Source organism: Kineococcus rubinsiae, from assembly GCF_011839805.1.
GTDB lineage: Bacteria > Actinomycetota > Actinomycetes > Actinomycetales > Kineococcaceae > Kineococcus > Kineococcus rubinsiae.
Genome location: NZ_VWPY01000001.1, coordinates 57,672 through 113,761, shown reverse-complemented (window position 1 = coordinate 113,761; position 56,090 = coordinate 57,672). Strand labels below are relative to the sequence as shown.

General features: G+C 75.2%; 55 protein-coding genes, 1 tRNA gene and 1 pseudogene (2 of these 57 cut by a window edge). 32 read left to right on the top strand and 25 right to left on the bottom strand.

Annotated features, from left to right (window positions below; translation table 11 throughout):
- On the bottom strand, positions 1-182 hold the start of the coding sequence (locus F1544_RS00520; RefSeq protein WP_167580867.1) for a carbamoyltransferase family protein. Its footprint begins 1,492 nt before the window's first position; the window shows 182 of its 1,674 coding nt (coding positions 1-182); it begins with the start codon at positions 180-182; its stop codon lies beyond the left edge, outside the window.
- Between the two features lie 231 nt (positions 183-413).
- Between F1544_RS00520 and F1544_RS00515 the strand changes: the two genes are divergently transcribed.
- Together F1544_RS00515 and F1544_RS00510 are read left to right on the top strand one after the other, a co-directional pair.
- A complete protein-coding gene (locus F1544_RS00515) occupies positions 414-848 on the top strand; it encodes an ATP-binding protein (protein WP_167580865.1) in 435 nt (144 codons plus the stop codon).
- Between the two features lie 9 nt (positions 849-857).
- On the top strand, positions 858-2,564 hold the full coding sequence (locus tag F1544_RS00510; protein WP_167580863.1) for a SpoIIE family protein phosphatase: 1,707 nt from the start codon (positions 858-860) through the stop codon (positions 2,562-2,564).
- Positions 2,565-2,568: 4 nt separating this feature from the next.
- Here the strand turns inward: F1544_RS00510 and F1544_RS00505 are convergent, their stop codons facing one another.
- A complete protein-coding gene (locus F1544_RS00505; RefSeq protein WP_167580862.1) occupies positions 2,569-3,027 on the bottom strand; it encodes a DUF4383 domain-containing protein in 459 nt (152 codons plus the stop codon).
- A 143-nt stretch (positions 3,028-3,170) separates the two neighbouring features.
- On the opposite strand from F1544_RS00505, the gene F1544_RS00500 reads away from it, so the two are divergent.
- A complete protein-coding gene (locus F1544_RS00500) occupies positions 3,171-3,572 on the top strand; it encodes an OsmC family protein (protein ID WP_167580860.1) in 402 nt (133 codons plus the stop codon).
- Between the two features lie 81 nt (positions 3,573-3,653).
- A complete protein-coding gene (locus tag F1544_RS23710; RefSeq protein WP_208971030.1) occupies positions 3,654-4,130 on the top strand; it encodes a GNAT family N-acetyltransferase in 477 nt (158 codons plus the stop codon).
- A 29-nt stretch (positions 4,131-4,159) separates the two neighbouring features.
- Here F1544_RS23710 and F1544_RS00490 read toward each other — a convergent pair whose 3' ends face one another.
- Positions 4,160-4,729: a hypothetical protein gene (locus F1544_RS00490; RefSeq protein WP_167580858.1), complete on the bottom strand. Its 570-nt coding sequence runs from the start codon at positions 4,727-4,729 to the stop codon at positions 4,160-4,162.
- Positions 4,690-5,241: a permease gene (locus F1544_RS00485; protein WP_167580857.1), complete on the bottom strand. Its 552-nt coding sequence runs from the start codon at positions 5,239-5,241 to the stop codon at positions 4,690-4,692. Before F1544_RS00485 ends, F1544_RS00490 begins: the two co-directional genes overlap by 40 nt.
- A gap of 152 nt (positions 5,242-5,393) precedes the next feature.
- Here F1544_RS00485 and fdh point away from each other — a divergent pair.
- The 4 genes and pseudogenes from fdh to F1544_RS00460 all read left to right on the top strand — a co-directional run.
- Positions 5,394-8,645, top strand: a pseudogene (gene fdh, locus F1544_RS00475) (formate dehydrogenase); the annotation flags it as partial.
- 206 nt (positions 8,646-8,851) lie between these two features.
- Positions 8,852-10,021 carry a 4Fe-4S dicluster domain-containing protein gene (locus F1544_RS00470; RefSeq protein WP_167580853.1) on the top strand — a complete coding sequence of 390 codons (1,170 nt, stop codon included), beginning with the start codon at positions 8,852-8,854 and terminating at the stop codon, positions 10,019-10,021.
- Positions 10,018-11,238 carry an NrfD/PsrC family molybdoenzyme membrane anchor subunit gene (gene nrfD / locus F1544_RS00465; RefSeq protein WP_308469796.1) on the top strand — a complete coding sequence of 407 codons (1,221 nt, stop codon included), beginning with the start codon at positions 10,018-10,020 and terminating at the stop codon, positions 11,236-11,238. Before F1544_RS00470 ends, nrfD begins: the two co-directional genes overlap by 4 nt.
- A 104-nt stretch (positions 11,239-11,342) precedes the next feature.
- Positions 11,343-12,236, top strand: coding sequence for a formate/nitrite transporter family protein (locus F1544_RS00460; protein ID WP_167580851.1), 894 nt, complete (start codon positions 11,343-11,345; stop codon positions 12,234-12,236).
- A 4-nt stretch (positions 12,237-12,240) separates the two neighbouring features.
- Here F1544_RS00460 and selD read toward each other — a convergent pair whose 3' ends face one another.
- Positions 12,241-13,245, bottom strand: coding sequence for a selenide, water dikinase SelD (selD, locus tag F1544_RS00455; RefSeq protein ID WP_167580849.1), 1,005 nt, complete (start codon positions 13,243-13,245; stop codon positions 12,241-12,243).
- Positions 13,246-13,388: 143 nt separating this feature from the next.
- Here selD and F1544_RS00450 point away from each other — a divergent pair.
- Positions 13,389-13,484, top strand: a tRNA-Sec gene (locus F1544_RS00450).
- A gap of 17 nt (positions 13,485-13,501) precedes the next feature.
- Here F1544_RS00450 and F1544_RS00445 read toward each other — a convergent pair.
- Positions 13,502-13,930, bottom strand: a complete 429-nt coding sequence (locus tag F1544_RS00445; RefSeq protein ID WP_167580847.1) for an anthrone oxygenase family protein — start codon at positions 13,928-13,930, stop codon at positions 13,502-13,504.
- A 219-nt stretch (positions 13,931-14,149) separates the two neighbouring features.
- Here F1544_RS00445 and F1544_RS00440 point away from each other — a divergent pair, with 219 nt between their 5' ends.
- The gene (locus F1544_RS00440) at positions 14,150-15,127 is read left to right on the top strand and encodes an AraC family transcriptional regulator (protein WP_167580845.1); all 978 of its coding nucleotides are present in this window, start codon (positions 14,150-14,152) and stop codon (positions 15,125-15,127) included.
- A gap of 18 nt (positions 15,128-15,145) precedes the next feature.
- Here the strand turns inward: F1544_RS00440 and F1544_RS00435 are convergent, their stop codons facing one another.
- A complete protein-coding gene (locus F1544_RS00435; protein WP_373368044.1) occupies positions 15,146-15,598 on the bottom strand; it encodes a DUF1801 domain-containing protein in 453 nt (150 codons plus the stop codon).
- A 219-nt stretch (positions 15,599-15,817) separates the two neighbouring features.
- On the opposite strand from F1544_RS00435, the gene selA reads away from it, so the two are divergent.
- Positions 15,818-17,107 (top strand): L-seryl-tRNA(Sec) selenium transferase, encoded by a 1,290-nt coding sequence (gene selA / locus F1544_RS00430; protein WP_167580841.1) that lies wholly within the window; start codon positions 15,818-15,820, stop codon positions 17,105-17,107.
- A complete protein-coding gene (selB, locus tag F1544_RS25975; protein ID WP_167580839.1) occupies positions 17,108-18,868 on the top strand; it encodes a selenocysteine-specific translation elongation factor in 1,761 nt (586 codons plus the stop codon).
- 337 nt (positions 18,869-19,205) lie between these two features.
- On the opposite strand, the gene F1544_RS00420 is transcribed toward selB, so the two are convergent.
- Entirely contained in the window at positions 19,206-19,625 is a 420-nt protein-coding gene (locus F1544_RS00420) for an Hsp20/alpha crystallin family protein (RefSeq protein ID WP_167580837.1), read from the bottom strand.
- Between the two features lie 200 nt (positions 19,626-19,825).
- Between F1544_RS00420 and F1544_RS00415 the strand changes: the two genes are divergently transcribed.
- On the top strand, positions 19,826-20,146 hold the full coding sequence (locus F1544_RS00415) for a hypothetical protein (protein WP_167580835.1): 321 nt from the start codon (positions 19,826-19,828) through the stop codon (positions 20,144-20,146).
- A 46-nt stretch (positions 20,147-20,192) separates the two neighbouring features.
- On the opposite strand, the gene F1544_RS00410 is transcribed toward F1544_RS00415, so the two are convergent.
- On the bottom strand, positions 20,193-20,585 hold the full coding sequence (locus F1544_RS00410) for a DUF8129 domain-containing protein (protein ID WP_308469795.1): 393 nt from the start codon (positions 20,583-20,585) through the stop codon (positions 20,193-20,195).
- 118 nt (positions 20,586-20,703) lie between these two features.
- On the opposite strand from F1544_RS00410, the gene F1544_RS00405 reads away from it, so the two are divergent.
- On the top strand, positions 20,704-21,015 hold the full coding sequence (locus F1544_RS00405; protein ID WP_167580833.1) for a hypothetical protein: 312 nt from the start codon (positions 20,704-20,706) through the stop codon (positions 21,013-21,015).
- A 19-nt stretch (positions 21,016-21,034) separates the two neighbouring features.
- Here the strand turns inward: F1544_RS00405 and F1544_RS00400 are convergent, their stop codons facing one another.
- A complete protein-coding gene (locus F1544_RS00400; RefSeq protein WP_167580832.1) occupies positions 21,035-21,907 on the bottom strand; it encodes an alpha/beta fold hydrolase in 873 nt (290 codons plus the stop codon).
- A gap of 172 nt (positions 21,908-22,079) precedes the next feature.
- Between F1544_RS00400 and F1544_RS00395 the strand changes: the two genes are divergently transcribed.
- Together F1544_RS00395 and F1544_RS00390 are read left to right on the top strand one after the other, a co-directional pair.
- Positions 22,080-23,708 carry a RecQ family ATP-dependent DNA helicase gene (locus tag F1544_RS00395; protein WP_167580831.1) on the top strand — a complete coding sequence of 543 codons (1,629 nt, stop codon included), beginning with the start codon at positions 22,080-22,082 and terminating at the stop codon, positions 23,706-23,708.
- 142 nt (positions 23,709-23,850) lie between these two features.
- Entirely contained in the window at positions 23,851-24,363 is a 513-nt protein-coding gene (locus F1544_RS00390; RefSeq protein WP_167580830.1) for a hypothetical protein, read from the top strand.
- A 170-nt stretch (positions 24,364-24,533) separates the two neighbouring features.
- Here F1544_RS00390 and F1544_RS00385 read toward each other — a convergent pair whose 3' ends face one another.
- From F1544_RS00385 to F1544_RS00375, 3 genes are all read right to left on the bottom strand, one after another.
- A complete protein-coding gene (locus tag F1544_RS00385) occupies positions 24,534-25,277 on the bottom strand; it encodes an ANTAR domain-containing protein (protein ID WP_167580829.1) in 744 nt (247 codons plus the stop codon).
- Between the two features lie 237 nt (positions 25,278-25,514).
- Positions 25,515-25,934: an STAS domain-containing protein gene (locus F1544_RS00380; protein ID WP_167580828.1), complete on the bottom strand. Its 420-nt coding sequence runs from the start codon at positions 25,932-25,934 to the stop codon at positions 25,515-25,517.
- A gap of 187 nt (positions 25,935-26,121) precedes the next feature.
- The gene (locus F1544_RS00375; protein WP_167580827.1) at positions 26,122-28,167 is read right to left on the bottom strand and encodes a putative bifunctional diguanylate cyclase/phosphodiesterase; all 2,046 of its coding nucleotides are present in this window, start codon (positions 28,165-28,167) and stop codon (positions 26,122-26,124) included.
- A 190-nt stretch (positions 28,168-28,357) separates the two neighbouring features.
- Here F1544_RS00375 and F1544_RS00370 point away from each other — a divergent pair, with 190 nt between their 5' ends.
- The 3 genes from F1544_RS00370 (at position 28,358) to F1544_RS00360 (ending at position 30,482) form a co-directional block, all read left to right on the top strand.
- Positions 28,358-29,083 carry a GAF and ANTAR domain-containing protein gene (locus F1544_RS00370; protein WP_167580826.1) on the top strand — a complete coding sequence of 242 codons (726 nt, stop codon included), beginning with the start codon at positions 28,358-28,360 and terminating at the stop codon, positions 29,081-29,083.
- Positions 29,084-29,148: 65 nt separating this feature from the next.
- Positions 29,149-29,910, top strand: a complete 762-nt coding sequence (locus tag F1544_RS00365; protein WP_308469794.1) for a GAF and ANTAR domain-containing protein — start codon at positions 29,149-29,151, stop codon at positions 29,908-29,910.
- Between the two features lie 74 nt (positions 29,911-29,984).
- A complete protein-coding gene (locus tag F1544_RS00360) occupies positions 29,985-30,482 on the top strand; it encodes a DnaJ family domain-containing protein (RefSeq protein ID WP_167580825.1) in 498 nt (165 codons plus the stop codon).
- On the opposite strand, the gene F1544_RS00355 is transcribed toward F1544_RS00360, so the two are convergent.
- A complete protein-coding gene (locus F1544_RS00355; RefSeq protein ID WP_208971029.1) occupies positions 30,475-31,509 on the bottom strand; it encodes an NAD(P)-dependent oxidoreductase in 1,035 nt (344 codons plus the stop codon). The two genes, F1544_RS00360 and F1544_RS00355, sit on opposite strands and share 8 nt — an antisense overlap.
- A gap of 34 nt (positions 31,510-31,543) precedes the next feature.
- Between F1544_RS00355 and F1544_RS00350 the strand changes: the two genes are divergently transcribed.
- Positions 31,544-32,224 (top strand): HAD-IA family hydrolase, encoded by a 681-nt coding sequence (locus tag F1544_RS00350; protein ID WP_167580823.1) that lies wholly within the window; start codon positions 31,544-31,546, stop codon positions 32,222-32,224.
- A gap of 33 nt (positions 32,225-32,257) precedes the next feature.
- On the opposite strand, the gene F1544_RS00345 is transcribed toward F1544_RS00350, so the two are convergent.
- From F1544_RS00345 to F1544_RS00325, 5 genes are read right to left on the bottom strand one after another with little or no spacing between them, the layout of a single operon-like run.
- The gene (locus F1544_RS00345) at positions 32,258-33,592 is read right to left on the bottom strand and encodes an ATP-binding protein (protein WP_167580822.1); all 1,335 of its coding nucleotides are present in this window, start codon (positions 33,590-33,592) and stop codon (positions 32,258-32,260) included.
- Between the two features lie 31 nt (positions 33,593-33,623).
- Positions 33,624-35,159 (bottom strand): alpha-N-arabinofuranosidase, encoded by a 1,536-nt coding sequence (locus F1544_RS00340; protein ID WP_167580821.1) that lies wholly within the window; start codon positions 35,157-35,159, stop codon positions 33,624-33,626.
- A gap of 1 nt (position 35,160) precedes the next feature.
- Entirely contained in the window at positions 35,161-36,072 is a 912-nt protein-coding gene (locus tag F1544_RS00335) for a carbohydrate ABC transporter permease (RefSeq protein ID WP_167580820.1), read from the bottom strand.
- 1 nt (position 36,073) lies between these two features.
- The gene (locus F1544_RS00330) at positions 36,074-37,015 is read right to left on the bottom strand and encodes a carbohydrate ABC transporter permease (protein ID WP_308469793.1); all 942 of its coding nucleotides are present in this window, start codon (positions 37,013-37,015) and stop codon (positions 36,074-36,076) included.
- 55 nt (positions 37,016-37,070) lie between these two features.
- Positions 37,071-38,423: an extracellular solute-binding protein gene (locus F1544_RS00325; protein ID WP_308469792.1), complete on the bottom strand. Its 1,353-nt coding sequence runs from the start codon at positions 38,421-38,423 to the stop codon at positions 37,071-37,073.
- Positions 38,424-38,843: 420 nt separating this feature from the next.
- Between F1544_RS00325 and F1544_RS00320 the strand changes: the two genes are divergently transcribed.
- The 5 genes from F1544_RS00320 (at position 38,844) to F1544_RS00300 (ending at position 43,713) form a co-directional block, all read left to right on the top strand.
- Complete coding sequence (locus F1544_RS00320) at positions 38,844-40,085, top strand: CAP domain-containing protein (protein ID WP_167580818.1); 1,242 nt, start codon at positions 38,844-38,846, stop codon at positions 40,083-40,085.
- 79 nt (positions 40,086-40,164) lie between these two features.
- The gene (locus F1544_RS00315) at positions 40,165-41,220 is read left to right on the top strand and encodes an aldo/keto reductase (RefSeq protein ID WP_167580817.1); all 1,056 of its coding nucleotides are present in this window, start codon (positions 40,165-40,167) and stop codon (positions 41,218-41,220) included.
- A gap of 136 nt (positions 41,221-41,356) precedes the next feature.
- On the top strand, positions 41,357-41,824 hold the full coding sequence (locus F1544_RS00310; protein ID WP_167580816.1) for an ANTAR domain-containing protein: 468 nt from the start codon (positions 41,357-41,359) through the stop codon (positions 41,822-41,824).
- Positions 41,821-42,903, top strand: a complete 1,083-nt coding sequence (locus F1544_RS00305) for a glycosyltransferase (protein WP_167580815.1) — start codon at positions 41,821-41,823, stop codon at positions 42,901-42,903. The genes F1544_RS00310 and F1544_RS00305 overlap by 4 nt, the downstream gene beginning before the upstream one ends.
- Before the next feature lie 66 nt (positions 42,904-42,969).
- Complete coding sequence (locus F1544_RS00300) at positions 42,970-43,713, top strand: sigma-70 family RNA polymerase sigma factor (RefSeq protein WP_167580814.1); 744 nt, start codon at positions 42,970-42,972, stop codon at positions 43,711-43,713.
- A gap of 47 nt (positions 43,714-43,760) precedes the next feature.
- Here the strand turns inward: F1544_RS00300 and F1544_RS00295 are convergent, their stop codons facing one another.
- The 4 genes from F1544_RS00295 to F1544_RS00280 all read right to left on the bottom strand — a co-directional run bounded on the left by F1544_RS00295 (position 43,761) and on the right by F1544_RS00280 (position 47,065).
- Positions 43,761-44,798, bottom strand: coding sequence for an NAD-dependent epimerase/dehydratase family protein (locus F1544_RS00295; protein ID WP_167580813.1), 1,038 nt, complete (start codon positions 44,796-44,798; stop codon positions 43,761-43,763).
- A 10-nt stretch (positions 44,799-44,808) separates the two neighbouring features.
- Positions 44,809-45,552: a GAF and ANTAR domain-containing protein gene (locus tag F1544_RS00290; protein WP_167580812.1), complete on the bottom strand. Its 744-nt coding sequence runs from the start codon at positions 45,550-45,552 to the stop codon at positions 44,809-44,811.
- A gap of 63 nt (positions 45,553-45,615) precedes the next feature.
- Positions 45,616-45,873, bottom strand: a complete 258-nt coding sequence (locus tag F1544_RS00285) for a hypothetical protein (protein WP_167580811.1) — start codon at positions 45,871-45,873, stop codon at positions 45,616-45,618.
- A gap of 151 nt (positions 45,874-46,024) precedes the next feature.
- The gene (locus F1544_RS00280; RefSeq protein WP_308469791.1) at positions 46,025-47,065 is read right to left on the bottom strand and encodes a LacI family DNA-binding transcriptional regulator; all 1,041 of its coding nucleotides are present in this window, start codon (positions 47,063-47,065) and stop codon (positions 46,025-46,027) included.
- Positions 47,066-47,405: 340 nt separating this feature from the next.
- Here F1544_RS00280 and F1544_RS00275 point away from each other — a divergent pair, with 340 nt between their 5' ends.
- The 7 genes from F1544_RS00275 (at position 47,406) to F1544_RS00245 (ending at position 54,589) form a co-directional block, all read left to right on the top strand.
- Complete coding sequence (locus tag F1544_RS00275) at positions 47,406-48,731, top strand: extracellular solute-binding protein (protein WP_167580810.1); 1,326 nt, start codon at positions 47,406-47,408, stop codon at positions 48,729-48,731.
- An 11-nt stretch (positions 48,732-48,742) separates the two neighbouring features.
- Positions 48,743-49,642 (top strand): carbohydrate ABC transporter permease, encoded by a 900-nt coding sequence (locus F1544_RS00270; RefSeq protein WP_167581310.1) that lies wholly within the window; start codon positions 48,743-48,745, stop codon positions 49,640-49,642.
- A gap of 1 nt (position 49,643) precedes the next feature.
- A complete protein-coding gene (locus F1544_RS00265; protein ID WP_167580809.1) occupies positions 49,644-50,549 on the top strand; it encodes a carbohydrate ABC transporter permease in 906 nt (301 codons plus the stop codon).
- A gap of 85 nt (positions 50,550-50,634) precedes the next feature.
- Positions 50,635-51,300: a ThuA domain-containing protein gene (locus tag F1544_RS00260; protein WP_373368043.1), complete on the top strand. Its 666-nt coding sequence runs from the start codon at positions 50,635-50,637 to the stop codon at positions 51,298-51,300.
- Positions 51,285-52,412: a Gfo/Idh/MocA family protein gene (locus F1544_RS00255; RefSeq protein WP_167580807.1), complete on the top strand. Its 1,128-nt coding sequence runs from the start codon at positions 51,285-51,287 to the stop codon at positions 52,410-52,412. The genes F1544_RS00260 and F1544_RS00255 overlap by 16 nt, the downstream gene beginning before the upstream one ends.
- Positions 52,413-52,521: 109 nt before the next feature.
- Positions 52,522-53,403 carry an alpha/beta fold hydrolase gene (locus F1544_RS00250; protein WP_167580806.1) on the top strand — a complete coding sequence of 294 codons (882 nt, stop codon included), beginning with the start codon at positions 52,522-52,524 and terminating at the stop codon, positions 53,401-53,403.
- 76 nt (positions 53,404-53,479) lie between these two features.
- Positions 53,480-54,589 (top strand): spore photoproduct lyase family protein, encoded by a 1,110-nt coding sequence (locus F1544_RS00245; protein WP_308469789.1) that lies wholly within the window; start codon positions 53,480-53,482, stop codon positions 54,587-54,589.
- Positions 54,590-54,664: 75 nt separating this feature from the next.
- Here F1544_RS00245 and F1544_RS00240 read toward each other — a convergent pair whose 3' ends face one another.
- Positions 54,665-55,432, bottom strand: a complete 768-nt coding sequence (locus tag F1544_RS00240) for a class II aldolase/adducin family protein (RefSeq protein WP_167580805.1) — start codon at positions 55,430-55,432, stop codon at positions 54,665-54,667.
- Positions 55,429-56,090: the 3' portion of an ABC transporter permease gene (locus F1544_RS00235; protein ID WP_208971028.1), read on the bottom strand. 370 nt of this gene lie beyond the right edge of the window; the window shows 662 of its 1,032 coding nt (coding positions 371-1,032); its start codon lies beyond the right edge, outside the window; the stop codon is at positions 55,429-55,431. The genes F1544_RS00240 and F1544_RS00235 overlap by 4 nt, the downstream gene beginning before the upstream one ends.

Below are 56,090 nucleotides of genomic sequence, written 5' to 3'. Positions count from 1 at the left end.
GCCTGCTGCAGGCACGAGCGGATGGCCAGCTCGGGCAGCTCCCACGTGGAGTACGGCACGGGGCGCTTGCCGTGCTTGCGCCGGCTGAAGCGCTCCTCCTCCGCCGCTGCGACGACCTGACCGTCGACCACGAGCGCGGCCGCGGGGTCGTGGAACACGGCGTTGACACCAAGGACGCGCATGACGGCGGACCTCCGGGCGGGGGAGCGAAAAGCGCCCGCGTCTTGAGCGCTGGATGTTGCAGTCGGTCGAAGATCTTGGCCCGACGTCCGCGTACGTTGCCAGACTCCGGGCACGATCGCCCGCCGAGCCCCGCACGTCCGGGACCCCGGCCCCGCCTGGCCGCGGGAAGCCCCGTGACCGATCATCGACGCACCCCCGCCGCGCTCCTGCGCCCGACCGGAAGGCCCCGCGTGCCCCAGCTCGTCCTGCCCGCCCGGCTCTCGGCCGTCCCCGAGGCGCGGCACTGGGTCGCGGCGCAGTGCGGGCCGCGGCTGAGCGCCGGCGAGCGCCAGGTCGTGGAGCTGCTCACGAGCGAGCTGGTCGCCAACGCGGTGCTGCACGGCGGGGCTCCGCCGCAAGGCGCGGTCGGGGACCCCGGTGCTCCCGACGAGGGTTCCGTCGAGGTGCACGTGAGCGGCGCGGCCGGTGCCGTCCGGGTCGCCGTGCACGACGGGAACCCGGAGCCGCCGCAGCTGCGCCACGTGGGCGCGGAGGCGACGGGTGGCCGCGGGGTGGCCCTCGTGGACGCGCTCGCGTCCCGGTGGGGGCACGCTCCTCTGCCGCCGCCCGCCGTCGGCAAGGCGGTCTGGTTCGAGCTGGCCCTCGCGGGGGCCCCGGCCACCTAGGCTCGCCGGATGCCCGACGAGCTCCCGCCGCCCGCCGCGCCGGTGGACCTGCCCCCGGTGGGCTTCCCCCCCGTGGGCTGGGCCGCGACCGTGCTGGGGGAGCCCGCGGGCTGGAGCCCGGCGCTGACCTCGGCCGTGGACCTGGCGCTGCACACCCGGTTCCCGGTGTGCCTGTTCTGGGGCCCGGACCTCTCGATGATCTACAACGAGGCGTTCGTGGCGCTCATCGCCGACAAGCACCCCGCGGCGTTCGGGCGGCCGGCGCGCGAGGTGTTCCCGGAGATCTGGGACCGGATCGGCCCGCTGCTGACCCGCGTCCTGGCGGGTGAGGGCCCGGCCTTCCACGAGGACGAGCGGCTCCTGCTCGAGCGGCACGGGTACCCCGAGGAGTGCTTCTTCACCTTCTGCTACTCCCCGCTGCGCAGCGGCGACGGCCCGGTCGAGGGCGTGCTCGACATCGCCATCGAGACCACCGCCACCGTGGTGGACCGCCGGCGGCTGCGGCTGCTCAGCCGCCTCGGGGACGTGCTGGCGTCGGCGGAGGACGGCGCGGAGGTCGTCGCGCGGGCCCTGCCGCTGCTGCGCGCGCAGACCGAGGACCTGCCCGCCGTGGGGATCCGGCTGGACGACCTCGCGGCCCCCGACGACGACGACCCGCGCCTGCCCCGCAGCCCCGGGCGGCCCGCGGAGGGCGGTGACGTCGTGCTGGAGCGGACGGCGCGCGGCACGGTGGCGTGGGTGCCGCTGCAGCCCGGCGGGCGGGTGCGGCCGGGCGGGGCCGCCCTCGCGGTGCTGCTGAGCGAGCACCTCGCGCCCGACGCCGGTTACCTGGACTTCCTGCGGCTGATCGCCGCGGGGGTGGGCCAGGCGCTCGCGCGGCTCGAGGTCCGGGCGGGCGAGCGGCGGGCGGCGATGGTCGAGCGGGGTCTGTCGGAGTCGCTGCAGCGCAGCCTGCTCGAGGACCCGCTGCAGCCCGACCACCTCGAGGTCGCGGTGCGCTACCTGCCCGCGGCCGACCAGGCCCGCATCGGGGGCGACTGGTACGACTCCTTCCTCGTGGACGGCGCGCTCACGGTGCTCGTCGGCGACGTCGCCGGCCACGACCGGGAGGCCGCGGCGGCGATGGCGCAGGTCCGCAACCTGCTGCGCGGGGTGTCCTCCACCCTGGGCAAGGCACCGGCCGCCGTCCTGACGGGGCTCGACCGGGCCATGCGGGGCCTCTCGGTCGACATCGTCGCCACCGCCGTCCTCATCCAGCTCGAGCAGGGCCCCGGGGACGAGGCGTCGGGGATCCGCACGGCGCGCTGGTCCAGCGCCGGGCACCCGCCGCCCGTCCTGCTGGGCGCCGACGGCAGCGCCCGCCTGCTCACCTCGGCGGCCGACCTGCTGCTCGGCGTCGACCCGACGCTGCCGCGCAGCGACCACGAGGTCGAGCTGCCGCCGGGTTCCGGCCTGCTGCTCTACACCGACGGCCTCGTCGAGCGGCGCGGTGAGCTGCTGTCGGTGGGGCTGGAGCGCCTGCGCCGCAGCCTGGAGGGGGTGCAGGACCTGACGGCGGAGGAGGTCTGCGACCGCGCCCTCGCGCTCGTGGAGCAGGGGCCGCGGGAGGACGACGTCGCGCTGCTCGTGCTGCGCGCGCACCCGCAGGACCGCCCCCGCCCGGCCGCGGCCGGCCCCGAGGTGCTGCCCGAGGACCTGCACCGCCGCAGCCGCTGAGCGGCTACTTCAGCTCGGCGGTGCTCGGCGGGCGCCCCGCCTTGACGGGCACGAGCGCGATGAGCACGCCGAGCAGGCCGAAGACGGCGTGCAGGACGTTCACGGGCCAGTTGATGTTCAGCGGGTTCCCGGAGGGGTTGTCCGCGACCACGGAGCCGTAGGCGTAGAGCGCGGCGCAGGCGAGGAAGAGGACGACGCCGTACCAGCGGGCGCGCCGGCGGCCGGTGTACGCGGCGATCCCCAGGGCGCCGAGGACGAGGTGCACGAGGTTCGAGAGCGGGTTCACCGCGAACCCGATGACCTGCCGCTGGTGGTCGGAACCGGTGACGTCGGAGAAGCCCGCGACGACGGTGCCTCCCACCGCCAGCAGCACGAGGAGGATCCCGGCGATCAGCGAGAGGTACTGCCCCGCCGTCCGTGCGGGGACGTTCGTGTCCTGCCGGCCCGACATGCTGAGGCTCACTGCTCGTCGTCTCCCTCGTCGATCGCCACCGCGTTCCGCGCAGCCCGTTGCTCGCTCTGTGCCCAGCCCGCGGGGGTGGCAAACCCCCGGGCCGCTCGCCGTCCCCGCGCGCGGACGGGCGCGACCCGGCTTAGCGTCGGGGCATGGCAACCGACCTCTACACCGCTGTCGTGACGAGCACCTCCGGCACCGCCCGCTCCGACGACGGCAACCTGTCCCTCGCCGTGCACGAGCCCACCGCGCTCAAGGGCACGGGGGAGGGCACCAACCCCGAGCAGCTGATGGCCGCCGCGCTCGGCACCTGCCTGCTGGAGTCGCTGCGGATCGCGACGAGCAGCACGGGCGGGAACGTCGACGACGTCAGCGTCGAGACGCGCGTGACGCTCGTGGAGGACGACGGCCCCGGCTACTCGGCGCGCTACGCCCTGAGCGTGTCCCTGCCCAGCGCCGAGGACGCCGACGCGGTGCTGCAGCAGGCGCTGGCCATCTGCCCCTTCACCAAGACCGTCGACCCGGCCGTCCTCGAGGTGACCGTCGCCGCGTGAGGCTGCGTGAGCCCGGGTCGTCCGGGTCCGGGTCCGGGTCCGGGTGCCCCGCCGCCGGCGCCCGGACCTAGGCTCCGCCGCGTGGGCGAGCAGCGCGTGGACCAGCAGCCGGGTGGGGTGCGGGCCCTGCGGGCCGGGGACCGGGACGCGTGGGACGCGCTGTGGGCGGCCTACCTCCGCTTCTACCGCCACGACCTCGACGCGGCGGTGACCGAGGCGACGTTCGCCCGGCTGTGCCGGGGCGGGGACGACCTGTTCGGCCTCGTCGCGGTCGACGCGGCCGACCGGCCCGTCGGGTTCGCGCACGTCCTCCTGCACGCCTCGACGTGGTCGCCCACGTCGGTCTGCTACCTCGAGGATCTCTTCGTCGACCCCGCCGCGTGCGGGGGTGCCACGGGGCGCGCGCTCATCGACGCCACGCTCGCCCAGGCGCGGGAGCGCGGCGCCACGGCGGTCTACTGGCGCACGCAGGCCTTCAACGGCCGCGCCCGCTCCCTGTACGACCAGGTCGCCCGCCTGAGCTCCGACGTGATGTACGAGGTCGAGCTCGACGGCTGAGGCGGCTCCTCGGCGCACACCCGCGGGGTTCAGCTCAGGACGCCCAGCAGCCCGGCGGCGAGGACGCCGCCCGCGACGACGACCGCGGCCGAGGCGAGGACCACCCGCAGCGTGAGGGCCCGCACCACGAGCACGGCCGACGGCAGGCTGATGGCGGGCAGCACGACGAGCAGGACCCCGACGACCGCGCTGCCGAACCCGGCCGCGGCGAGGCCCTGCGCGATCGGGACCTCCCCGGCGGTGGGGATCACCGCGAGCGTGCCCAGGACGAGCGCCACGAGCAGCCCGGCCGCGCCCCACGACTGCGCGGAGCCGCCCAGCGGGAAGAGCCAGCCGCTGACCGCGCCGACGCAGAACACGACCACGGCGTACTCGACCGCGACCACGGCGGCGGTGCGCAGCAGCGTCGGCAGGAACCGCCGCGCGCCGCCCTCGTCCGCCGCGGGGTCGGGCGCGCTCCCGACGGCGTCGGCCGCGGCGGCGGGAAGCCGCGCGTCGGTGAGGTGGGCCACCAGGACGCTGCCGCCGACGACGACGAGCAGGCCCACGACGAGCCGCGTCACGACCCACGGCCACGGGGCGACGAGGGCGAGGAACACGAGGACCCGGGGTTCAGCAGCGGGTTGCCCAGCCAGTAGGCCACGACGCCGGCCGTCGGCACCCCGCCGCGGCGCAGCGCTGAGGCCACGGGCGCGGTGCAGCAGGTGCACATCATCCCCGGGGTGGACAGCAGCCCGCCGACCACCGCGCTCGAGCCCGAGCGGCGCCGGCGCATGACCTGCAGCAGCCACCGGCGCGGCACGAGCGTCTGCACCGCCGCCGCCAGCACGAGGCCCGCGACGAGCGCCTTCCAGACGGCCCCGCCGTAGGCCAGCAGGAAGCGCCAGCCGGCCGCGAGGCTGGGCGCCGAGCCGGGCTCGACCCCGGCGGCGGTCGCGATGGCCTTCCCCGACCACGTGCGCGTGCCGGCGAGCTCGCCGACCCGCGACGCGTAGGGGCTCCACTTGGCCCACGTGAGCAGGACGACCGCGAGCACGAGGAACGCGGCGGTGGACGCGAGGGCCGCGCGGCGGCCGGGTGCGGGGGGTGCGTCGAGCGGGACAGCGGGCAACGGGGGACCGTCCTTCCTGGCGCGGGCGCCGGTGTCCTCGACGCGCCGGGGGCCCCGGGAGGCTGTCGGCGGGCGGGCGCAGTAGCCTCCCCGCAGGACGGCGCAGCACCCGGAACCACGGTGTGCGCGCCCAGCGAGAACGGGGAGTGCGCGTGGGCGTGCGGACCTTCATCGAGGGCTGGCCGGTCTACCGGCAGCTGACCGGCGACGACCCCCTGGGCCGCGGTGCCGCCGCCCAGTCGAAGAAGTCGAAGTCGCTGACCCCGCGCACCGCCGAGGCGGACAGCGTCGCCAAGTCGATCTGCCCGTACTGCGCCGTCGGCTGCGGCCAGCGCGTCTACGTCAAGGACGGCCGGGTCACGCAGATCGAGGGCGACCCGGACAGCCCGCACTCGCGCGGCCGCCTGTGTCCCAAGGGCTCCGCGAGCGAGCAGCTCGTCAACGGCCCGCAGCGGATGACGCAGGTCAAGTACCGCGCCCCCTACGCGACCGAGTGGTCCGACCTGGACCTCGAGACCGCGATGGAGATGATCGTCGACCGCACGATCGAGGCGCGCCGGCGCGGCTGGCAGGACGCCGACGACCAGGGCAACAAGCTCAACCGCACGATGGGGATCGCCAGCCTGGGTGGAGCCACGCTGGACAACGAGGAGAACTACCTCATCAAGAAGCTGTTCACCGCCATGGGCGCGATCCAGGTGGAGAACCAGGCCCGCATATGACACTCCGCCACGGTGCCCGGTCTGGGTGCCTCGTTCGGTCGCGGTGGAGCCACCTCTGACCTGCAGGACCTGGGCAACGCCGACGTCATCGTCATCCAGGGCTCGAACATGGCCGAGTGCCACCCGGTCGGGTTCCAGTGGGTGATGGAGGCGAAGGCCCGCGGGACCAAGGTCATCCACATCGACCCCCGGTTCACGCGGACCAGTGCGCTGGCGGACACCTACGTCCCCATCCGCACGGGCACGGACATCGTGCTGCTCGGGGCGATCATCAACCGCGTCCTGACCCAGGAGCGGGACTTCCGCGAGTACGTCCTCGCCTACACGAACGCCTCCTGGCTCGTCAGCGAGGACTTCCAGGGCACCGAGGACCTCGACGGGCTGTTCTCCGGCTTCGACTCCGAGACGCGCTCCTACGACACCAAGTCCTGGCAGTACGCCGGGGCCGAGCACCACGGGGACGAGCAGGAGGAGACGGCCGACTCCCAGGAGAGCGAGTCCGGGCACTCCCTGGGCGCGGGCGGCGCGGCGGTCGACCACGAGTCGATCCAGCGCGACGACACGCTGCAGGACCCGCGCACCGTCTGGCAGGTGATGAAGCGGCACTTCGCCCGCTACACCCCGGAGATGGTGCAGGAGGTCTGCGGCATCCCCACCGACCTCTTCGACGAGATCGCCGAGGCCTGGATCAGCAACTCCGGGCGCGAGAAGACGGGCGTGCTCGTCTACAGCGTCGGGTGGACCCAGCGCGGCACCGGTGTGCAGTACATCCGCGCCGGGGCGATCCTCCAGCTGCTGCTGGGCAACATGGGCCGCCCGGGGGGCGGGGTCATGGCGCTGCGCGGTCACGCCAGCATCCAGGGCTCCACGGACATCCCGACGCTGTACAACCTGCTGCCCGGCTACCTGCAGATGCCGCACGCGGAGCGGCACCGCAGCCTCGCCGAGTACATCGACTCGATCAAGGGCGCGAACCAGAAGGGCTTCTGGGGCAACGCGGACGCCTACACGATCAGCCTGCTGAAGGCCTACTTCGGCGACGCCGCGACGGCCGAGAACGACTACCTGTTCGACGCCATGCCCAAGATCAACGGTGACCACGGCACCTACGGCCAGGTCATGGACATGATCGAGGGCGGGAAGATCTTCGGGTACTTCCTGCTGGGGCAGAACCCCGCGGTGGGCTCGGCGAACGGCCGTGCCCAGCGCCTCGGCATGGCCAACCTCGACTGGATGGTCGTGCGCGACCTCGTGATGATCGAGAGCGCGACGTTCTGGAAGGACGCGCCCGAGGTCGAGACGGGGGAGATCGTCCCCGAGGAGTGCCGCACCGAGGTGTTCTTCCTGCCCGCCGCCTCCCACGTGGAGAAGGAGGGCACCTTCACCCAGACGCAGCGGCTGCTGCAGTGGCGGGAGAAGGCCGTCGAGGCGCCGGGCGACTGCACCAGCGAGCTGTGGTTCTTCTACCACCTGGGCCGGCGCATGCGGGAGAAGCTCGCCGGGTCCACGGACCCGCGCGACCGCCTGCTGCTCGACGTCGCCTGGGACTACCCGGTGCACGGCGAGAAGCAGGAGCCGAGCTCCGAGGACGTCCTGCGGGAGATCAACGGCTACGACCGGAGCACCGGGGACCTGCTGCCCGGCTACACGGCGCTGAAGGCGGACGGCTCGACCTCCAGCGGGTGCTGGATCTACTCGGGCGTCTACGCCGACGACGTGAACCAGGCCGCGCGCCGCAAGCCCGGGCGCGAGCAGTCGCTGCACGCGCACGAGTGGGGCTGGGCGTGGCCGATGAACCGGCGCGTCCTGTACAACCGCGCCTCGGCGGACCCGGACGGCAAGCCGTGGAGCGAGCGCAAGGCGCTCGTGTGGTGGGACGAGGCCCAGGGCCGCTGGGTCGGGGACGACATCCCCGACTTCGAGGCCACGAAGGCCCCGTCCTACCGGCCGCCGAAGGGCGCCACGGGCGTCGAGGCGATCGCCGGCGACGACCCGTTCATCATGCAGAGCGACGGCAAGGGCTGGCTCTACGCGCCCAAGGGCGTCGTCGACGGCCCGCTGCCGGCGCACTACGAGCCGGCCGAGTCGCCGTTCCGCAACACCGTCTACACGCAGCAGCAGAACCCGGCCCGGGAGCTCTACACGAACCACCTCAACGAGGTGCACCCGTCGCCGCCGGAGCGCGGCAGCGACGTGTTCCCCTTCGTCTGGGTGACGTCGCGGCTCACCGAGCACCACACGGCGGGCGGCATGAGCCGGTACCTGCCGTACCTGGCGGAGCTGCAGCCCGCGCTGTTCATGGAGGTCTCGCCGGAGCTCGCGGCCCAGCAGGGTCTCGAGCACCTCGGGTGGGCGCACGTCATCACCGCGCGCGCCGTCGTCGAGGCCCGCGTGATGGTGACCGACCGCCTGGCGCCGCTGCGCATCCAGGACCGCGTGGTCCACCAGATCTGGATGCCCTACCACTGGGGTGGCGGCGGCGGTCTCACGACGGGTGACGTGGTCAACGACCTCGCGCACCTGACGCTGGACCCGAACGTGCACATCCAGGAGTTCAAGGCCGGGACGTGCGACGTGCAGCCCGGCCGGCGCCCGCGCGGCGGGGAGGTCCTCGACCTCATCGACGCCTACCGGGTGCGCGGTGCCGTGACCATGTCCTCGGGTGCGGTCGCCGTGACCGCGGAACTGCTGGACCCGCAGGGCAAGAGCCGGGTCGAGCAGGCCATGGCCGGGGCCACCGGCACCGGCACGGGTCACAGCGCGGCGGAGATGGAGAAGGTCCTGAGCGTCCGCCACGACGTCCGGTCCCGGCCGGGTCAGCCGCAGCAGAACGGTGTCGACCCGGCGGTCCTGGACGCGCACCCCGACACGAGCCTGGAGGGGAACTGATGGTCCCGCGCACGGTGGCCCCGAACAGCTTCGCCGGTCGCCTCGACGACCCGGCCGCGAACGCCGGCTACGAGGCCCCGCCGCCCCGCAAGGGGTTCTTCACCGACACCTCGGTGTGCATCGGCTGCAAGGCCTGCGAGGTGGCGTGCAAGGAGTGGAACATGGTGCCGGAGGACGGCATCGACCTCCTCGGCATGTCCTACGACAACACCGGCGGGCTCGGCGCGGACTCGTGGCGGGCCGTGGCGTTCATCGAGCAGTCGCGCCCGATCGGCCGGGGGACCCCCGCCTTCGACGGCACCACGACGGGCGGGTCCTCCGACGCCCTGCAGCAGGACGTCGTCGCGGCCGGCATCGACGTCTTCGAGGAGGCCTCGCGCCTCGGCACGGCGCTCCCGGGCGGCACGCCGATAGCCGACGCGGCCGCGGCGGCCACCGGTGCCTCGGGCGGCTGCGGCTGCGGGTCCGGCGGGGGAGGGTGCGGCTCCGCACCGGCCGCCGCCGCCGCGACGACCACCACCGCCGCGCCCGCGTCGGAGCAGTTCCTCGGCATGCCCGGCATGCTCGCGCCGGCCCCGCTGCCGGACCGCGAGGGCCGCCAGGACGTGCGCTGGCTGATGATGTCCAACGTCTGCAAGCACTGCACCCACGCCGCGTGCCTCGACGTCTGCCCCACGGGCGCCCTGTTCCGCACCGAGTTCGGGACAGTCGTCGTGCAGCAGGACGTCTGCAACGGCTGCGGCTACTGCGTCTCCGCGTGCCCCTACGGCGTCATCGACAAGCGCGAGGGCGACGGCCGGGCCTGGAAGTGCACGCTGTGCTACGACCGGCTCGGCAACGACGAGACGCCCGCGTGCGCCAAGGCGTGCCCCACCGAGTCGATCCAGTACGGCGACCTCGACGAGCTGCGCGAGCGCGCCGAGGCGCGGCGGCAGCAGCTGCACGACGTCGGCGTCACCGAGGCGCGCCTGTACGGCGAGGACCCCGACGACGGCGTGGGCGGGGACGGGGCGTTCTTCCTCCTGCTCGACGAGCCCGAGGTCTACGGCTTGCCGCCGGACCCGGTCGTGACGACGCGGGACCTGCCCTCGATGTACAAGCACATGGCCGTCGCGGCGGGCGCCATGGTCCTCGGGGCGCTCGTCTCCGGTCTGGGGCGCCGCTCGTGAACACCCCCGGCAGCCCCACCGAGGGGGCCTTCGAGCGCGACCCGCACCCCGACGCCGACCCGCGCCGGACCCAGAACCAGGAACCGCACCCCGCCCACCAGGGCGGGCAGTCCCACCACGACCCCCTCGGCGGCCAGGCGGCGCGCATGTGGGGCGCCGGCATGGGGCGCCGCGACGGGGCCGCGGTGGACGCCCCCGGTGGGCCCGACGGCGGGAAGCCCCGCCGCCGCGGTGGCCGGCGCCGCCGGGGCGACCCGAACGCGGTCGTCCCCGACGCCGAGTTCCGCTCCTACTACGGCCGCCCGGTCCTCAAGCGGCCCGTGTGGACGCACGACATCGCCTACTACCTGTTCTCCGGCGGGCTGGCCGCGGGCTCCTCGATGCTCGCCCTCGTCGCGGACGCGCGCGGCGACGCGACGGCCCGGCGCAACCTGCGCCTGACGTCGCTGACGGCGGTCGGCGCCAGCGCCTACTTCCTCATCATCGACTTGGGCAAGCCGGAGCGGTTCTACAACATGCTCCGCGTGGCCAAGGTGACCTCGCCCATGTCGGTCGGCACGTGGATCCTCACGGGCTTCGGGCCGCTGTGCGGTGCGGCGGCCGTGTTCGAGGGCGCCGTCCTGCTGCCGCAGCGCGGTGTGTGGGGCCTCGCGCGGACCCTCGCCCGCCCGGCGGCCTCGGTGGCCGGGGCCGGGGCGGCGCTCTTCGCGCCGCTGCTCGCCACCTACACCGCCGTGCTGTTCGCCGACACGGCCGTGCCCTCCTGGCACGAGCCCTACCGGGAGCTCCCGTTCGTCTTCGCGGGCAGCGCCCTGGCCAGCGGGGCCGGCGCGGGGATGCTGCTCTCGCCCGTGGCGCAGGCCGTCCCGGCGCGCCGGGCCGCGGTCCTCGGCGCGACGCTGGAGCTCGTGGCGGCGCACCGCATGGAGAACGAGCACGGCCTCGTGAGCGAGCCGTTCCGGATCGGCCGCCCGGGGAAGTTCCTGCGCGCGGCCCGCGCCCTCACCGCGGCGGGCGCCGTGGGAGCCGTCCTCGGCCGGCGCTCCCGCGTCGTCTCGGCGGCCGCCGGCGCGTGCCTGCTGACCGGCTCGTTCCTGACCCGCATGGCCGTCTTCGAGGCGGGCATCACCTCCGTCGAGGACCCGAAGTACGTCGTCGTCCCGCAGCGCGAGCGCGTCGCGGCCCGCGACGCGGCAGCCGCGACGGCCTCCGCCTGACGTCCGCCCGGACGGACCTCCCGCACCACCCCGGCTCGCGAGCCGGTTCCCCACCCCCGTGACGTCGAGACCGTGCGTCCCCGCCCCCGCACCCGGAGGTTCCCGTGGCGTACAAGACCCCTGACCAGATCGCCGTCGCCGCCGCCGCGACCGGGGACAAGAAGGCCCACCTGTCCACCGGCAAGATGCTGGTGGGCGGGTTCCTCGCCGGGGCCTACATCGCCTTCGCGGGGCTGCTCGCGGTCGTCGTCACCGCGGGCCTCGACCCGGCGATCTGGGGCGGCGTCACGACGCTGCTGACCGGTGCGGTGTTCAGCCTCGGCCTCATCCTCGTCATCGTCGGCGGGGCGGAGCTGCTGACCGGGAACATGGCCCTCGTGCCGATGGCTGTGCTGCGCAAGCGCGTGACGCTGGGGCGCCTCGGGGTGAACTGGGGCGTGGTCCTCGTCGCCAACCTGATCGGGTCGCTGTTCGTCGCCTACGTCCTGGCCGTCCACACCGGCGTCATCGGCACCGCGTCGTCACCGGCGGGTGCGGCCCACTCCGCCTACGAGCGCCTCGGCGCGATCGCGACGGGCAAGGCGATCACCGAGGACGACGGCACGGTCTTCCTGCGCGCCATCGGCTGCAACTGGCTGGTGTGCCTGGGCGTGTGGATGGCCATGGCCGCCGAGGACATCGGCGGCAAGGTGGCGGCGATCTTCTTCCCCATCACCGCGTTCGTCGCGCTCGGCTTCGACCACGTCGTGGCCAACATGTTCTTCCTGCCCGCGGCCCTGTTCGCCGGGGTCCCCGGGATCGGGTGGGGCGACATCCTGCGCAACTGGGTGTTCGCGGGCCTGGGCAACGCGGTCGGCGGCACGGTGTTCGTCGGGCTCGCCTACTGGTACCTGTTCCTGCGCGGCAGCGACGCGGGCAGCGACGGGACCGGCCACGAGGGCGGGGCCCCGGCGGCGACCTCGGACGGCTCCGGGACGGCGGGCGCCCCGCGCGGGTGACGCGTCAGCGCACCACGACGGTGCGGCCGTCGCGGGCGGGGACGAGCTCGCCCACCACGGGGTGACCCGGAAGCTCGCCCGCGACGAGCAGCCCGCCGGACGTCTGCGCGTCGGCGAGCAGGATCAGCTCCTCCTCGCTCGCGGACCCCGCGTCCAGGAACGGCCGCACCCACTCGAGGTTGCGGCGCGAACCCCCGGGCACGAAGCCGTCGCGCAGCGACTGCCGCGCCCCGTCGACGTACGGCACGGCCGCCGCGTCGACCACGGCGGTGACACCGCTGGCGCGGGTGATCTCGTGCAGGTGCCCGAGCAGGCCGAACCCCGTGATGTCGGTCGCGCAGCGCACCCCCGCGGCCAGCGCCGCGCTGGAGGCGGCGGCGTTCAGCGTCGTCATGACGGCGATCGCCTCCTCGAAGACCTCACCCGTCGCCTTGTGGCGGTTGTTCAGCACGCCGAGGCCCAGCGGCTTCGTCAGGGTCAGCGGCACGCCCGCGCGCCCGGCGTCGTTGCGCAGCAGCCGGTCCGGGTGCCCCGTGCCGGTGACGGCCATGCCGTACTTGGGTTCCGGGTCGTCGATGCTGTGCCCGCCGCCGACGTGGCAGCCGGCCTCCGCCGCGGCGTCGGCCCCGCCGCGCAGCACCTCGCGGGCGAGCTCCGGCGGGAGCAGGTCGCGGGGCCAGCCGAGCAGGTTCACGGCGACCAGGGGACGCCCGCCCATGGCGTAGACGTCGGAGAGGGCGTTCGTGGCCGCGATGCGCCCGAAGGTGTAGGCGTCGTCGACGACGGGGGTGAAGAAGTCGGCCGTCGCGATGACCGCGACGTCCCCGCTGATCCGGACCACGGCCGCGTCGTCGCCGACCCCGACGAGAAGGTCGTCGCCCGGCGCCTGCCCGGCGGAGGTGAGGCCGGCGACCATCTGCTCCAGCTCACCGGGCGGGATCTTGCAGGCGCACCCCCCGCCGTGGGCGAACTGCGTGAGGCGGACCGCGGCGGGGCTGGTCGTCGTCATGCCGCGACCGTAATCGGCGGGTCCACACCCCGCGACCGGCCCCGCGACGGGTGGCCCGCCCCGGGTGGGGGGCCGACGTGCCGCCCGGACGGGCCTCTGCCAGGCTGACCGGGCCGGTCCCGCGGGACCGGTCTGCTGCCCGGGGAGGCGTCAGGGTGCCTGGTGGCCCCCGCGGTCTTCAACACCGGCGTGACCGAGCACCTCGGTCAGGTGGGTTCGATTCCCATCCGCCTCCGCCAGCGGCCGCCTCCTGCGTTCACCTCTGCGCGAGGAGCAGCACCGCCGCGAGGACCGCGGAGACGGTGCGCACGTGGTTCCAGGCGCACCACGCCCCGGCGACGGCGTGGAACGTCGCCTGCTCCTGCGCCAGGCGGTCGTTCAGCGGGACGTTGCCGGCGACGGTGACCGCGACCACCCCGACGAGGTAGAGAGCGCACGCGACTACGACCCGCGGGTCCGCGCCGCGGACGGCCAGGACCGCCAGCACCAGGCACGCGGCCGCGGTGCCGAACAGCGCGAGCATGAACGGCGGCCGCACCGCCAGGACGTTGATCGAGCGCATCGCCGGGGCGGCCTGCGCCTCGGGCAGGCGCACCAGCGCGGGCACGACGAACGTGGAGAAGGCGAAGAACACACCGCCCACCACCGCGCACCCGATGCCGGCGGCCAGCGCCAGGACCCTCACGAGCCCCGCACCCCCTCCGCGGCTCGCTGTTCCGCCCTGCCGGTCGCCCCGGGGAGGGGCGGGGGACGGGTGGTGCTCGTCGTCGGGGACGCGGTGCTCGTCATGGAGCCAGCGAAGCGGACGAGGGCCCTCCGGGACATGGTCGAGAGCGGCGAGCGGATGCGCGGGCGTCTCACCCTCCTGGCGTCCGCGGCGGTCGCGGCCCTACCGTCTGCCGGCGTGGACCCCCTCGCGGACCTCCTCGCCGGCCCCCGGGCACGGGGGGCGTTCCTGCTGCGGTGCGACCTGGAACCGCCCTGGGCGCTGCGGGTCCACGACCGGGCCCCGCTGACCGTCGTCGCCGTCGTCGCCGGATCGGCCTGGGTGACGTTCGACGGGGCGCCGCCGCAGCGGGTCGACCCCGGTGACGTGGCGGTGGTCCGCGGCCCCGACCCCTACGTGGTGTCGGACGAGCCGGGGACCCCGCCCCAGGCGGTCATCGACGCCGACCAGCGCTGCACCACCCTCGAGGGCGTCGAGGTGCCCCTGGGCCGGCTGGGGACCCGGTCCTGGGGGAACAGCGCCGGTGGCCATACCCGGCTGGTCACCGGCACGTACCCCGAGCACGGGGCGCTCAGCGGGCGGCTGCTGCGGGCCCTGCCGCCCCTCCTCGTCCTGCGCGGCGACACCGCGACCGCGCCCGTCCTCGACTGGCTTGCCCGGGAGGTGACCTCCCCGGTCCCGGGTCAGGAGGCCGTCCTGGACCGGTTGCTGGACCTGCTGCTGGTGACGGCGCTGCGGTCCTGCTTCGACACCGCCGGGGGCGGCGCGCCGGGCTGGTACACCGCCGCCGCCGATCCCGTCGTGGGGCCGGCCCTGCGCCTGCTGCAGGACCACCCGGAGGAGCCGTGGACCCTCGGTTCCCTGGCCGCGGCCGCGGCGACCAGCCGCGCCACCCTGGCCCGGCGCTTCACCCGCCTCGTCGGCCAGCCCCCGATGGGCTACCTCGCGACGTGGCGCCTGGACCTGGCCGCCGACCTGCTGCTCGACCCGGCCACCACGGTCGCCGCCGTCGCCCGCCGGGTCGGCTACGGATCGCCCTTCGCCCTGAGCGCCGCGTTCTCGCGCCGGTTCGGGACCAGCCCGTCGCAGCACCGCGAGGGTGCCCGGGGGAGCACCGGCGCACCGCACCCCGCACCGGACGTCGAACCGAGGTGAGGGCGGTTCACCGGCGGGTCAGGACGTCCCGGCGGTGGCCCGCTCGACCAGCCGGGCGATCCGCTCCCACGTCGCCTCGTCCGCGTCGCCGGTCAACGCGTAGGAGGTCGCCCAGAGGCCCCCGTCCTCGTCCAGCCGCGCGTGGGGGCTGAACCCGAAGGTCGAGTACCGGAGCTTGTCCATCTGCCCGCTGCGGAAGAAGCACACGACGGATCCGGCTCTCGCCCAGCCGGGTTGGCCGTAGTAGAGCTTCGGCGCGAGGTCCGGCGCAGCGGTCAGGACGACCTCGTGCACCCGCTCGGCCAGCGCCCGGTCCGCCGCCGGCATCTGCGCGATCCTGGCCAGCACGTCCGCCTCGTCGGCCGCGGCCTTCTGCGCCGCCTTCTCCGCGGCCTTGCCCGTCCCCGACCCCTTGCCCGTCGGCCCGCTGCGCTGCGCCTGCGTCCTCAGCTCGGACGCCCGCTCCTTCATCGCGGTCCGCTCCTGCTCGGAGAACCTCGCCTCCGACCCCGGTGCTGACGCCACCGTCGTCCCCCCTCGCCGCTGCGCCGACCGCCGCGGTGGCGACCGGTTCCGCGGCCGACGCTAGGGCCCGCCCCGAGGTGAGCGCTTCTTCGATCCTGCTCGATCCGAGGCGGCCGGTCCGGTGCTGCCGGTGCGGGCCGTGCGGGCACCTCCTACGCTCCACGGGTGTCGGACCCCCGTCGAGCCGTGCCCCGCACGGACACCGTCCTCGCCGACCCCCGGCTCGCCGGCGCGCTGCAGCGCCACGGCCGCGACGCGGTCAAGCAGGCCGTGCGCGGGGCGCAGGACCGCGTCCGCACGGGCGAGCTGCCCGCCGACGCGACCGTCGAGGCCGTGCTCGGTGCGCTGCCCCGGGCGGCGTCCAGCCTGCGCCCGGTCCTGAACTGCACGGGCGCCGTCCTGCACACCAACCTCGGCCGGGCCGCCCTGTCGGGCCCGGCGGTCGAGGCCGTCACGGCCGCGGCCGGGGCCACCGACGTCGAGATGGACCTCGCGACGGGCCGGAGGGCGCGACGCGGGCGGGGGGTGCTCGCGGCGCTGCGCGAGGCCGTGCCCGCCGCGGGCGACGTGCACGTGGTCAACAACGGCGCGGCCGCCCTCGTGCTGGCCGCCACGGCGCTCGCCGCGGGGGGAGAGGTCCTCGTCAGCCGCGGCGAGCTCGTCGAGATCGGCGACGGGTTCCGGCTGCCGGACCTGCTGGAGTCCACGGGCGCCCGGCTGCGCGAGGTCGGCACGACGAACCGCACGACGCTCGCGGACTACGCGGCGGCCGTCGGGCCCGCGACCCGGATGGTGCTGAAGGTGCACCCCTCGAACTTCGTCGTCACGGGGTTCACGGCGGGCGTCGGGCCCCGCGAGCTGGCCACGCTGGGCCTGCCCGTCGTCGTCGACACGGGTTCCGGCCTGCTGCGCCCCGACCCGCTGCTGCCCGACGAACCCGACGCGGACACCGCGCTGCGCGACGGCGCCACCCTCATCACCACGAGCGGTGACAAGCTCCTCGGCGGTCCCCAGGCCGGGTTGCTGCTCGGGGACGCGGACGTCGTCGACCGGCTGCGGAGGCACCCCCTCGCGCGCGCCCTGCGCGTCGACAAGCTGACCCTCGCCGCCCTGGAGGCCACCCTGCGCTTCGACGAGAACCCCACCTGGCAGGCGCTGCGGGCGGACCCGGAGGACCTGCGCCGCCGGTGCGAGGAGCTCGCGGAGTCGTTGCGCGGCAGCGGGGTCGAGGCCGGTTCGGTGCCCAGCGAGGCGGTCGTCGGGGGCGGGGGAGCACCGGGTCTGGAACTGCCGTCGTGGGCGGTCGAACTGCCCGAGGCGCTGGCCGCACCGCTGCGGGAGCAGGGCGTCGTGGGCCGCAGCGTCCGCGGGCACCTGCGGCTGGACCTGCGCTGCGTCCGCCCCGCCGACGACGCGCGCGTCGCGTCGGCCGTGCTCGCCGCCGGGAGGAAGTGAGTGCACGTCGTCGCCACCGCCGGGCACGTCGACCACGGCAAGTCCACCCTCGTGCGGGCGCTCACCGGCACCGACCCGGACCGCTACGCCGAGGAGAAGCGGCGCGGCCTGACGATCGACCTGGGGTTCGCCTGGACCGACCTGGCCCCCGGGCGCACGGTCGCCTTCGTCGACGTCCCGGGCCACGAGCGGTTCGTCCCGACCATGCTCGCGGGTGTCGGCTCGATCGGGGTCGTCCTGTTCGTCGTGGCCGCCGACGGCGGCTGGATGCCTCAGTCGGCCGAGCACCTCGCCGCGCTGGACGCCCTCGGGGTGTCCCGCGGGATGCTCGTGGTCACCCGCGCGGACCTCGCCGACCCGGGGCCCGCGACGCAGGAGGCGCTGGCCCACCTCGCGCGCACCAGCCTCGGCACGGTGCCCGCGGTCGCGTGCAGCGCCACCACCGGCCAGGGCCTCGACGACGTGCGCCGCGTCCTCGGCGAGGTGCTCGCGCAGGTCCCGCCGCCCCCCGCCGGGCCGGTGCGGCTGTGGGTCGACCGCAGCTTCTCGGTCCGCGGCGCGGGGACCGTCGTCACGGGGACGCTGGCCACGTCGTCCATCGCGGTGGGCGACGAGCTCGACCTCGCCGCGGCCGACGGCGGCCGGCGCCGCGTGCGGGTGCGCGGGCTGCAGTCGCTGGAGCACGACGTGCCCCGCGCCGACGCGGTCACCCGCGTCGCCGTGAACCTGCGCGGGGTGGAGCGCGGCGAGGTCGCCCGGGGCGACGCCCTGCTCACCCCCGGCAGCGCCCGTTCCACCGCGGTGGTCGACGTCCGCCTGGCCGGGGTCGTGGCCGCCGAGCTGCCGCAGCACGTCGTCGCCCACCTCGGCACCGCGGCCGTCGGCGCGCGCGTGCGGCCGCTGGGGCCCGACACCCTGCGGCTGCAGCTGGACCGGCCGCTGCCGCTGTGGATCGGCGACCGCCTCCTGGTCCGCGAACCCGCCCAGCACCTCGTGCTCGGCGGGGCCGTCGTGCTCGACGTCGCCCCGCCGCCCCTGCGGCGCCGCGGGGCCGCCGCGGCCCGCGCGCAGGTCCTCGCCCCGCTGGACGGCACCCCCGACGAGGCTTCGGAGCTGCGGCGGCGGGGCCTCGTGCGCGCCGGCGACCTGCGGGCCATGGGCGTCGAGGTCCGCTCGGCCGCCGTCGCGCGGGACTGGCACGCCGACCCGGCGGTCTGGACCCGGGCGGGGGAGCGGCTGCGCGAGGCCGTCGCGGCCTACGTCCGCGAGCACCCCCTGCACCCCGGGCCGACGCTGGAGGAGGCCCGGCATGCGTGCGCGCTGCCCGACCGCGCGCTCGTGGAGGCCCTCGTCGCGGCGCCCCTGCGGGTGGCCGACGGCCGGATCGTCACGGCCACCGACCAGCTGCCCGCGGGGGTCTCCCGGGCGGTCGCGGCGCTGCGCGCGGGCCTCGCGGCAGACCCGTTCGCCGCCCCCGACGCGGAGCGGCTGCGCGAGCTCGGGCTCGGGCGGGCGGAGCTCGCGGCGGCCGTGCGCGCGGGCCTGCTCTCCTCGCCGGCGCCCGGGATCGTCCTGGGCCCGGACGCCCTCGACCGCGCCGCGGAACGCCTCGCGGCGCTGCCCGCGCCGTTCACGGTGAGCGAGGCCAAGCAGGCCCTCGGCACGTCGCGCCGGGTCGCGGTGCCGCTGCTGAGCGCGCTGGACGCGGCCCGCCGCACGCGCCGCGGGGCCGACGACCGCCGCACCCTGGTCCCCCGCTGACCCCCGCCCCCCTCCCCCGGTGATCATGCAGGGATTACCTGCATGATCACCGGGGGGACGGGGGTCAGGTGGGCGGGGAGCGCTGGTGGCGCGGGGCCCGCGTCAAAGGGGACCGGCGGGGCCGCCGTCGCGACCGGGCCGGCCGGTCGGTGGGCCGGAACCCGTGCGGCGCCGGGGCTCCCGTGCCCGTCGCCGCGGGCGGGCCCGGGTCCTCCGGTGGCGCGGTCAGCTGCTCGACGATGGCGTCGAACTCACGCGCCCACCAGCCGTCGTCGGGTTCGGGGAGCTCCCCGGGCCGGTCCCGGCACGGGGAGGCCGTCGCGGTCACGACCGGACCTCAGGACTGCAGCGCCGGCTGCTCGTCCGCGGTCTCGACCTGGATCCGGCGGGGCTTGGCCCGCTCCGCCACGGGGATCTTCAGGGCCAGGACCCCGTTGCGGTAGGCGGCCCCGATCCGGTCGGTGTCGAGGTTGTCCCCGAGGATCAGCTGCCGGCTGAAGACGCCGCGGGGACGTTCCGCGGCGACCACCTCCGCCGTCGTCTCGGCGACGGGCCGCTGCGCCCGCACCGTCAGGACGTTGCGCTCGACGTCGAGCTCGATGCTCGTGGGGTCGACGCCGGGGAGGTCGAACTCGACGTGGAACTCCTCGCCGGAGCGCCACGCGTCCATCGCCATCACGGCAGGCCGGGCGTTCGTCCCGAGGACCTGCTGGGTCAGGCGGTCCAGCTCACGGAAGGGGTCGGTGCGCATCAACATGGCCACCACCTCCAGGCGTTCGAAGTAGGAGATGCGCTGTGCGGTTTCCGCTGTCGCCCGGCACGTCCCGGGTCGACAGCACAGGTTGTAGCACTCCTGCGCCGGAGTGCGCAAGAGGTCGAAGGCGCTGCAGTGCAGCGACTTCGGACCCGACCTGCGCGGCCGCGCGTACCGGCGGCGCCGGAGGGTAGGGGAGGTCCATGTCCCCCTCGCGACGCCCGGCCCGGCCCACGGTCACGAGCGGCAAGGTGGCCGCGCGCGACACGTGGGTCGACGACGACGGCATCCGCAAGCCGGCCGGTGAGGTGCACGCCTGGGAACCCGGGCAGAACCAGACGGTGTGCGGGCTGCCGCTCGCGCGGGCGGGGCTCGTCCGGTTCCCGCACGTCGCCTTCGCCGACACGGACCCGCTGACCGGGGGCAGCGCGGACGCGGTGCGCTGGGTCTGCCCGAAGTGCGCCGCCGCGTCCGGGCGGCCGCGGGGTTCCCGGGGCTGGGAACGCCGCGACCCCCGGCCCTGACGGGTGCGCTGCTTCCGCGGCTGCGCCCTGCTTCCGCGGTTGCGCCCTACTTCCGCGGCTGCGCCGGGTTGGTCGGGTCGCCCTGCGACGGCGGGTTGATCGGCGGGGCGCCGCTCTCGCCGAGCAGCGGCCCGGTCGGGGCGCCCGCGTGCTCGGGCTGCGCTGCCGCGGGGTCGCCGCCCGAGGGCTGGGCGCCCGCGGCGAGCTGGTCCGCGCGGGCGCGCAGGACCGTCAGGACGGGCTCGCGGGCGCCGTGCTCCTCCTCGTAGGCGAGGAGCGTCGCGAGACCCCCGGCGTCCAGGGAGCGCACCCGGTCCCGCAGCGTCGCCACGGGCAGGTGGTCGTAGTCGGGCACGGGGAGCTGGGTCCGGTCGTCGGTCACGGGGACCTCCACGTCGGTGGCGCCGCCGGGTGCGCGGGCGCCGGGTCGGGCGGCCACGCGGCTGGACCGTGTGCGGCAGGCTACGGGCGCTGCGCGGCGCCCGCAGGTCGGCGCCCGCCCCCGGCGCAGGACCCGCCCGGTGGTCGCGCCCGGCGGCTCTCGGCAGGATGCGGTCATGACCGACATCAAGCGCGGCTTGCACTACCGGTTCGTCTTCGAGGGCGTGGCCAACGACCTCCAGCAGCTCGTGACGCCGTCGGGCAAGCTCCTCGACGCCTTCGACGCGGTCGCCGTGGAGGAGCTCGCCCCGCCCCTGCCCAGCGGCGCCGGGTCGGTCCTGCTCGACAAGGCCGGGCACGCCTGGCAGCTCGCCGACGGCAGCCCGGCGGTGTGGCGGGACAGCTCCGGTGAGCGGCGCACGCCCGAGGAGATGCGCGAGCACGGCGTGGCGGAGGTGCTGCGCGACACCGACGTCCGCGGCCGCTGAGCCGTCCCGCCGCCCGGCGTCAGAGCCGGCCGGCGCCCCGGAGCACGGCCTCGGCGACGTCGGCGGGACGGGCCTCCGGGATCCAGTGGCCCGTGTCCAGGGCCTGCGTCCGGAACGGGGCGGCGACGAAGCGCCCGGTCGCCGCGACCGCCGCGGGCGCGAAGAACGGGTCGCGGCGCCCGTGCAGGTACGTGACGGGGACGCGGACCGGGCGGGTGGGTCCGGAGCCGCCCGCCAGGGGCAGGGCGCGGTACCAGTTCAGCGCGGCCGTGAGGGCGCCGGGCGCGGTGAGCGCCGCGGCGTAGGCCCCGGCCACGTCCTCCGGCAGCCCGCCGCGCTGCAGGAGCGTGCCCAGCCGTGCGCCGTCGCCCGCGAGCAGCAGGGCCTCGGGCACCCGCGGCAGCTGGAAGAAGCCCATGTACCAGGAGCGCAGGGACTGGGTGCCCCGCAGGAGCCCCTCGCGCATCGCGGCGGGGTGGGGCGTGGAGAGGGCGGTCAGCGTCGCGACCCGCTCGGGCACGGCGGTGGCCAGCGCCCACGCCACCGCGCCGCCCCAGTCGTGGCCCACGACGTGCGCCCGCGCGGCGCCCGCGGCGTCCAGCAAGGCCGCGACGTCGCCGACGAGGTCCCGCACCGCGTACGCCCGGCGGCCCGGCGGGCGGGCCCCGGGCGAGTACCCGCGCTGGTCCGGCACGAGGACCCGCAGACCCGCCTCGGCCAGGAGCGGCGCGACGGCCGCGTAGGCGCGGCGGTCCTGCGGGAACCCGTGCAGGCAGACGACGACGTCACCGTCCAGGGGGCCCACGTCGTCCACGGTGAACTCCAGGGCACCCGCGTGCGGGTCCTCGCGGGTGAAGGTCGTCAGGCGGGTCGGCGGTCGCGGGTCCGGCATCCCGGCATCCTCCGCGACCCGCCCGCCCGCGTCACCTCCGCGCCGCCCCGCCGGCCCCCGACGACCCGGTTCGAGCCCGGTTTGCCGGGGAGGGCCGCGGGTAGGTAGCGAGGGTCGGGCGAGCAGGGCCCGAGCAGGCGGGAGGCGCCGGGCGGCGCGGTGGAGGACAGCGGTGGCGGACGCGGACCGGTTGCGGCGCAGGGCAGCGGAGCTCTTCGGGTTCGGGGACCTCCGGCCGGGTCAGCGGGAGGCGATGGAGGCGGTGCTCGCGGGCCGCGACGTGCTGGCCGTGATGCCGACGGGTTCCGGGAAGTCCGCGATCTACCAGCTGACCGGCCCGGAGCTCGACGGCCCCGTCGTCGTCGTGTCCCCGCTGATCGCCCTCGAGCGCGACCAGGTCGACACCCTGCGCGCCGACGAGCGCCGCGGAGGTGCGGTCCTGCTGAACTCCCAGCGGACGCCGGCGCAGACGGCCGCCGCGCTGGAGGACCTGCGCACCGGGCGGGCCGTGTTCGTCCTGCTCGCCCCGGAGCAGCTCGCGCGCGAGGAGGTGCTGGCGGAGCTCGCCGCCCTGCGCCCCGCGCTGCTCGTCGTCGACGAGGCGCACTGCGTCTCCTCGTGGGGCCACGACTTCCGGCCGCACTACCTGCGGCTCCGCCGCGCCCGCGAGCGCCTGGGGTCCCCACCCGTGCTGGCCCTCACCGCGACGGCCGGCCCGCAGGTCCGCGCGGAGGTCGTCGAGCACCTCGGGCTGCGGGACCCCGTCGTCCTCGTCGAGGGCTTCGACCGCCCCGAGATCGACCTGCGCGTGCAGCGCTGCCGCGACGAGGCCGCCCAGCGGGACCTCGTGGTGCGCACCGCGACCGCCACCGAGGGCAGCGTGCTCGTCTACGTCGCCCGCCGCCGCGACGCCGAGGAGTACGCGGCCGCCGTGCGTGCCGCCGGGCGGCCGGCCGAGCACTACCACGCGGGCCGGCGCAAGGGCGATCGCGACCGGGTGCTGCGGGAGTTCCTCGCCGGCGAGGTCGGGGTGGTGGTCGCGACCACGGCGTTCGGCATGGGCGTCGACGCCGGGGCCGTGCGGGCCGTCGTGCACGCGCACGTGCCCGACTCCCTCGACAGCTACCACCAGGAGATCGGGCGGGCGGCCCGCGACGGCGCCCCGGCCGTCGCCGTGCTGGCCTACCGGCCCGAGGACCTGGGCCTGCGGCGGTTCTTCACGTCCCCCGTCGCGAAGCCCGGACCGCTGCGGGAGGTGCTCACCGCGCTGCGCCGGGAACCCGCGGGGACGTCCCCGGAGCAGCTGCGGCGCGCGCTGGGGGTCTCGGCGGCGCGGCTGACGGCCGCCGTGAACCTGCTCGGGCAGGTCGGGGCGGTGGAGGAGGACGCCGACGGGCGGCTGCGCGTCGCGGCCGGCGGCGGGGACCCCGAGGAGGCCGTGGCCGCGGCGGTGGAGCTGTCGCGGCGGTGGCGGGTGCTGGAGCGGACCCGGCTGGAGGTGGTGCGCGAGTACGCCGAGACCGCCGGCTGCCGCCGGGCGTTCCTGCTCGGGTACTTCGGGGAGGAGCTGCGCGGCACGTGCGGGCGCTGCGACCGCTGCCGCGCGGGGACCGCGGCGGGGCACGTCGTGCGGGACGCGGGGGAGTTCCGCGTCGGGGCGAGCGTCGTCCACGCGCGCTGGGGCGGCGGGGAGGTCGTGCGCGTCGAACCCGACCGGGTCACGGTGCTCTTCGAGGAGGCCGGCTACCGCACCCTCTCCCTGCAGCTGGTCCAGGAGGAGGAGCTGCTGCACGCGGCCTGACGGCGGCCGGCTCGCGCGGCCGTCCGCGCGACGGGGCGCGCCGCGGGCCCGCGCGTCGTAGGCTCCCTCCCACGGTCCAGCCCCGGCGCCGGAACCCGAGGCGCCGCACCGCGTCGCGCCTCGCGGGCACGAGGAGCCGTCGATGACCGGAGTCCAGCCCGGGAGCACCCGCCCGGCCGCCGCACCGCCTGCCGCGACCGCCCACCGTGACGTCCTGCAGGTGCGCGGCGTTCCCGGCAGGACCCCGCTCGATGGGGGTCGCCGCGCGACGGCGCCCTCCGGGGGGCCGGCGGACGTCCTGGCGCAGGCCTGGTCGTGCGCGGAGACCTTCGCCGGCCCCGGCGCCGTCCTGCTCGGTGCGGCGGCGGGGGACGTGGGGGCGCTCGTCGCGGAGGGCCTCGCCGGCACCGACGCGGAGGTGGTGGTCGTCGTCGGGCGGGGCCGCCCGTCGGCCTTCGCCGCGGCGGCCGGGGACGCGCGGACCTGCGTGGTGGCCGTGGACGACTCCGCGGAGGGCCCGGACGGCCTGCGGCCCTGGACGGGCGCCCTGGACGGTCACGCGGTCGTCGTCACCGCGGCGGGGGAGCTGGCGGGGGCGGTCTGCGAGGCGCTCGCGCACGAGGGCCCGGCGCTCGTGCAGGTCCGGCTCAACTGACGCGGTGCCGGCTGGAGGGGGCGGGGCCACGGTCCGGCCTCGGCGAGGCGGCGGACCGGGAGCTCGCTGCTGAACCCCCGGCCGTTCCCCGGGCCATCGCTGACCCGACGACGCCTCCAGTAGAACAGGCCCCGCCGCATCGGGGGACGCGACGGCGGATCCTGTGAGCCCTAGCGCCGCGCGCGGCGCCCGCTCTCGACCTCGCGGACCATCTCCGCGGCGAGGTCGCGGAGCTTCCGGTTGGCCGACTGCGAGGCGGCCACGAGCCGCTGGAACGCCTCGTCGGCCGTCACGCCCTCGGTGATCATGATCATGCCCTTGGCCTGGTCGATCACGGCCCGCGACTCCATGGCGTGCTGCATGCGCGCGGCCAGCAGCGTGGAGTGCTCGTACAGCGAGGCGTTGGCCAGCGAGACGGCCGCGTAGCGACCGAACTCCGTGGCCACGGCCTCCGCCTCCGCGTCCAGCGGGGTCTCGCCGAACTGGTAGATGTTCATGGCGGCCAGCACCTGCTGGGGCATCGGCAGCCCCAGGCTGAGGATGCTGCGCACGCCCTGCCGGGCGGCGATCGCCGAGAAGTCGCGGTAGGACGTGTCCCGCGCGACGTCGTCGATCCGGATCGTGTTGCCGGACTGCGCCGCGTCGACGCAGGGCCCGAACCCCGCGGCGTACTGCCGCTCGTCCAGGGCCGCGGCCAGTGACCCCGTGAACGCGGCGGTGTGCGGAACGCCCTTCTCCACGAGGGTCATGCTGATCTCGTCCGCGCCGGGGATCGTGGCCACGGCGAGCTCGGCGACGCGCAGCAGCACCTGGCTGAGGGGCTGCTGCCCCAGCACCATCGTGCTGAGCTCCGCGAACGCCTGCTGGGGTGGCATCGGCGTCCCGTTGCCGGGTGCGTCGATCTCGTCGGGCATGTCCGTCCATCCACTCCGTGACGCGCGCGAGCGGCGGAACGCAGGCTCGCGGCGTGCAGTCGAACCCTGACGTGGCGAGTGCCACCGGGGGCGCTGCGAGCTGTTGCTCCAACTCTCGCGACCGGTGCCCCCTCGTCTCTGGTTCTGGGCCCGGTCACGGTGCAGTTGCAGGAATCCTAGTCAGGTGCGGCCCGTGCTCGGGGACGCCCGGGCGCCGCAGCGGGCGGGCGGCCCGCGTCAGGCGGCGGACGCCACGACGTCGCCCGCACCGCTGATGCGCAGCAGGTGCCGCAGGAGCGGATCGGGGCCCACGAGCGTGAGGTGCCGGCCGCGCGCGTGCACGCGCCGCCGGGCGGCGAGCAGGCTGTTGAGGCCCTTGACGTCGCAGAAGGCCGTGCGGGTGAGGTCGACGGACAGGTCGCCGCGGTGGCGGTCCACGACGTCCGCCACGAGGCAGTCCAGCAGCGGGGCCGTCGTGGCCTCGAGCTCACCGTCGAGGCGGAGGACCGTGCCGCGGGCGCCGCGCGCGACGGTGACGGTGAGGGCCGCGGGCTCCGTCCGCGTGGCCCGCGCCGACGGGGGACGGCCGGCGTCGTGCACCGGGGCGGTGGACGGGCACGTGGACGTGGTCGGCAGTGCTGGTGTGGCGGTGGTCATGGCTCGTCCCCTCGGGACAGCACCGGGCGTCATCGCTCGCGGTGCTCGGTGGCCGCCTCTGTCTCGACGACCGAGCTGCCTCTCAACCCGCGCTCAGAGTAGGTCGGCGTGGCGTCTGGAGCAACCGTCTGGCGACCTCCAGTGACGACCCTGGCGACCGGCTGACCAGTCTGGTGACGCGGTGTCGTCAACCCCTCGACGACGAGTCACCGGCGGGTTCGGGTGAGCCCAGGTGGAAGCCCTGCGCGTAGCGGAACCCCAGCTGCCGCAGCACCTGTGCCGTGCTCTCGTCCTCGACGCCCTCGACGATCACGGGGCGGTCGACGAGGCGCCCGAGGGTGAGCGCGGCGGACAGCGCGGCCGTCGCGGCGGCGGCCCGGCCGGGCACCCCGGCGCCCAGTGCCGCCGCGAACGTCTGGTCGACCTTGAGGATCGGCACCGGCACCTCCAGCACGCGGTTCAAGGAGGCGTTGCCCGAGCCGAAGTCGTCGATCGCCAGGGGGCACCCGAGGTCGGCGAGCGCCCGGACCACGTGCCCCGTGCCCAGCTCCGCCAGCGTCCCGATCTCGGTGATCTCCAGGACCAGGCGCTGCGGCGGGAGCCCGCACTCGGCCAGCAGGCGCGCCACCTCGGCCGGCAGCGACCGGTCGCGCAGGCTGGTGACGCAGAGGTTGACGAAGACCTTCCGCGGCGACCGCGCCCCGAGCTGCGCGTCCCAGGCGGCGAGCTGGTGGCAGGCCGTGCGCAGCGCCCACCCGTCGAGGCGGCCGATGAGGTGGTTTCGCCGCGCGACGTCGACGAAGGCCGTCGCGGGCAGCAGGCCCCGGTCCGGGTGCTCCCAGCGCGCGAGGGCCTCGACCCCGTACACGTCACCCGTCTCCAGGTCGACGATCGGCTGGTAGTGCAGCACCAGCTCCCCGAGGTCGAGGGCGCGCTCGAGGTCCAGCGCCAGCTGCACGCGGCCCGTGGGGCTCGTGCGCGCGTCGGCGGCCGCCGAGGGGCTGCGGCGCGCGTGGCCGTCGTGCCGGTCTCCGTCCTGGGTGGCGCCGTCCTGCGGGGGGCCGGCGGTCCGCACGCCCCGGCCGGCGCCGCCGTCGGTGCGGGCCACGGCGATGCGGCCGCGCCCGCTGCGCTTGGCGGTGTACATCGCCGTGTCCGCCCTCGCCAGCAGCGTCTCGGCGCCCGTGGCCGGGTCGTCGGTCACGGCGATGCCGATGCTGGCGGAGGCCGCGGGGAGCCCCGCCCGCTCCGTGGTCCCGTCCGGTGCCGCGTCCCCGGGGGGAGCGCCGCGCAGCAGGCTGAGGATGCGCTCGGCGACGACGGCGGCCTCCTCGGGGGTGCCCATCGACTCCAGCAGCACGACGAACTCGTCGCCGCCGACGCGGGCCAGCACGTCGGTGGGGCGCAGCGCCCCGCCGATGCGCTCCGCCGCGACGCGCAGCAGCGCGTCGCCCGCGGAGTGGCCGTGGGTGTCGTTGACGGTCTTCAGCCCGTCCAGGTCCAGGAAGAGGGTGCCCACGAAGCCCGTGCGGCGGTTCAGCCCCGCGAGCGCCCGCTCCAGGCGCTCCATCAGCACCCACCGCACGACGAGCCCCGTCAGGGGGTCGTGCATGGCCCGCCAGGCGAGCTCCTCCTGCGCCCGGCGGGCGCTGTCGCGATCCGCCGCGACCACCAGGTAGGTGGTGGCCACGTCCGCGAGGGTCCGCGCCACGGCGATCTCGTCGTCGGTGAAGGGGCCGGGAGAGCGGCGGTAGACGTCCAGCACCCCCCAGCCCCGGCCGCGGGCGCGCATCGGCACGGCCAGCACGGCGTGCACCCCGCGGGCGGCCGCGTGCTGCTGGTACGCGGGCCAGCTGCCGGTCACCGCCAGGTCCGGGCTGCTCACGAGCTCACCGCTCGCGTGGCAGTCGATGCAGGGGCCGGACTGCTCGGCGTCCTGGCGGGCCTCGAGGTCCTCCACGGTGCCGCCGGTCGCCAGCGCCATGCGCAGCAGACCGCCCTCACCGGGGACCATGACGCCGGCGCCGTCGACGGGCAGCACGCGCGTGGCGGCCGCGACGAGGTGGCGCACGATGTCCTGGACGGCGTAGTCGGCGAGCAGGGTGGCGGCGAACTCGGCCAGGACCTCGCTGAGGGCGGTGCGGTCCACGGCCGGCCGCGGACGCGCCCCGTCGGGGTTGCGCCGGCCGACGTCGTCCACGGTCTCGGCGGGCGGCGGGGTGGGAGCGGTCACGGCGTCTCCTCGTGCCCGCCCGGCGGCGGGGGACGGTACGACCCGCACCGGAGGGAGCTGCCTGCCCAACCCGCCGACGACTCTAGGGCCTGGACGCGCGGCCCGTCCCGTCCTGCGATCACCCGGGGTACCGTCGGCCGACGCCGCCGCTGCCCCGCGGCGGCCCGCGCACGAGGACCGAGGTGGTGAGGTGGCCGGCCGCAGCGTCGCGGACGTCCTCACCGAGCTCGGCCGCGGTGCGCCGCCCGACGCCGAGCTCCCGCAGCGCCTGGCCGAGTCCTGCGCCGCGGCCCTGCCCGGTGCCGGGGTCGGGCTCAGCCTGACGACGCCGGCCGGGCCCGCCGGGGTGCTCGCCGCGACGCGGGGCACGGGGGCCGCGGTGGAGGAGCTGCAGCTGACGCTGGGCGTGGGGCCCTGCCGCGACGCCTGGACGAGCGGGCGTCCCGCCCTGCACGCCGACCTCGCCGCCACGGGGGCCGCCCGCTGGCCCGCCTTCGTGGCCGGGGCGCTCGGCGCCGGGGTGCAGGCCGTCTTCGCCTTCCCCGTGCGCGTGGGCGCCGTCCGCCTCGGCGTGCTCGACGTGTCCCGCGCCGCCCGCGGGGCCCTGGACACCGCCGAGCTGGCCACCGCCCTGACCTACGCCGACGCGGCCGTCGCCGTCCTGGTCCACCTGCAGGCCGGGCGCGGCGCGGGGGACGGCCCGCCCCTGGCGCTGCGCCTGGTCGAGGACAGCGCCGAGGTCCACCAGGCCACCGGCATGGTCTCCGTCCAGGCGGGGGTCGGTGTGGCGCAGGCCCTGGGGCTCCTGCAGGCCCGGGCCTTCGCCGGCGGGCGTCCGCTGCGCGAGGTCGCCCGCGACGTCCTGCGCGGGGCCGTGCGCTTCACGCGCGACGACGACGGGATCGGTGGCGGGTGAGCGGGCCGGGCGGCGGGGTGGGCCCCGGCGGGAGCGCCGGTGGCGCAGCGGAGGACGGCGGGGGCGTGCGCACCTACGGTGGGGAGCAGGTGGACGAGGAGGCGACGGTGCGGCAACCGCGAGACGCGGCAGGGGTGTTCGTGGAGCTGGCCGACGCCCTCGTCGAGCCCCTCGACGTCGTCGACTTCCTGCAGGTGCTCACCGACCGGTCCGGGGCGCTGCTCGGCGCGTCGGCCGCGGGCCTGGGGCTCGCCGACCAGCGCGGGTCGCTGCACCTCATGGCCCGCACGGGCGGCGGCGGTCCGGCCGACTTCCTGGAGCAGCAGCTGCACGCAGGCCCCGGCCACGACGTCTTCAGCACCGGGGTCGCCGTCGTCGACGTCGACCTGGCGGCGGTCGGCGAGCGCTGGCCCGCGCTCGGTCCCGCGGCCCTCGGCGCGGCGCCCGGCCGCGTCACGGCGCTGCCCCTGCGCTGGCGGGGCACGGTGCTCGGCGCCCTCGCCGTGGTGACGCCCGGCGACGTCCGGCTCAGCGGCTCCGAGGTCGCCGTGGGCCAGGCCATGGCCGACGTCGCCACGGTCGGGCTGCTGCAGGCGCGCAGCACGGCCGAGCTGGTCGTGCTCTCCGAGCAGCTGCAGACGGCGCTGCAGGACCGCATCGTCGTCGACCAGGCCAAGGGCGTGCTGGCCGCCACCGCGGGCACGTCGATCCCCGAGGCCTTCCGGCGGTTGCGCCGCACCGCACGCCGCCGCGGGGTCCCGCTGAGCGTGCTCGCGGCCGACGTCGTCGCGGGCCGCGTCGACGCCGACCTGCTCGACGGCCGCTGACGTCCCCGGCGGCGCTGGCGGGCGCCCGCCGGCTGCCGCAGAGTGGGTCCAGCCGTTCCCCGCCCGGAGGTGCCGTGACCGCCCGCAAGCCCGCGTCGTCGTCCTTCGGGGACTGGGTCGAGCGCCAGATCCGCGAGGCGCAGGAGCGCGGCGACTTCGACGGTCTCGCCGGGGCCGGCCGCCCGCTGACCGGGCTGGACAAGCCCTGGTCGGCCGAGGACTGGGCGATCGCCAAGGCCCGCAGCGAGGACCTCGACCTCTCGGCGCTGCTGCCGCCCGGCCTCGCGTTCCGCCGGGAGCGCGAGCAGCTGCGCGAGGAGCTCGGACGGCTCGCCTCCGAGGACGCGGTGCGCGAGGTCGCGGAGGACTTCAACACCCGGCTGCGGGCGGCCTACCGCCGCCCGCAGGAGGGGCCGCCGCTCGTGGTGGCCCTGCTGGACCCCGACGACCTCGCGGCCCGCTGGCGGGAGCTGCGGCCCCCGCCGCCCCCGCCGCCGCCCGCGGAACCCGTCGCGGAGGTCCGCCGGCGCTGGTGGCGGCGGCGCCGCGGGGTCGGTCGCGGGCTCAGCTGACGGGACGGTTGCGGTAGCGGGCCACGAGCTCCGGGGCCGCGACCTGCATCCGCACCGGGGGCAGCCCGGCCGCCAGCAGCTCCAGGTCGTCGCAGACCATGTCGCCGATGGTGGCGAACGCCTGCGGGATCCCGCCCGCGCGGTGCGGGGAGAGCACGAGCCCCTCGAGCGTGCGGGCCCGGTGGTCCGCCGCCAGGGGTTCCTCGGGCCAGACGTCCAGCGCCGCGAGGAACCTCCCGGCGGCGACGCGGTCCAGCAGCGCGTCGAGGTCGACGACCGCGGCGCGGCTGACCAGCACGAGGCGGGCGCCCGCGGGCAGCAGGTCGAGCTCCGCGGGGCCCAGCAGGTGCTCGGACTCGGCGGTCACGGTGGCCAGCACGAACACGAACGTGCTGCGGGACAGCACCTCCGCCAGGGAGGCGGGTTCCACGCCGACGTCGGCGAGGACCGCGTCCGGCAGCCACGGGTCGAAGGCGCGGACCCGCGCGTCGAACCCCCCGAGGACGCGGCGCAGGCTGCGGCCGAGGTTCCCGAAGCCCACGAGCCCGACGTCGGCGTGGCGCAGCAGGACCGAGTCCGCCGTGCCGTCGGCGACGTAGCGCTCCGTCCCCGCGCGGAACGCCCGGTCCTCGCGGCTGATCCCGCGGGCCAGGTCGAGGGCGAGGCCCAGCGCCATCTCGGCCACCGCGTCGGCGTAGGCGGGCCCGCAGCCCAGCACCCGCACGCCGCGCTCGTGCGCCCGCGCGTAGTCGACGTTGGGGAAGAAGTTGCCCTCGACGTTCACCAGCGCGCGCAGCGCCGGCGCGCGGTCCAGCCGCGCGGCCGGCATGTCCGGCTGCCCGACGACCGCGAAGGCGCGGGGCAGCACCGCGTCCAGGGCCTCCTCGCCCGCCGCCGGCGACAGCTCGCCGGAGGACAGGTCGACGACCTCGAAGCGGGCGTGCAGCCGGGCCAGGGCCTGCGGGGTGAAGATGCGGTCGAGGCGCTGGGGCGCCGGCCGGAGCACGACGACGGGCTGGGCGGTCACGGCGTCATCCTCGCCGCTCTGCCACGCTCTGGCCATGAGCGCCACCCCCTCCACCGACGCCACCTCCTCCCGCGACCTGCCCGCCGACGCCGTCCTCTTCGACTGCGACGGCGTCCTGGTCGACTCCGACGCGAGCGTGGTGGCCGCCTGGTCCCGGTGGGCCGCCGACGTGGGGCTGGACCCCGACGAGGTGGTGCCGCAGGTGCACGGGCGCCGGGCCGCCGACACGGTGGCGGCGCTCGTGGCCGAGCCGGAGCGGGTGGCGGCGCTGGAGCGCATCCACCGCTACGAGCTCGACGCCGCGGCCGGCGTCACCGCCGTCCCCGGGGCGGCTGCGCTCACCGCCGCCCTGCCCGCGGGGCGCTGGGCCGTCGTCACCTCCGGCACCCGGGCGCTCGCCACGGCCCGCCTCGCCGCGGCGGGCGTCGCCGCGCCCGCGGTCCTCGTCACGGCCGACGACGTCGAGGCCGGCAAGCCCGCCCCCGACGGCTACCTCCTCGCCGCCGGCCGCCTCGGGGTCGACGCCGCGCGCTGCCTGGTCCTCGAGGACGCGGTCGCGGGCGTCGCCGCCGCGCGGGCCGCGGGCGTCGCCGCGGTCGTCGGGGTGGGGGAGCGGGCGCTGGAGACCGACGCCGACGTCGTCGTGCGCGACCTGCGCGAGGTCAGCTGCCCCGGCGGCGCCGACCTGCGCGTGCTCGCGGGCCGCCTGCGCTGACGCCCCCGGGCCGGCCCGTCCCGCGGGGCCGCCCTAGAGGTAGTTGCCGGTGAGGGCGGAGGGCTGCCAGCGCCCGTCGGCGACGACGTCCAGCAGGCGCTGCGTCGTCAGGTCCCGCCCGTGCGAGAGGACGGCCCGCCGCACGACCTCGCGCAGGTCCGCCCCCGACACCCCCGCGGGCAGGTGCGCCGCGACGACCGCGGTGTCGACGGCGTCGCCCGCCGCGTCGCCGAGGTAGCGGTCGAGGATGCGCGCGCACGCGGAGCGGTCCGGCGCCTCCAGCGGCAGCACGGCGTCGAAGCGGGCCGAGCGCGTCGCGGCCGCGTCCAGCGCCGAGGGATCGTTGGTGCTGGCGATGGTCAGGACGTCGGTGTAGACCTCCGTGCCGTCCAGGACGGCGAGCAGGTCGGCCAGCGCCGTGCCGCGGGCGCCCGCCTTCCGGTCGCCCAGGTAGAGGTCGACGTCCTCCAGGACGACGACGCACGGCCCCAGGTCGGAGGTCTCCCGGTAGACCTGGCGCAGCACCGAGGAGGCCGCGGCCGCGTCGACGATGATCACGGTGAAGGCGCCCGCCAGCTCCCGCGCCACCACGCGGCTCAGGGCGCTCTTGCCCACCCCGGGCGGCCCGGCCAGCAGCACGCCGCGGTTGGTGCCGAGCCCCAGGTCGCGCAGCAGCGGCGCCCGGGTCGTGAGGGCCGCGACGTTGGCGTCGATCTCCGCCCACACGTGCGGCGGCAGCACGAGGTCGTCGCGGCCGCCCGGCCCGAGCGACGTGGGCTGCAGCCGCAGGGGCAGCCGGGCGTCGGCGTGCAGCACGCGACCGCGGTAGAACCCCTTGTCGCGGCGCGCGGTCGCGAGGACCTCGTCGGTGAGGGCCCGCGCGGCGCGGTGGTCCTCGGGCCGCGAGAGGACGCGCAGGGAGGCGGGTTCCGGCTCGTAGTCGTGCTCGACGAGCTGCACCACGACGTCGGCGGCGGCGGCCGTCCCGGCGGGGAAGAACGCGGCCGCCGAGGTCGGGACCGACACGTGCTCGCCGTCGAGGTCGATGCGGTGCCAGGTGGGGGCCTCGTCGTCCACGACCGGGCCGAGGACCGCGGCGTGCGCGGCCACGAGGTCGGCCAGGGCGGCGCCGACGGACACCGACTGGGTGTGCGTGAGGTCGACCCGCTCGACGACGAGGGACGTGTGGGGCCGCCCGAGGTGCACCTCGAGGAACCCGCTGGCCGTGGAGGTGGTCGACGTCGTCCCGGTGAGCAGCTCGCCCAGGACGGCCAGCGCGCGGCGCACCGCGGGCGGTTCCCCGGCGAGGCGGTCCGCGAGGCTGCGCGGTGCGCCCGCCCCGGGGGAGTCGGTGGGATCGGGGCTCATGGCACCGTTCCTACCCGATCAGTCCGCCCACTCAGTCCCCGAGGTCCAGCCGCACGGTCGCGAACGAGTGCGGTGGGAGCTCGACGACGAGCGCCTCGCCCACCTGCCGGGCGCCGTCGAAGGGCACGGGGGCGACGGCCGCCGGGTCCTCGACGGTGTTGTGCGCCTGCGGTGTCGGGGCCGTCAGCAGCGTGGCCGCGCCGGGGCTCCAGCGGCGCCCGCGCAGCTGCAGTGTCACGGTGGCGGGCCGGTCGACGTCGAGGTTGGTGAGCGACACGAGCGCGGCGCCGTCGCGCGAGCTCACCGACGTCGTGATCGTCCGGTAGGCGCCCGCCCCGCTCTCGTGCCGGCCGCCGTCGGCGGTGACCTGCACGGGGTGGCTCACAGCGTCCTGGTGCCCGGCGTTCATCGCGAACACGTGGTAGGTCGGGGTGAGGACGAGGTCCGGGCCGTCGGTGAGCACCATCGCCTGCAGGACGTTGACGGTCTGGGCGATGTTCGCCATGACCAGGCGGCGCGCGTTCGCGTGGAAGACGTCGAAGTGCACACCCGCGACGAGGGCGTCGCGCAGGGCGTTCTGCTGGAACAGGAAGCCGGGGTTCGTGCCGTCCTCGACCTTCCACCACGTGCCCCACTCGTCGCACACGAGGCCGATCTCGGCGTCGGGGTCGTAGGCGTCCATGACCCGGCTGTGCCCGGCCACGATCTCCTCGATCCGCCACGCGTCGACCATCGTGCGGTGGTAGTCGTCGGTGGAGAAGCGGGTCGCGGAGCCCTGCTTGTCCGGGGATCCGCCGAGCGTGTAGTAGTGGAACGACACCGCCTGCCACGGTGCGGGGTGCAGCAGCCGCCGTCCGCCCAGCTCCGCGACGGTCTTCATGAGCGTCTCGGTCCAGGCGTAGTCGTCGCGGTGCGGTCCGGCGGCGATGCGGTACAGCTCGTTGTCGCCATGGTCGCGGCAGTAGGTCGCGTACTGGGTGGCCAGCCCGGCGTACTGCTGGGCGCTCATGCGCCCGCCGCAGCCCCAGGGCTCGTTGCCGACGCCGAAGTACTTCACGCGCCACGGCTCGCTGCGGCCGTTGGCGGTGCGCAGCCGCGACATGGGGGCGTCGCCCGCGCGCGTCAGGTACTCGACCCACTCGCTCATCTCGAAGACGGTCCCGCTGCCCACGTTGCCCGCGACGTACGGCTCGGCGCCGAGCAGCTCGCACAGCTGCAGGAACTCGTGCGTGCCGAAGGAGTTGTCCTCGACGACGTCGCCCCAGTGGGAGTTCACCATCGTGGGGCGCTGCTCGCGCGGGCCGACGCCGTCGCGCCAGTGGTACTCGTCGGCGAAGCAGCCGCCGGGCCAGCGCAGGTTCGGGATGTCGATCGCCCGCAGGGCCGCGACGACGTCGTCGCGCAGCCCGGCGGTGTTCGCCACGGGGGAGTCCTCACCCACCCAGAAGCCGTCGTACACGCACCGGCCGAGGTGCTCGGCGAAGTGCCCGTACAGGTGGCGGCTGATGGTGGGGCCGTCGACGTCGAGGTCGACGACGCCCCTCAGCTCCGGGTGGGTGAGGTCCACGTCAGCCCTTCAGCCCGGTGCCGGCCACGCCCTCGACGATCCGCTTCTGGAAGAAGAGGAAGAGGATCACCAGGGGCAGGGCGCCCAGCAGCGAGGACGCCTGGATGTCGGAGTAGCGCTGCCCGAAGGAGCCCTGCACCGTCGCCAGGCCGACCGGGATGGTCATGAGGTCCGGGTTGGAGACCACGAACAGCGGGAGCAGCAGGCTGTTCCACACGTTGACGAAGGACAGGATGCCCATCGCCGCGAGCACCGGCTTGGACAGCGGCATGATCACCGAGCGGTAGATCCGCCAGTAGCCGGCGCCGTCGAGGCGGGCGGCCTCCTCCATCTCCACGGGCAGGCCGTCGAAGAACTGCTTGAAGACGAAGACGGCGATGACCGCGGGCACCTGCGGGAGGATGACCGCCCAGTAGGTGTTCAGCAGGTTGACGGCGCCGAGGCCCTCGAAGATCGGGACGACCAGGACCTGGCCGGGGATCATGATGCCCGCGAGCATGAGGGCGAACACGATGTTGCGGCCCCGAAAGCGCATCCGGGACAGCGCGTAGCCGGCCATGGAGCCGAAGACCAGCGTCAGCACGACGGTGACGGCCGAGGTCACGAAGCTGGCGAGGTACCAGTGCCAGATGTCGCCGCCCTTGAGCAGCGTCAGGTACGACGCGAGCGTCGGGCTGGTGTCCTTGAGGATCGCGGGCGTGCCCAGCGCCGAGACGGCGTTGGAGGTCAGCGACGTCTTGATGGCCCACAGGCTCGGGATCAGCCAGATGACCGCGAAGACGCCGAGGACGACACCGCAGATGACGTTGAACGTGCGGGTGGAGTTCTGCGACGCGTTCTTCGCGCCGCGGGTCGCGGGTGCTGCCGCGGAGACACCGGAGGTGTTGCTGCCTCCGACCGTTTGGGTGGCCATGTCAGGCAGTCCTCTCCTGGTTGCGCTCGAGCAGCTGTCGGATGATGGCGATGGCCAGGATGACGATGAACAGGAGCACCGCCGCGGCCGACGCCGCACCGCTGCGGAAGTCGGTGAACGCGGTGTTGGTGATGAGGCCGAGCGCCACCTGGGTGGACGTGCCCGGGCCGCCGGAGGTCATCAGGTAGACCTGGTCGAAGACCTTCAGGCTGGCGATGATCTGCAGCACGATGACCAGCGAGGTGGTCCGGCTGAGCAGCGGGATCGTGAGGAACCGGATCTGCTGCCAGGGCGACGCGCCGTCGATGGAGGCGGCCTCGTACAGCTCGCGCGGGATGTCCTGCAGGCCCGCCAGGTAGAGGATGAAGTTGAACCCGATCGTCCACCAGATCGTGGCGACGGCGATGCCGATCATGGCGCTGCTCGGGTCGGCGAGCACGGGGGTGGGGACCGCGTTGCCGAGCCACGTCTGCACCTGGGCGAAGAGGCCGTTGGTCGGGGCGAAGATGAAGACCCAGATCAGGGAGATCGTCGCCGACGGCAGGATGAACGGCACGAAGAACGCGAGCCGGAAGAACCACTGCCCGCGGCCCACCCGGTTGGCCAGGACGGCGAACACGAAGGACAGCACGACCAGCGGGATCACGGTGAGGACCGTGAAGAGCAGGGTGTGGCCCATGCTCGACCAGAACTCGGCCTTGGTGAGCATCTCCTGGTAGTTGGCCAGCCCGGCGAAGCTGCCGAGGCCGGACTTGGCGATGCTCGTGTTGAAGAAGCTCGAGATGATCATGTAGATCGTCGGAGCGACCAGGAAGAGCACGAAGAAGACCGCGAAGGGGGCCAGGAAGAGCCACGCGGGCTTGTTCTCGGGGTAGCCGATGTTGCCCCGCTGCTTCGAGCTGGTGGCCGGGACCTGCAGCGGCGCGATGGTCGGGGTGCTCACCGGGAGACCTCCAGGGGGGCGGCGGGGGTGGAGTTCGCGGCGGTCCGCACGGCGCTCACAGCGGGTTCGCCGTGTTCGCGTAGGTCTGCAGCTGGGACTTGATGCTGTTCAGGGCGTCCTGGGGGGTGGACAGGCCCTGCTGGCAGAGGCCGATGGCCGCGCCGACGATGGTCTCGAAGTTCGAGCCCGAGCCGGAGTACCACGCGGGCGCGTCGTAGACGGCGGCGTCGGCCGCGGCCGCGTAGTCGGCCTGCGGCTCCAGCGCCTTGTACTCGGCGCTGTCCAGCGTCGGCAGGTAGGCCGGCACGTGGCCGCCCGCGGCCCACGTCATGCTCTGGTCGAGCATGGACTTGATGAAGCCCATCGCGCGCTTCATCTGCTCGTCGGTGCGGTCCATCTTCGGCAGGATGAAGGTGTGCGAGTCGGCCTGCGCGGCGGGCTTGTCGAAGATCGTCGGCACGGGGACCATCCCGAACTTCAGCCCCTCGATGCCCTGGGCGGTGGTGATCTCCCACTCGCCCTGCAGGTAGAAGGCCGACTTGCCCGTGAACATCTCGGTCTGGGAGCCGGCGTAGTCCGCGGCCTTGCTGATCAGGCCGTCCTTGGCCAGCTTCGCGATGTACTCCAGCGTCGACACCACGAGGTCGTCGTTCATGGTGATCTTCGTGCCCGAGTCGCCCAGGAACTCGGTCGCGCCCTCCTGCTGGGAGTAGAGCGTCTGGAAGAAGCGCCACGGGGTCGCGAACTCGTTGATGTTGGCGACGCTGAGCCCGACACCGCCCGTGGCCTGCTTGGCCGCCGTCAGCGCGGCCTCGAAGGCCTCCTTGCCCTCGATCGGCGCGAGCTTGCCGTCGCTGCCGAGCAGGCCGGCCTTCTCGCAGACGTCGGTGTTGTAGAACATCACGAACGGGTGGGTGTCCAGCGGGACGACCCAGTCCTGGCCGTTGACCTTCTGGGTCTCCCAGACCTTCTGGTTGAAGTCCGTGGACGACAGGTCGACGAGGCTCAGCATGTCGGCCGTGATGGGCGTGAGGAGCCCGGCCTCGGCCAGGTTGGCCGCCCGGGTCAGGTGCGCGACCGCGACGTCCGGCGGCTTGTCGCCGATCGTCGCCAGCGACACCTTCGTGTAGTACGGGTTGCCCCACGCGAAGGTGGCCGACTGCAGGGAGTTCGGCCCCGTGTCGGTGGAGTACTTGTCCAGCATCGTTTGGAGCCGGACGCCGTCACCGCCGCCGAAGAGGTTCCAGAAGGTCAGCGTCCCCGGGTTCAGGGCCGACCCGGCCAGGCCGGCGGCCAGCGGCGAGCCGCAGCCGGCCAGCGAGGCGGCCGCACCGATCCCGCCCGCGGCCAGTCCGCCGCGCAGGAGCGCCCGTCGCGACAGGCCCCCTGACGAAGTGTGTGTGTTCACGCGCGTTCGATCCCTGCCCTCGTTGGCCGTGGAGTGGGTCCGGCCGGGGTTCGGCCGGTCGTGCGGCGACGGCTCGCGGATGTCGCCTCGTGCGCCGTCGCACGACTCGAGCACCCGACGCTCCCGTCGAGATGGGCGGGACGCTAGCACCCGTTTGCAACGCTGCATAGACCGGGAGGTGCAGGTCAGCGGCGTGGCGCGGTGCGCGTCCGCCCCGCCCCGCGACCGGGTCCGCGACCGGCCGCGCGAGGAGTCCCCGCCTCCGGCGGCGGCGGGCGCGTCACCCGTGTGAGCCCCCCGTCCGGGTGCAGGCACCCCCGCCGGCCGCAGCGGCGGTCACCCACCGTGGCGGGCGCCCCGCGCCCGGCGGTCCCCGGGCGGCGCCTGGGGTCACACCCGCGGAGGGTCGATGCAGGTGGGGTGCTGACCTCCCGTCGTCCCCGCCGCCCCCGCCTGCTGGGCCCGCTGCTCGCGGCCCTGCTCGTGCTGCCCGGCGCCGCGCTCGCGACGGCGTCCTCCGCCGCGGCGGCCGACGTCCTGGCGCCGGTCGTGCCCGCGGCCACGCAGGAGCAGCAGATCCTCGCCGGGCTCAACGCCCAGCGCGCCGCGGTGGGCGTCGGTCCCGTGCAGCTGGACGGCGGGCTCGACGCCGTCGCCCAGCGCTGGGCCGACGTGCTCGGCCAGGGCGACGGCATGAAGCACAACCCGGACCTCGCCCGGCTGCTGTCCGGCTACGGCCGGTGGGGCGAGATCGTCGCCACCGCCGACATGGGCAACGCCGACACCCACGGCCTGGAGAACGGCGACCTGGCCGTGAAGAGCTGGATGGGCTCGACGCCGCACCGCACCGTCCTGCTCGACCGCACCTACACGGCCGCGGGCATCGGCACCGTCTACACGAAGACCTCCTCCGGGGGCCGCACCGTGTGGCGCTCCTACTGGGTCGTCGACTTCGGCAGCGCCCGCGCCGCCACCCCGCTCGTGCGCGCCAACGCCGACGGCTCGCAGAGCTACGCCGGCATCCCCGTGCGCGGCGCCCTGCTCGACGGCTACCGCGCCGCCGGCGCGAACGTCGGCGGGCTGGGGCTGCCCACGGGGGCGCAGTTCGGGCCGCTGCGCGGCGGCGGCGCCGGGCAGCACTTCCAGGGCGGCTCGCTCTACACGAGCCCGGCCACCGGCGTGCACGCCGTCCGGGGCGCCGTCCGCGACCGCTGGGCCGCGACCGGCTGGGAGAACGGCCTGGGCTACCCCGTCTCGGGGGAGTTCGGCATCCGCAGCGGCCTCGCCCAGCGCTTCCAGGGCGGGCTCGTCTACTGGAGCGGCGCGACGGGCGCGCAGGTCGTGCGCGGCGCCATCCTCGACGCCTACGGCGCGACGGGCTGGGAGAACGGGTTCCTCGGCCTGCCCGTGCAGGGCGACACCCCCGTGCGCGGCGGGGCGTTCACCCACTTCCAGGGCGGTTCGGTCTACTGGAGCGCCGCGGCCGGCACGCACGTCGTGCGCGGCGCGATCCGCGACGCGTGGGCGCAGAGCGGCTGGGAGACCGGCCGCCTCGGGTTCCCCGCCGGCCCGGAGCACCCCGTCGCGGGCGGTGTGGCCCAGCAGTTCCAGGGCGGCACGCTCACGTACTCCTGGTCCACGCACCGCACCACCGTCGGCTGAGCCCCGGTCTCTGAGCTCCGTCGCTGAGCCCTGGGCGCTGAGCCCCGGGCGGCGGGTCCCGGGCGTAGGGTCCCGTGCCGTGGACCATCGACGGCTCGGACGGTCGGGACTGCGCGTCTCGACGCTCACCATGGGGACGATGACGTTCGGGGGTGCGGGGGCCTTCGCGGCCGTCGGCTCCGCCGGCGTCGACCAGGCGCGGCGGCAGGTCGACCTGGCGCTGGACGCGGGCGTGACCCTCTTCGACACCGCGGACATGTACTCCGACGGGCTCAGCGAGGAGATCACCGGCGAGGTGCTCGAGGGCCGCCGCGACGACGTGCTCATCGCGACCAAGGCCCGCATGCTCGTCGGGCCCGGCGCCAACGACGGCGGCGCCTCGCGCCACCACCTCGTGCGCTCGGTGGAGCGCAGCCTGCGGCGGCTGCGCACCGACCACATCGACCTGTACCAGATCCACGAGTGGGACGGCCAGACGCCGCTGGAGGAGACCCTCGAGGCCCTCGACACCCTCGTGCGCTCGGGCAAGGTCCGCTACGTGGGCGCGTCGAACTACACGGGCTGGCAGCTGATGAAGGCCCTGGCCACCGCGGACGCCCACGGCTACCAGCGCTACGTCAGCCAGCAGATCCACTACACGCTGCAGGCGCGCGACGCCGAGGACGAGCTCGTCCCGCTGTCGCTGGACCAGGAGGTCGGCGTCCTCGTGTGGAGCCCGCTGGCCGGCGGGCTGCTGTCCGGCAAGTACCGCCGCGGCGTCGACGCCCCGGCCGGGTCGCGGCACCTGGGGGAGTGGAGCGAGCCCCCCGTGCACGACCAGGAGAAGCTCTACGACGTCGTCGACGTCCTCGTCGACGTCGCCCAGGCGCGCGGCGTCTCGGCCGCCCAGGTCGCGCTGGCCTGGCTGCTCGGGCGCCCGGGCGTCACGTCGCTGGTCATCGGCGCCCGGACCGAGGAGCAGCTGAGCGACAACCTCGCCGCGGCCGACCTCGTGCTGGCCCCGGAGGAGCGGCAGCGCCTCGACGACGTCAGCGCCGTGCCGCTGCGCTACCCCCACTGGCACCAGGCGGCCACCGCGGGGGACCGCCTCAGCCCGGCCGACCTCTCGCTGCTGGGCCCGCACCTGGACGCCTGAGGGCGGGGCGTTCCAGCGAGCGCTCCCGGCGTCCAGCCCTAGGCTCGACCCCGGAACGCGCGGCCCAGACCTCGCCACCGCGGACCGTCCGCTGCAGCACGTGCAGCGGCGCGATCCTCCGGAGGTCCTGGGCAGCATGCACGACGGCAGCACCCCGCACGACGGCAGCACCCCGCACGACGGGACGACCCCGCTCGACGGATCCACTCAGCACGAGAGCAGTGAGACCGGCGCCGCCGGTGTCCCCGCCGGGCACGGCGCGGCGCCCACCCCGTCCGCCCCCGCCGGGCCGGACGGGACCCTCCAGCCCGCGGGGGGACCCGGCACCGACGACGACCTCCTCGCCGAGGTCGTCCTGCTGCGCGGGGAGGTGGCCCAGCTGCGCGCAGCCCTGTCGCGCCGGCCGGTCATCGACCTCGCGAAGGGAGTCGTGATGGCGCTCACCGGTTGCGACGAGGACCAGGCCTTCCGCGACCTCGCGTCGGTCTCGCAGACCCACAACGTCAAGCTCTTCGACCTCGCCACCGCCCTGCTCGCCGACCTGCCGAGCCTGCGCGCGGGCGGGGCTGGTCTCCTGCAGCGCGACTGGGCCGGCCCGTCGTGAGCGCGCCCCGGTACCTGCTCGTGCACGGCGACCCCGCCGGCGCGGCGCGGCACCCGCTGGCCGCGCTGCCCGCCGGGGTCGCGGCGGCGCTCGCCACCGCGACCGGGGCCTCCGTCGCCGTCCTGCCCGCCGCCACCGGTCCGTCCCCGGGCGCCCCGGACCTGCTGCGCGCGGCCGCCGCGCACGGCGAGGCGGTCCTCGAGCAGGCCCGGGGCCACGACGTCGTCCTCTCCCTCGACGTGCCGGCCGCGGCCGCCGCGCTGGCCGCGCGCCGCCTCGGCGGTCCGCCCGTGCTCGCGCGGATGGCGCTGGCCGGGCTGCGCCTGGACGCCGCCGCCCAGGCGTCCGTCACGGCGCTGGCCCGCGGCGCCGACGCCCTGCTCGCCCCCTCCGCCGCGCACCGGGAGCTGCTGCGGCCCCTCGCCGGCGCGCCGCCCGTCGAGGCGCTGCTGGAGGCCCTGGCCGCCCACGAGCTGGCCGCCGCCGACGGCGGCCCCCGCCCCGTCGACCCCGCCGTCCCGCCCCGGCTGCTGGTGCTCGGCGGGGCGCCGTGGAGCCGCGCGGTGCTGGGCGGGCTGCTGCGCTGCCTCGTGGAGGAACCCGGTCTCACGGTGAGCGTCGCGGGCCCCGCCGACGACGCCCCCGCGAAGGCCCTGCGCACCGGGGCCGAGCGCCTCGGCGTGGGCGGCCGCGTCACCTGGGCCGGCGACGTCAGCGGCCCGGACCTGCTCCGCGAGCTCGACGCGGCCACGGTCGTCCTGGACCCCGGGAACTCCACCGACGCCACCCTCGTGCCGCTGGCGGCGATGGCCCGCGCCCGCGCCGTCGTGGCCCCGGGCCGCCACGCCGCGGCGGACGTCGTGGTGTCCGGCGTGACGGGAACGCTGTTCCGCGCGGAGGACGAGCGGTTCGTCGCGCGGGCCGTCCTGGGGACGTGGCGCGACGGATTCCGTTGCAGCGCCTTCGGAGTGGCGGGCGCTGACCGGTTGCGGTCACGCTTCGCAGCCGAGCGTGTGCTGCGCGCGGTCGAGGAGTGCGGCAGCGCGCTGGCGGGGGCGCTCGACTCGCGCACCGCCTGACTCGGTGCTCGACTAGGCCGCGGTGGTCGAGACACGCGCCACTCCGTGAACGCCTCCGGAGGACCCATGCATCCGACCCGGCGCCTCGCGCCGTCCGGCACCACCACGCCCCGGGACCCGTCCGCCGACGGCCCCGTCGACCCCGACGAGCTCGTCCTCGCGCACCTCTCGCTGGCCCGCTCGCTGGCCCTGCGCTACCGCGACCGCGGCGAGTCGCTCGACGACCTCGTGCAGGTCGCCTGCCTGGGCCTGGTCAAGGCCGCGCACGGCTTCCGGCCGGAGGAGGGCAACTCCTTCACGGCGTACGCGGTCCCCACCATCACCGGCGAGATCCGCCGCCACTTCCGCGACCACGGCTGGGACATCCGCCCGCCGCGCCGCCTGCAGGAGCTGCGCGCGCTCCTCGTCGTCGCGGAGCAGGAGCTGCAGCAGGAGCTCGACACCGCCCCCACCGACGAGGCGCTGGCCGAGCGGCTCGGCACCTCCGTCGCGGAGCTGCGCGAGGTCCGCCGCGCCTCCGCCGCCTACTCCGCCATGTCGATCGACACCCCCGTCGGCGGCGACGGCGAGGCGACGGTCGCCGACTCCCTCGCCGACGACGGCGACGCGATCGCCGGCGTCATCGACGGGGCCGCGGTCCGCCCCCTGCTCGCAGCCCTCGGGCCCCGCGACCAGCGCCTGCTCGCCCTCCGCTTCTACGGCGACGCCACCCAGCAGCAGATCGCCGACGAGCTCGGCGTCACGCAGATGCAGGTCTCGCGCCTGCTGACGTCCTGCCTCGGGCGGCTGCGCAACCAGCTCGCCGCCTGACCCGCCTCGCAAGGCCCGCTCGGCCGCCCGTCCTGACCGGTCGCGGGTCAGACGCCCGTCCGCGAGCCCGTGGCGCGCCGCTGCCGCAGCGGCCCCGACCCGGTCCCCGCGTGCTCGGACATCCCCTCGACCAGCTCGCGCAGCGCCTGGGAGGAGGAGCGCTCCGGACGCCAGCCGAGCTCGGTGCGGACGCGGTCGGTGTCCATCAGCGGCACCCCGAGGGCGAGGTCGAGCCAGCCCTCCTGCACCGGGTGCACGTGCGCCAGGTAGGTCGCCTTCACCACGGCGCGTGCCACGCGGCGGTCGACGGGCACGATCCGCCCCGCCTTGAGCGCCAGCCCCAGGTCACGGCCGCCGAGCACCGGCTCGTCGGCGACGTTGAAGGCGCCCCGCCCCCGCTGCTCGACCACGCGCACCAGCGCGTCCGCCAGGTCGTCGGCGTGCACGAGCTGCAGGCGCAGCCGCCGCGGCAGGGGCAGCAGCGGCAGGGGGACGCGGCGCAGCACGCGCGTCGGGGCGAGCGCACCGACGAAGTAGCGGGCGATCTCGCTGCCCGCGTCGCGCTGGAAGACCAGGGCGGGGCGGACGCGCGCCACCGTCAGCTCCGGGTGCTCGCGCTCGACCTGGTCGAGGTGGGCCTCGACCGCCGACTTCTCCCGCGAGTACTGCGACCCGCGGATCCCGGCCGTGGACCAGGACTCGTCGACGCGGGAGTCGTCGTGGGGGTGCTGGGCGTAGGTGCCGACGGAGGACACGTGGACGAGGTGGGGGACCCCCGCGGCCAGCGCCGCGGCGACCACGGCCTTCGACCCGCCCACGTTGACGCGGGTGAGCTCCTCGGGGCGGCGCGCCGGCTGGATCAGCCAGGCCAGGTGGACCACCGCGTCGCAGCCCCGGAGGGCCTCGCGCAGCACGTCGTGGTCCGCGGCGACGTCGGCGGAGACCCACTGCACGCCGTCGTAGGGGGCACCCGCGTCCTGCGGGGTGCGGCGGCAGATGCCGACGACGTCGTGACCGGTGGTGGCGAGCCGGCGGAGCAGGGCCGTGCCGACGTTGCCGGAGGCCCCGGTGATGGCGATGCGCATGGGCTCATCCCTACCCCACGGGAGGCGGCGCAACCCTGCTGAGGTCGTCCAGGACCTCCTGCGCGACGTCGCGCAGCCGGCGCCGGCTGCGCCGCGCGTGCCGGCGCAGCTCGTCGAAGGCCTCCTCGGGGCCGGTGCCGTGACGCTCCGCGAGGACACCCTTCGCCTGCTCCAGCACGATGCGGCTGTCCAGCGCCTCCTGCAGCTGCGCCTGGACGCGGCGGCTCTCGGCGACGTGCTCGAGCTGGGACAGCCCGACGGCCCCGAAGGACGCGAGCGCCCGCGCGACGTCGGCCTGGGCCGGGGACAGCACGCCCGGGCGGCGCAGGAACAGGTTGAGCGCGCCGATCGTGCGCCCCGTGGCGGTCAGCGGGACGGTGTGCACGGCGTTGATCCCCAGCTCGGCCGCCGTGCGCGCGAAGTCCGGCCAGCGCCGCCGCATGTCCGCAGCGTCGGGGGAGGCGCCCGGCAGGCCCGTGCGGCAGCACTCCACGCACGGGCCCTGCTGCGCCTCCAGCTGGAACAGCTCCACCGCGCGCGCCTCGTCGGACGTGCTGGCGAGCAGGCCGGTGCGTCCGGCGGTGTCCTGGACGACGAGCCCAACGGCGTCCGCCCGGAGCAGGGCCGCGGCGTGGCGCACGAGCCGGTCGGCCAGGTCGAGGGGCTCGCCGTGGGCCGCGAGCACCTGCGCGACGTCGTCCATCGCCGCGGCCACGGCCTCCGCCGCGAGGCCGTCGTCCCGTCGCTCCTGCACGCGGTCAGCCTGCCAGCGCCCGCGCGGGCCCGCACGCGGCCCGCCCGCGCGGAGCGGGTGCCGTCAGCCCAGGAAGGTGGCGGGGTCCGGGCCGGAGCGGCGGCGGCGCGGGGGCGCGGGCCGCGGGGCCCGGCAGCGCGCCTCGAGCGCGTCGATGCGGACGGCGCTGGCGACGAGCTCCTCGTCGTCGGCGTCGGACTCGAGGAGCTCCAGCCGCTCGTCGTAGGCGGCGCGGAGGTCGTCGAGCAGCTGCTCGCCGGCCGGGGCCTCGCGCAGGTCGATCACGTGCCGGGTGAGCTGGGCGTTGCGGGTGCTGTCCACGGCGGCCTCGTCCTCGGTGCCCGGGGACGCGGGCCGTGCGGCTGCGTCCGGTCTCCCCATGCGAACACGGACAGCGAGAACCGGCAACGCGGTGTGGCAGGCGGCGCGGCGGGTGGGGGAGTCGGCGCGGGGGGGTCGGTGCGCCGGGGCGTCAGCGGCGGGGGGTGGTGGTCCCGCGCACGACGAGCTCCGTCGCGAGCTCCACGTGGTGGGACTCCAGGACCTCGCCGGCGGCCATCCGCACCAGCGTGCGGACCGCGACGGCGCCCATCTCGCGCAGCGGCTGCCGCACGGTCGTGAGCCGCGGGGTGGACATCTGGGCCAGCTCCGTGTCGTCGAAGCCGACCACGCTCACGTCCTCGGGGATGCGCAGGCCGCGCACGCGGGCCGCCTCCATAAAGCCCAGGGCGATCGAGTCGGAGCCGCCGACCACGGCGGTGGGCGGCTCGGGCAGCGACAGCAGCGAGGTCCCGGCCCGGAAGCCCGCGTCGTAGTTGAAGGCCTCGTTGAGCACGTGCTCGGGAGGCACGGGGCACCCGGCGGTCTCCATGGCCGCGCGGTAGCCGTGCAGCCGGGCCTGGTTGCACGACGAGGCGGGGGGGCCGCCGACGAAGGCGATCCGGCGGTGCCCGAGGTCCAGCAGGTGCTGCGTGGACGTGAGGCCGCCCGCGAAGTTGGTCGACCCGACGCTGGTGACCTCGGTGCGCGGCAGGTTCAGCGGGTCGATGACGACGAGCGGCAGGTCCACGCGGGTGAGGGCGGTGACGTGCGCCGCGGTGAGCTCGCCGGTCACGACGATGACGCCCGTGCGCCCGGCCGTGGCGAGCCGGCGCGCCCAGACCCGCGGGGCCGTCGACCCCGGCGGTGCGCCGTCCGGGTGCAGCTGCCCCACGACCACGGAGATCCCGAGCTGGACGCCGGCGGTCACGACGCCCTCGATCACCTGCAGGCCGTAGGCGCTGAACTCCCCGTCGATGAGGAACTCCACCGTCGGGGCCGCGGGGGTGGGCCGCCGCGCGGACGGGGGCGCGTAGTCGTGCTGGCTGAGCAGGGCCTGGACGCTCGCGCGGGTCTGCGCCGAGACGTCCTCGCGGCCGTTGACGACCTTCGAGACCGTGGCGACGGACACGCCCGCGGACGCCGCGATGGTGGCCAGCGTGGGGCGACCCGCTCGGGTGGATGGTTCCAGCACGTCGTTCCCCCTCGTCCGCCCACCGTCGGGCGCCGGAGCCGAGGATAGGGGCTCGACGGTCCCAGCGGGAGCCCTGCGGTCAACCGGTCCTCGAAACTTTTCGAGACCTGGCCGAGACCTGTGACATCCTCGTGACCTGCACTGACACCGCGAGTTCACCCGATCTTCGCGACCTGCTTGACCCGGTCCCGTCGCCCACCTATCGTCATCCAGCGACGCGGCGTCGAAACAGTTTCGACACCCGTCGGAAACACCCGGGTCCTCCTGGACCCTCGGTGCGGCCCCCAGCCGCCCCTACGGAGCAGCCGCGAAGGCGCGGCTCGGCGCATCGGAGATCGCAGTGGATTCCCAGCACACCTCCCGTCGGTCCATCCTCGCCCTGGCGGTGGCGACCCCCCTCACCGTCGGCGCCCTCGCGTCCTGCGGGTCCTCGGGCCCCGGCGCCGCGAAGGCCGGCGAGGCCACGATCTGGTACCTCAGCGGAGCCCCGCAGGAGACCATCCGCCAGAACGCGGTGGACGCCTTCAACAAGGCGAACCCCGACGGCAAGCTCGCCGTCACGCTGTTCCAGAACGACGCCTACAAGACCAAGATCAAGACGGCCATCGGCGCCAACCAGGCCCCGACGATCATCTGGACCTGGGGCGGCGGTGGCCTCAAGAGCTACGCCGACGCCGGCCAGGTCGAGGACCTGACCAGCTGGTTCGCCGAGAACGCCGACCTGAAGAGCAAGCTCTTCGAGACCGCCTTCGCGGCCGGGTCCGTCGGCGACAAGATCTACGCCATGCCGTGCGAGACGGTCTCCCCGATCGTCCTCTTCACGAACAAGGCCGTCTTCAAGCAGGTCGGTGTCTCCGAGCCCACCACGTGGGAGGAGATCATGGAGCTGGTGCCCAAGTTCAACGCGGCCGGCATCGCGCCGTTCTCCCTCGGCGGGCAGTCGCGCTGGACCAACATGATGTGGCTCGAGTTCATGTTCGACCGCGTCGGTGGCCCCGAGGTCTTCGAGGCCGTCTTCAACGGCGAGGCGGACGCGTGGTCCAACCCCGCGTCGCTGCAGGCCCTGAAGATGATCCAGGACCTGGTGAAGGCCAACGGCTTCATCAACGGCTTCCAGTCGATCACCGCCGACTCCAACGCCGACCAGGCGCTGCTCTACACCGGCAAGGCCGCCATGATGCTCCACGGCGCCTGGACCTACGGCAGCATGAAGTCCGACGGTGGCGACTTCGTCTCCAAGGGCGACCTCGGCTACATGAACTTCCCCTCCGTCGCGGGCGGCAAGGGCGACCCGACCAACTCGGTCGGCAACCCCTCCTCCTACCTCGCCATCTCCTCCAAGGCGACCGACGAGCAGAAGACCATCGCCAAGAAGTACTTCAAGGACGGCCTGCTGACCGACGCGGAGAACGAGGCCTGGATCGCCTCGGGCTCGGTGCCGATCGTCAACGGCATCGACTCCAAGCTCGGCGCGTCGGACGACGCCGAGTGGCTCAAGTTCGTCTACGACACCGCAGCGAACGCCGGCAACTTCGCGCAGTCGTGGGACCAGGCCCTCAGCCCGACCGCGGCCGAGGAGCTCCTGAACAACATCGAGCAGCTGTTCGGCCTCGCCATCACGCCGGAGCAGTTCGCGACGAACATGAACGCGGTCATCGGCAAGTGAGCACGGTGTCGGTGGGTGCGGTCACCCCCTCCGCGACGGGGCGCAAGACAGGCTCCCTGTCCTGGCTCGTGCTGCCCGCGCTCGTGATGTTCGTCGGGTTCGGGATCATCCCCCTCATCGGCGTCGTGGTCCTCAGCTTCACGAACTGGGACGGCATCGGTGCCATCACCGCTGCCGGGTTCGCGAACTGGGGTTCCGTGCTCACCGACCCCGGCCTGCCCCACGCGCTGGGCGTCACCTTCCTGGTGATGTTCCTGTCGTGGGCGGTGCAGACGCCGCTCAGCATCCTGCTCGGCGTGTTCATCTCGGGCCACCAGAAGTACCGGGCCGTGCTCGCGGTCCTGTACTTCCTGCCGCTGCTCCTCAGCTCGGCCGCGATCGCGATCGCCTACAAGGCGCTGCTGGACCCGAACTTCGGTCTCGGCGCCGGCCTGGGCCTGCCGTTCCTCTCGCAGAACTGGCTCGGCCGGCCCGCCCTGGCCATGGGCGTCGTCATCTTCATCGTGTCCTGGCAGTTCATCCCCTTCCACTCGCTCATCTACCAAGGTGGCGTGCGGCAGATCCCCCGGTCCATGTACGAGGCGGCGGAGATCGACGGCGCCGGCCGGGTCAGGCAGTTCTTCTCCATGACCCTGCCCCAGCTGAAGAACACGATCATCACCTCCTCGACGCTGATGATCGTCGGCTCGCTGACGTTCTTCGACCTCATCTTCGTGCTCACGGGCGGTGGGCCGAGCGACGCGACGCGCGTGCTGGCCCTGGACATGTACCTGCGCGGCTTCCGCGGCAGCCTCATGGGCCCGGCGAGCGTCATCGCCACGATCCTCGTCCTCATCGGCCTCGCTCTCGCGCTGCTCCTGCAGCGCCTCGGCGGCCGCGGTGGCGCGAGCAGCCAGCTGGAAGGTGCCTGAGATGGCCGGATCGACCACTGCGGAACGTCCCGTCAAGGCGGAGGGGCGGCGCCCCGGTCGCGCGAGTGGCGACCGCTCGGCGATCACCTCGTCGGGCAAGCGCAACTACCTCGGCGGCGCCTTCGGGTGGCTGTGGCTCGCCATCATCATCATCCCGATCTACTGGATCGTGATCACGAGCTTCAAGAGCGCGTCGGGGTACTTCTCCGGCAACGCCATGGCGCCGCCCACGGCACCGACGCTGGACAACTACCGGCTCGTCATCGAGTCGGGCTTCGTCCGGTACTTCGCGAACTCGGTGATCGTCACCCTGGGCGCGGTCGTCCCGGCCGTCCTGTTCTCCTTCATGGCGGCGTTCGCGATCATCCGCGGCGGGGGCCGGTTCCTCAAGGGCGTCAACGCGGTGTTCCTCATGGGGCTCGCGATCCCGCTCCAGGCGACGATCATCCCCGTCTTCCTGATCATCATCAAGCTGTCGCTGTACGACAGCCTCCTGGCGCTGATCCTCCCCTCGATCGCCTTCGCCCTGCCGCTGACGATCCTCATCCTCGGCAACTTCATCCGCGACGTCCCGAACGAGCTGTTCGAGTCGATGCGGCTGGACGGCAGCAGCGAGTGGGGCACCATGTGGCGCCTCGCCTTCCCGCTGACCAAGCCGGCGATCGTGACCGTCTCGATCTACCAGGCCCTGCAGGTGTGGAACTCGTTCCTCCTCCCGCTGGTCCTGACCCAGAGCCCCGACCTGCGCGTGCTGCCGCTGGCCCTGTTCAGCTTCCAGGGGCAGTACAGCGTCAACATCCCGGCCGTGCTGGCCTCGGTCCTGCTGACCACGGTGCCGATCCTGGTGCTCTACATCGCGGGCCGCCGTCAGCTCCTGTCCGGCCTCACGGCCGGCTTCTCCAAGTGATCTGCTCCACGACTCCTGCTCCAGCTGGAAGGTTCCACTCTTGACGCGCCAGGCTCTCGTCGTCCGCGGCGGCTGGGACGGGCACATGCCCGTCGAGGCCACCGACCTCTTCATCCCGCACCTGGAGGCGAACGGGTTCACCGTCCGCGTCGAGGACGTCGCCGCGACGGGCGGCACCCCGACGGTCTACACCGACGCCGCGTACATGGCGACGGTCGACCTGGTCGTGCAGTGCAACACGATGAACTCCATCGAGAAGGAGGAGTTCGAGGGCCTGCGCGCGGCCGTCGAGGCCGGGACCGGTCTGGCCGGCTGGCACGGCGGGATCGCGGACTCCTACCGCAACAACTCCGACTACCTGACCCTGGTCGGCGGGCAGTTCGGCTGCCACCCGGGCAAGGCCCCGGAGGAGCGCACCGGCGGGCAGCCCGACAACTACGTCCCCTACACGGTGAACATGCTCCCCGCCGCAGCCGAGCACCCCATCACCGCCGGCATCGGGGACTTCGACCTCGTGACCGAGCAGTACTGGGTCCTCTCCGACGACTACGTCGACGTCCTCGCGACGACGACGCAGGCCGTCCGGGCCTGGGACCCGTGGAACCGCCCGGTCACCTCCCCGGCGATCTGGACCCGGCAGTGGGGGAAGGGCAGGATCTTCGTCGCCACGCCGGGGCACAACGTCGAGGTCCTGCAGGACACCAACGTCAAGACGATCATCGAGAGGGGTCTGCTGTGGGCAGCCCGTTGAGGGTCGGCGTCGTCGGCGCCGGAGTCATCTCGGCGCAGTACTCGGCGTCGCTGAAGCGTCTGCCGCAGCTGCAGATCACCGCCGTGAGCGACTTCGTGCCCGAGCGGGCGCAGGCGCTGGCCGACGAGCACGGCGCGCGGGTGCTGTCCCTGGACGAGCTGCTGGCCGCCGACGACGTCGACGTGGTCCTCAACCTGACGCTGCCGCGCACGCACGCCGAGGTGGCGCTGAAGGCGCTGGCCGCGGGCAAGCACGTCTACGGCGAGAAGCCGCTGGCGATGACCGTCGCCGAGGGCCGCGAAGTGGTCGAAGCCGCCGCGGCGGCGGGCCTGCGGGTCGGCTGCGCCCCCGACACCGTGCTGGGCACCGGGATCCAGACGGCGCGAGCCCTCGTCGACGCCGGCGAGATCGGCACCCCGCACTCCGCGACGGCGTTCATGACCACCCCCGGTCACGAGCGCTGGCACCCCCAGCCGGACTTCTACTACCAGCCCGGCGGCGGCCCGCTGCTGGACATGGGCCCGTACTACCTCACCTCGCTGGTGCACCTGCTCGGCCCGGTCACCCGCGTCGTGGGTGCCTCGTCGCGGCCCTCGGAGACCAGGACCATCGGCTCCGGTCCGCGGGCGGGGGAGTCCTTCCCGGTCACCATCGACACCCACATCACCGGGATCCTCGAGCACGCCTCGGGCGCGCTGTCGACGCTGATCATGAGCTTCGACACCTGGGCCGCGCGGCTGCCCCGCATCGAGCTCCACGGCACGGGCGGGTCGCTCTCGATCCCCGACCCGAACATGTTCGAGGGTGCGGTGGAGCTGTTCTCCGCCGCGACCGCGCCGGCCCCGGGTCCGGATGCGGACCAGCAGTCGAACTGGAAGGACGTCGGCGTCACCGCCGGCTTCGTGGACTCCGGTCGCGGCTACGGCCTGGCCGACCTCGCGATGTCGGTGGCCGAGGGCCGTGGGCACCGCGCCAGTGACGAGGTCGCCCTGCACGTGCTCGACATCATGGAGTCGGTGCAGCGCGCGGCGGACGAGCACACGTCCGTCACGCTGACCACGACGTGCGAGCGCCCTGAGGCCATCACCACCCCGGTGGACCTCACCGCCTGAGCCCACTGCCACCTCCTCCGCCCCCCTGCCGGTCCGCCGGCCGGGGGGCGGAGTGCGTGGTGCGGGTGCCGCCGTACAGTGCCGTCTCCCCGGACTCCAGGAGCGGTTCATGGACGGCACGACGTTCACCTCCCACGCCGACGGCCTGGTGGTCCACGGCTACCACTGGGCGGCCGGGCGACCGCGGGCCACGGTGCAGCTCGTGCACGGGCTCAGCGAGCACGCCCCGCGCTACGACCGGCTGGCCCGGGCGCTCGTGTCGGCCGGGTTCGACGTGTGGGCCCACGACCACCGCGGCCACGGCGCCTCGGTGGACGGGCGCACGCCCCACGTCAGCTTCGGCGAGGGCGGCTGGGCGGGCCTGCTCTCCGACGTCACGCAGTTCTCCGACCTCGTCGAGGCGGCGAGCCCCGGCCTGCCGCGCTTCGTCGTCGCGCACTCGATGGGGTCGATCGCGCTGCAGGAGGTCCTGCTGGACCACTCCGCCCGCTACGACGGGGTGGTGCTCACGGGCTCGACGGCCGTGGACGTCTTCGCGGCGGGGCTGCCGGCGCCGGTGGAGGGCCAGGCCGGTGACCTGTCGGCGTTCAACGCCGGGTTCGAGCCCCGCACGGGCTACGAGTGGCTGAGCCGGGACGCGTCCGAGGTCGACGCCTACGTCGCCGACCCGCTGTGCGGGCAGGACAGCGCCCCCGAGGTCATGGCCGCCCTGTTCTCCTCGACGCGCGTGGCTGATCCGGCGCAGCTCGCCGCGATCGACCCGGACCTGGCGCTGCTGGTCGTCAGCGGTGCTGACGACCCCCTGGCCGGCGGGGGAGACCTTCCGCAGCTGCTGGGGCAGCGCTACCGCGACGCGGGCTTGCGCGACGTCGAGGTGGAGGTCTACCCGGGCGCCCGGCACGAGGTCTTCAACGAGACCAACCGCGACGAGGTCACGGCGCGGGTCGTCGACTGGCTGGGCGCGCGCGCGGACCGGGCGGTGGGGCGCTGACGGTCGCCGGGTGCTGACGGCCGGGTGAGGCCGGGCTCGACAGGCGCTGTCGGGGCCGGTCCGTAGCGTGGGCGCCGTGGAGACCCCGAGCACGCCGGCCGGCACGGACCGGGGCAGCGGCGCGCGCCGGCGCGAGCTGCTCGACGTGCGCACGATCTACGCCGAGGAGGCCGCGCTCGCGCTGCCGCGCGGGCAGCAGGTCCTCGCGCGCTGGCCCGGCGCGCAGGTCGTCGAGGTGCCGTCGGTGCAGCGCATCCCGGCCGTGCACGGCGACGAGGCCAACGTCGGCCGCTGGGTGCGCACCAAGACCGAGGTGCTCGCCCTCGGCGTCCGCAAGACCCTCACGGCCCGCCGCAACGAGCGCTCGGCGAACTGGATCGCCCCCTCGACGGCCAACGGCTGCGCCATGGCCTGCTCCTACTGCTACGTGCCGCGGCACAAGGGCTACGCGAACCCGATCACGGTCTACGCCAACATCGACGAGGTCGTCGGCTACCTCCAGCGCCACGTCACCCGGCAGGGCGTCAAACCCGCCCCCGACCAGTGCGACCCGAGCGCGTGGGTCTACGACATCGGCGAGAACTCCGACGCCTCGGTGGACGCCCGCGTCAGCGACAACGTGCGCGACCTGGTCACGGCGTTCGCGGCGATGCCCACGGCCAAGGCGAGCTTCGCGACCAAGCACGTCAACCGCGACCTGCTGGGCTACGACCCGCGGGGCCGGACCCGGGTGCGGTTCTCCGTGATGCCGGAAGCGGTGGCGCGCGTGGTGGACGTGCGCACCGACCCGGTGCGCGAGCGCATCGCGGCCGTGGACGACTTCGTCGCGGCCGGGTACGAGGTGCACCTGAACCTGTCCCCGGTCATCGTCGGCGAGGGGTGGCTGGACGGGTGGGCGGCGCTGCTGGCCGAGCTGGACGACGTCCTCTCGCCCGCGGCGAAGGCCCAGGCCGCCGCGGAGGTCATCTTCCTGACCCACAACGCGGGGCTGCACGAGGTGAACCTCGGCTGGCACCCCAAGGGCGAGGACCTGCTCTGGCGACCGGACGTGCAGGAGGCCAAGCGCTCCGGCAACGGGATGGAGAACGTGCGCTACCGCGCCCGCTGGAAGGCGGTGTGGGTGCAGCGCCTGCTGGACCTCGTGGCGGAGCGGACGCCCTGGCTGACCGTCCGCTACGCCTTCTGACCGGCCTCTCCCGGCGGCCTCGCCGCCGGGACCCCCGCCCGCAACCCCGACGGGAGCCCCGGACCGGGCGGCGGGTCAGCCGCCGGCCGTCCCGAGCTCCCGCTGCCGGGCGGTGATGTCGTCGCGCGCGAAGAACGCGGCCATCGCGCTGCGCGGCAGGGGGGCGAGCCCGCCCGCGGCGTAGGCGCCGGCCCGCACGCGCGCGCCCTTGACCGTCATCGCCGTGACGGCCTCGACCGCCGCGGGGGTGGCGCCGGCGACGACGATGCCGTGGTTGCCGAGCAGCACCAGGCGGGCGACCTCCCCGTGCTCGGCGCGCTGGGCGTCCGCGAGGGCGAGGTGCGCCCGGCCGAGGTCCAGGCCGGGCGAGGCGTAGGGCAGGAACGCCGAGCGGCTCACGACCACGGCCTCGTCGGAGTAGACGTGGTCCCGCCACGCCGTGGCCGCGTGCACGCTGGCGAGCAGCGCCACGACGTCGGTCGGGTGGGTGTGGCCCACGAACTCCGCCCGGGTCGCGGCGTGCACGACGCTCTCGATGGAGGCCCGGCGCGAGCGGCCGTCGTGGACCCCCGCGTCCAGCGCCGCGCTGAGGTCGGCCTGCGTGCTCGCCGGGTCGCGCACGAGGTCGAGCAGGGGTTCCACCTCGACCACGACGAAGTCCTCCGCGGTCGCCGCGGCCATCGCCGCCCCCGTCGCCTTCACGACGATGCGCCCGCCGGGCAGGCGCTGGGAGGTGTTGCCCTCCGCGAGGATCACGAGATCGCGGGCGGGGTCGCCCAGCGACCTCGTCAGCGCGAGGAGCTCCGCGCTGACGAGGTCGGGGTCGTAGCTCGTGAACGTCACTGCGTCCCGCCGTAGCGGCGCTGGGTCAGGGCGTTCAGCAGGGCCGCGACCACCAGGACGATCCCGAGCGCGAACAGCTGGTACTGGCTGCCGCTGTTGCCCGGGACCGCGAGCAGGATCCCGGCGTTGAGCCAGACGATGAGCAGCGTGGCGAGCACGACGCCCGCGACCCGGCCGACCCCGCCCGTGATGGCGACGCCGCCCAGGATGGCGATGGTGATGGCGGGCAGCGCCATCCCGTTCCCGGACGTCCCGGAGTCGGGGCGGGCGGAGGCGAACTGCGCCACCGTCACGACCGCGACGAGGCCGGAGATCGCGCCCGCCGCGACGTAGGCCGACCACCGGGTGCGGCGCACGTCGATGCCCGACCAGCGGGCCGCGACGTCGTTCGTGCCGATCGCGTAGAGCCGGCGCCCGGCCGTGGTGCGGGCCAGCACGAGCCACACCACGAGCGCCGTCGGCACGAGGAACGTGAAGATGCCGAGCGGGACGCGGGGGAACGACTCGCCCACCAGGGGCAGGGCCACGGCCGTGGCCGTGGAGTACAGGTCCTGCACCGGCTGGGAGTTGATCGGCTTCTGGTCGTTGACGACCAGGGCCAGGGAGCGGAACGCGTAGTACGTCGCCAGCGTCGCGATGAGCGCGGGGAACCCCAGGT

Excerpts from the sequence above, each read along its gene's own strand:
- F1544_RS00510 (WP_167580863.1), top strand. The coding sequence starts at position 858 with ATGCCCGACGAGCTCCCGCCGCCCGCCGCGCCGGTGGACCTGCCCCCG.
- F1544_RS00500 (WP_167580860.1), top strand. The coding sequence starts at position 3,171 with ATGGCAACCGACCTCTACACCGCTGTCGTGACGAGCACCTCCGGCACC.
- F1544_RS00470 (WP_167580853.1), top strand. The coding sequence starts at position 8,852 with ATGGTCCCGCGCACGGTGGCCCCGAACAGCTTCGCCGGTCGCCTCGAC.
- selD (WP_167580849.1), bottom strand. The coding sequence starts at position 13,245 with ATGACGACGACCAGCCCCGCCGCGGTCCGCCTCACGCAGTTCGCCCAC.
- F1544_RS00435 (WP_373368044.1), bottom strand. The coding sequence starts at position 15,598 with ATGAAGGAGCGGGCGTCCGAGCTGAGGACGCAGGCGCAGCGCAGCGGG.
- F1544_RS00420 (WP_167580837.1), bottom strand. The coding sequence starts at position 19,625 with ATGTTGATGCGCACCGACCCCTTCCGTGAGCTGGACCGCCTGACCCAG.
- F1544_RS00415 (WP_167580835.1), top strand. The coding sequence starts at position 19,826 with ATGTCCCCCTCGCGACGCCCGGCCCGGCCCACGGTCACGAGCGGCAAG.
- F1544_RS00405 (WP_167580833.1), top strand. The coding sequence starts at position 20,704 with ATGACCGACATCAAGCGCGGCTTGCACTACCGGTTCGTCTTCGAGGGC.
- F1544_RS00400 (WP_167580832.1), bottom strand. The coding sequence starts at position 21,907 with ATGCCGGACCCGCGACCGCCGACCCGCCTGACGACCTTCACCCGCGAG.
- F1544_RS00390 (WP_167580830.1), top strand. The coding sequence starts at position 23,851 with ATGACCGGAGTCCAGCCCGGGAGCACCCGCCCGGCCGCCGCACCGCCT.
- F1544_RS00385 (WP_167580829.1), bottom strand. The coding sequence starts at position 25,277 with ATGCCCGACGAGATCGACGCACCCGGCAACGGGACGCCGATGCCACCC.
- F1544_RS00380 (WP_167580828.1), bottom strand. The coding sequence starts at position 25,934 with ATGACCACCGCCACACCAGCACTGCCGACCACGTCCACGTGCCCGTCC.
- F1544_RS00350 (WP_167580823.1), top strand. The coding sequence starts at position 31,544 with ATGAGCGCCACCCCCTCCACCGACGCCACCTCCTCCCGCGACCTGCCC.
- F1544_RS00345 (WP_167580822.1), bottom strand. The coding sequence starts at position 33,592 with ATGAGCCCCGATCCCACCGACTCCCCCGGGGCGGGCGCACCGCGCAGC.
- F1544_RS00335 (WP_167580820.1), bottom strand. The coding sequence starts at position 36,072 with ATGGCCACCCAAACGGTCGGAGGCAGCAACACCTCCGGTGTCTCCGCG.
- F1544_RS00310 (WP_167580816.1), top strand. The coding sequence starts at position 41,357 with ATGCACGACGGCAGCACCCCGCACGACGGCAGCACCCCGCACGACGGG.
- F1544_RS00300 (WP_167580814.1), top strand. The coding sequence starts at position 42,970 with ATGCATCCGACCCGGCGCCTCGCGCCGTCCGGCACCACCACGCCCCGG.
- F1544_RS00295 (WP_167580813.1), bottom strand. The coding sequence starts at position 44,798 with ATGCGCATCGCCATCACCGGGGCCTCCGGCAACGTCGGCACGGCCCTG.
- F1544_RS00265 (WP_167580809.1), top strand. The coding sequence starts at position 49,644 with ATGGCCGGATCGACCACTGCGGAACGTCCCGTCAAGGCGGAGGGGCGG.
- F1544_RS00260 (WP_373368043.1), top strand. The coding sequence starts at position 50,635 with ATGCCCGTCGAGGCCACCGACCTCTTCATCCCGCACCTGGAGGCGAAC.
- F1544_RS00250 (WP_167580806.1), top strand. The coding sequence starts at position 52,522 with ATGGACGGCACGACGTTCACCTCCCACGCCGACGGCCTGGTGGTCCAC.